56 protein-coding genes and 1 tRNA gene (2 of these 57 cut by a window edge) are annotated in these 56213 nt (G+C 61.4%); 22 read left to right on the forward strand and 35 right to left on the reverse strand.

The features are described 5' to 3' along the window. A protein-coding gene (locus NOX35_RS19350; protein WP_182283730.1) for a hypothetical protein crosses the window boundary here: on the forward strand, nt 1-399 show its 3' portion. It extends 153 nt beyond the left edge of the window; only the last 399 of its 552 coding nucleotides appear in the window; its start codon lies beyond the left edge, outside the window; it ends in the stop codon at nt 397-399. Between the two features lie 86 nt (nt 400-485). Here NOX35_RS19350 and NOX35_RS19355 read toward each other — a convergent pair whose 3' ends face one another. From NOX35_RS19355 to xseB, 5 genes are all read right to left on the reverse strand, one after another. After that, complete coding sequence (locus NOX35_RS19355; RefSeq protein WP_182283731.1) at nt 486-1568, reverse strand: TRAP transporter substrate-binding protein; 1083 nt, start codon at nt 1566-1568, stop codon at nt 486-488. A gap of 187 nt (nt 1569-1755) precedes the next feature. Beyond that, nucleotides 1756-2838, reverse strand: coding sequence for a TRAP transporter substrate-binding protein DctP (gene dctP / locus NOX35_RS19360; RefSeq protein ID WP_256494415.1), 1083 nt, complete (start codon nt 2836-2838; stop codon nt 1756-1758). Nucleotides 2839-3052: 214 nt separating this feature from the next. After that, nucleotides 3053-4921 carry a 1-deoxy-D-xylulose-5-phosphate synthase gene (gene dxs, locus NOX35_RS19365; RefSeq protein WP_182283733.1) on the reverse strand — a complete coding sequence of 623 codons (1869 nt, stop codon included), beginning with the start codon at nt 4919-4921 and terminating at the stop codon, nt 3053-3055. 65 nt (nt 4922-4986) lie between these two features. Beyond that, entirely contained in the window at nt 4987-5928 is a 942-nt protein-coding gene (locus tag NOX35_RS19370) for a polyprenyl synthetase family protein (protein ID WP_182283734.1), read from the reverse strand. Between the two features lie 38 nt (nt 5929-5966). Continuing rightward, the gene (gene xseB, locus NOX35_RS19375; RefSeq protein ID WP_182287270.1) at nt 5967-6206 is read right to left on the reverse strand and encodes an exodeoxyribonuclease VII small subunit; all 240 of its coding nucleotides are present in this window, start codon (nt 6204-6206) and stop codon (nt 5967-5969) included. A gap of 434 nt (nt 6207-6640) precedes the next feature. On the opposite strand from xseB, the gene NOX35_RS19380 reads away from it, so the two are divergent. From NOX35_RS19380 to flhC, 5 genes are all read left to right on the forward strand, one after another. Continuing rightward, on the forward strand, nt 6641-7780 hold the full coding sequence (locus NOX35_RS19380) for an aromatic ring-hydroxylating dioxygenase subunit alpha (RefSeq protein ID WP_256494417.1): 1140 nt from the start codon (nt 6641-6643) through the stop codon (nt 7778-7780). An 83-nt stretch (nt 7781-7863) separates the two neighbouring features. Continuing rightward, a complete protein-coding gene (locus NOX35_RS19385; protein ID WP_182283736.1) occupies nt 7864-8778 on the forward strand; it encodes a DMT family transporter in 915 nt (304 codons plus the stop codon). 207 nt (nt 8779-8985) lie between these two features. Further along, on the forward strand, nt 8986-9897 hold the full coding sequence (locus NOX35_RS19390; protein ID WP_256494418.1) for a sulfurtransferase: 912 nt from the start codon (nt 8986-8988) through the stop codon (nt 9895-9897). 644 nt (nt 9898-10541) lie between these two features. Next, nucleotides 10542-10868 (forward strand): flagellar transcriptional regulator FlhD, encoded by a 327-nt coding sequence (gene flhD, locus NOX35_RS19395; RefSeq protein ID WP_003069145.1) that lies wholly within the window; start codon nt 10542-10544, stop codon nt 10866-10868. Nucleotides 10869-10906: 38 nt separating this feature from the next. Next, nucleotides 10907-11458: a flagellar transcriptional regulator FlhC gene (gene flhC, locus NOX35_RS19400; protein ID WP_003052834.1), complete on the forward strand. Its 552-nt coding sequence runs from the start codon at nt 10907-10909 to the stop codon at nt 11456-11458. A 408-nt stretch (nt 11459-11866) separates the two neighbouring features. Here the strand turns inward: flhC and ppc are convergent, their stop codons facing one another. Continuing rightward, complete coding sequence (gene ppc / locus NOX35_RS19405) at nt 11867-14716, reverse strand: phosphoenolpyruvate carboxylase (RefSeq protein WP_182283738.1); 2850 nt, start codon at nt 14714-14716, stop codon at nt 11867-11869. Between the two features lie 78 nt (nt 14717-14794). On the opposite strand from ppc, the gene hemC reads away from it, so the two are divergent. From hemC to NOX35_RS19425, 4 genes are read left to right on the forward strand one after another with little or no spacing between them, the layout of a single operon-like run. Further along, a complete protein-coding gene (gene hemC, locus NOX35_RS19410) occupies nt 14795-15739 on the forward strand; it encodes a hydroxymethylbilane synthase (protein ID WP_182283739.1) in 945 nt (314 codons plus the stop codon). A 13-nt stretch (nt 15740-15752) separates the two neighbouring features. Next, complete coding sequence (locus NOX35_RS19415; protein WP_182283740.1) at nt 15753-16598, forward strand: uroporphyrinogen-III synthase; 846 nt, start codon at nt 15753-15755, stop codon at nt 16596-16598. After that, nucleotides 16595-17710 (forward strand): uroporphyrinogen-III C-methyltransferase, encoded by a 1116-nt coding sequence (locus NOX35_RS19420; protein ID WP_182283741.1) that lies wholly within the window; start codon nt 16595-16597, stop codon nt 17708-17710. Before NOX35_RS19415 ends, NOX35_RS19420 begins: the two co-directional genes overlap by 4 nt. Before the next feature lie 17 nt (nt 17711-17727). Further along, nucleotides 17728-19038 (forward strand): heme biosynthesis protein HemY, encoded by a 1311-nt coding sequence (locus tag NOX35_RS19425; protein WP_256494420.1) that lies wholly within the window; start codon nt 17728-17730, stop codon nt 19036-19038. Between the two features lie 163 nt (nt 19039-19201). Here NOX35_RS19425 and NOX35_RS19430 read toward each other — a convergent pair whose 3' ends face one another. Genes NOX35_RS19430 through NOX35_RS19440 form a run of 3 tightly spaced genes read right to left on the reverse strand, consistent with a single transcriptional unit; the run spans nt 19202 to nt 23863 of the window. Then, a complete protein-coding gene (locus tag NOX35_RS19430; RefSeq protein WP_256494421.1) occupies nt 19202-20494 on the reverse strand; it encodes a cytochrome c in 1293 nt (430 codons plus the stop codon). Next, complete coding sequence (locus tag NOX35_RS19435) at nt 20487-21056, reverse strand: (2Fe-2S)-binding protein (RefSeq protein ID WP_003052822.1); 570 nt, start codon at nt 21054-21056, stop codon at nt 20487-20489. Before NOX35_RS19435 ends, NOX35_RS19430 begins: the two co-directional genes overlap by 8 nt. Then, nucleotides 21056-23863 (reverse strand): xanthine dehydrogenase family protein molybdopterin-binding subunit, encoded by a 2808-nt coding sequence (locus tag NOX35_RS19440; RefSeq protein WP_182283744.1) that lies wholly within the window; start codon nt 23861-23863, stop codon nt 21056-21058. Before NOX35_RS19440 ends, NOX35_RS19435 begins: the two co-directional genes overlap by 1 nt. 521 nt (nt 23864-24384) lie before the next feature. Between NOX35_RS19440 and NOX35_RS19445 the strand changes: the two genes are divergently transcribed. From NOX35_RS19445 to galU, 6 genes are all read left to right on the forward strand, one after another. Then, on the forward strand, nt 24385-24933 hold the full coding sequence (locus tag NOX35_RS19445; RefSeq protein WP_256494422.1) for a cytochrome b: 549 nt from the start codon (nt 24385-24387) through the stop codon (nt 24931-24933). Between the two features lie 133 nt (nt 24934-25066). Further along, complete coding sequence (locus tag NOX35_RS19450; protein WP_182283746.1) at nt 25067-25630, forward strand: YceI family protein; 564 nt, start codon at nt 25067-25069, stop codon at nt 25628-25630. Nucleotides 25631-25712: 82 nt separating this feature from the next. Continuing rightward, nucleotides 25713-26288, forward strand: a complete 576-nt coding sequence (locus NOX35_RS19455) for a YceI family protein (protein WP_182283747.1) — start codon at nt 25713-25715, stop codon at nt 26286-26288. Between the two features lie 194 nt (nt 26289-26482). Beyond that, nucleotides 26483-27133, forward strand: coding sequence for a VOC family protein (locus tag NOX35_RS19460; protein ID WP_256494423.1), 651 nt, complete (start codon nt 26483-26485; stop codon nt 27131-27133). Between the two features lie 344 nt (nt 27134-27477). Continuing rightward, a complete protein-coding gene (locus NOX35_RS19465) occupies nt 27478-30393 on the forward strand; it encodes a valine--tRNA ligase (protein WP_256494424.1) in 2916 nt (971 codons plus the stop codon). Between the two features lie 71 nt (nt 30394-30464). Next, nucleotides 30465-31352: a UTP--glucose-1-phosphate uridylyltransferase GalU gene (galU, locus tag NOX35_RS19470; protein WP_003069120.1), complete on the forward strand. Its 888-nt coding sequence runs from the start codon at nt 30465-30467 to the stop codon at nt 31350-31352. Nucleotides 31353-31422: 70 nt separating this feature from the next. Here the strand turns inward: galU and NOX35_RS19475 are convergent, their stop codons facing one another. The 3 genes from NOX35_RS19475 to cysM form a co-directional block, all read right to left on the reverse strand. Beyond that, the gene (locus NOX35_RS19475) at nt 31423-31650 is read right to left on the reverse strand and encodes a sulfurtransferase TusA family protein (protein ID WP_003052800.1); all 228 of its coding nucleotides are present in this window, start codon (nt 31648-31650) and stop codon (nt 31423-31425) included. A 68-nt stretch (nt 31651-31718) separates the two neighbouring features. Then, nucleotides 31719-32342, reverse strand: coding sequence for an NUDIX domain-containing protein (locus tag NOX35_RS19480; RefSeq protein ID WP_182283750.1), 624 nt, complete (start codon nt 32340-32342; stop codon nt 31719-31721). A gap of 197 nt (nt 32343-32539) precedes the next feature. Next, nucleotides 32540-33445: a cysteine synthase CysM gene (gene cysM / locus NOX35_RS19485; protein WP_003078715.1), complete on the reverse strand. Its 906-nt coding sequence runs from the start codon at nt 33443-33445 to the stop codon at nt 32540-32542. 40 nt (nt 33446-33485) lie between these two features. On the opposite strand from cysM, the gene NOX35_RS19490 reads away from it, so the two are divergent. The 4 genes from NOX35_RS19490 (at nt 33486) to NOX35_RS19505 (ending at nt 35324) form a co-directional block, all read left to right on the forward strand. Next, a tRNA-Leu gene (locus NOX35_RS19490) sits at nt 33486-33570 on the forward strand. 193 nt (nt 33571-33763) lie between these two features. Then, nucleotides 33764-34096 carry a hypothetical protein gene (locus NOX35_RS19495; RefSeq protein WP_256494426.1) on the forward strand — a complete coding sequence of 111 codons (333 nt, stop codon included), beginning with the start codon at nt 33764-33766 and terminating at the stop codon, nt 34094-34096. Nucleotides 34097-34616: 520 nt separating this feature from the next. Beyond that, nucleotides 34617-35153, forward strand: a complete 537-nt coding sequence (locus NOX35_RS19500; protein WP_059441086.1) for a hypothetical protein — start codon at nt 34617-34619, stop codon at nt 35151-35153. A gap of 12 nt (nt 35154-35165) precedes the next feature. After that, the gene (locus tag NOX35_RS19505) at nt 35166-35324 is read left to right on the forward strand and encodes a hypothetical protein (protein WP_193751141.1); all 159 of its coding nucleotides are present in this window, start codon (nt 35166-35168) and stop codon (nt 35322-35324) included. A gap of 161 nt (nt 35325-35485) precedes the next feature. Here the strand turns inward: NOX35_RS19505 and NOX35_RS19510 are convergent, their stop codons facing one another. The 9 genes from NOX35_RS19510 to NOX35_RS19550 all read right to left on the reverse strand — a co-directional run bounded on the left by NOX35_RS19510 (nt 35486) and on the right by NOX35_RS19550 (nt 44228). Continuing rightward, nucleotides 35486-35986: a hypothetical protein gene (locus NOX35_RS19510; protein WP_256494427.1), complete on the reverse strand. Its 501-nt coding sequence runs from the start codon at nt 35984-35986 to the stop codon at nt 35486-35488. After that, on the reverse strand, nt 35983-36453 hold the full coding sequence (locus NOX35_RS19515; protein WP_256494428.1) for a lysozyme: 471 nt from the start codon (nt 36451-36453) through the stop codon (nt 35983-35985). The genes NOX35_RS19510 and NOX35_RS19515 overlap by 4 nt, the downstream gene beginning before the upstream one ends. Continuing rightward, nucleotides 36450-36809 (reverse strand): hypothetical protein, encoded by a 360-nt coding sequence (locus tag NOX35_RS19520; protein WP_256494430.1) that lies wholly within the window; start codon nt 36807-36809, stop codon nt 36450-36452. The genes NOX35_RS19515 and NOX35_RS19520 overlap by 4 nt, the downstream gene beginning before the upstream one ends. Nucleotides 36810-36814: 5 nt before the next feature. After that, nucleotides 36815-39322: an SGNH/GDSL hydrolase family protein gene (locus NOX35_RS19525; protein WP_256494431.1), complete on the reverse strand. Its 2508-nt coding sequence runs from the start codon at nt 39320-39322 to the stop codon at nt 36815-36817. A gap of 138 nt (nt 39323-39460) precedes the next feature. Beyond that, the gene (locus tag NOX35_RS19530; RefSeq protein ID WP_256494432.1) at nt 39461-41773 is read right to left on the reverse strand and encodes a hypothetical protein; all 2313 of its coding nucleotides are present in this window, start codon (nt 41771-41773) and stop codon (nt 39461-39463) included. Then, complete coding sequence (locus NOX35_RS19535) at nt 41758-42162, reverse strand: hypothetical protein (protein WP_256494433.1); 405 nt, start codon at nt 42160-42162, stop codon at nt 41758-41760. Before NOX35_RS19535 ends, NOX35_RS19530 begins: the two co-directional genes overlap by 16 nt. Next, nucleotides 42159-42740, reverse strand: a complete 582-nt coding sequence (locus tag NOX35_RS19540; RefSeq protein ID WP_256494435.1) for a hypothetical protein — start codon at nt 42738-42740, stop codon at nt 42159-42161. Before NOX35_RS19540 ends, NOX35_RS19535 begins: the two co-directional genes overlap by 4 nt. Next, a complete protein-coding gene (locus NOX35_RS19545; RefSeq protein ID WP_256494437.1) occupies nt 42727-43674 on the reverse strand; it encodes a hypothetical protein in 948 nt (315 codons plus the stop codon). The genes NOX35_RS19540 and NOX35_RS19545 overlap by 14 nt, the downstream gene beginning before the upstream one ends. 176 nt (nt 43675-43850) lie before the next feature. Further along, nucleotides 43851-44228 carry a hypothetical protein gene (locus NOX35_RS19550; protein WP_256496971.1) on the reverse strand — a complete coding sequence of 126 codons (378 nt, stop codon included), beginning with the start codon at nt 44226-44228 and terminating at the stop codon, nt 43851-43853. Nucleotides 44229-44339: 111 nt separating this feature from the next. Here NOX35_RS19550 and NOX35_RS19555 point away from each other — a divergent pair, with 111 nt between their 5' ends. Continuing rightward, nucleotides 44340-45566 (forward strand): IS256 family transposase, encoded by a 1227-nt coding sequence (locus NOX35_RS19555; RefSeq protein WP_256493548.1) that lies wholly within the window; start codon nt 44340-44342, stop codon nt 45564-45566. Nucleotides 45567-46088: 522 nt separating this feature from the next. Here the strand turns inward: NOX35_RS19555 and NOX35_RS19560 are convergent. After that, the gene (locus tag NOX35_RS19560) at nt 46089-47054 is read right to left on the reverse strand and encodes a phage antirepressor N-terminal domain-containing protein (RefSeq protein ID WP_256494438.1); all 966 of its coding nucleotides are present in this window, start codon (nt 47052-47054) and stop codon (nt 46089-46091) included. Nucleotides 47055-47409: 355 nt separating this feature from the next. Between NOX35_RS19560 and NOX35_RS19565 the strand changes: the two genes are divergently transcribed. Further along, complete coding sequence (locus tag NOX35_RS19565) at nt 47410-47982, forward strand: Arc family DNA-binding protein (protein WP_256494439.1); 573 nt, start codon at nt 47410-47412, stop codon at nt 47980-47982. A gap of 48 nt (nt 47983-48030) precedes the next feature. On the opposite strand, the gene NOX35_RS19570 is transcribed toward NOX35_RS19565, so the two are convergent. The 13 genes from NOX35_RS19570 to NOX35_RS19630 form a co-directional block, all read right to left on the reverse strand. After that, the gene (locus NOX35_RS19570; protein ID WP_256494440.1) at nt 48031-48372 is read right to left on the reverse strand and encodes a DUF3168 domain-containing protein; all 342 of its coding nucleotides are present in this window, start codon (nt 48370-48372) and stop codon (nt 48031-48033) included. Beyond that, complete coding sequence (locus tag NOX35_RS19575; protein ID WP_256494441.1) at nt 48365-48955, reverse strand: HK97 gp10 family phage protein; 591 nt, start codon at nt 48953-48955, stop codon at nt 48365-48367. The genes NOX35_RS19570 and NOX35_RS19575 overlap by 8 nt, the downstream gene beginning before the upstream one ends. After that, nucleotides 48952-49281, reverse strand: a complete 330-nt coding sequence (locus tag NOX35_RS19580) for a phage head closure protein (RefSeq protein WP_256494442.1) — start codon at nt 49279-49281, stop codon at nt 48952-48954. Before NOX35_RS19580 ends, NOX35_RS19575 begins: the two co-directional genes overlap by 4 nt. Next, on the reverse strand, nt 49278-49619 hold the full coding sequence (locus NOX35_RS19585; RefSeq protein WP_256494443.1) for a head-tail connector protein: 342 nt from the start codon (nt 49617-49619) through the stop codon (nt 49278-49280). Before NOX35_RS19585 ends, NOX35_RS19580 begins: the two co-directional genes overlap by 4 nt. 2 nt (nt 49620-49621) lie before the next feature. Beyond that, nucleotides 49622-49774, reverse strand: coding sequence for a hypothetical protein (locus NOX35_RS19590; RefSeq protein ID WP_256494444.1), 153 nt, complete (start codon nt 49772-49774; stop codon nt 49622-49624). A 42-nt stretch (nt 49775-49816) separates the two neighbouring features. Beyond that, a complete protein-coding gene (locus tag NOX35_RS19595) occupies nt 49817-51055 on the reverse strand; it encodes a phage major capsid protein (protein WP_256494445.1) in 1239 nt (412 codons plus the stop codon). A gap of 64 nt (nt 51056-51119) precedes the next feature. Further along, nucleotides 51120-51962 (reverse strand): head maturation protease, ClpP-related, encoded by an 843-nt coding sequence (locus NOX35_RS19600; protein WP_256494446.1) that lies wholly within the window; start codon nt 51960-51962, stop codon nt 51120-51122. After that, nucleotides 51940-53178 (reverse strand): phage portal protein, encoded by a 1239-nt coding sequence (locus NOX35_RS19605; protein ID WP_256494447.1) that lies wholly within the window; start codon nt 53176-53178, stop codon nt 51940-51942. The genes NOX35_RS19600 and NOX35_RS19605 overlap by 23 nt, the downstream gene beginning before the upstream one ends. A gap of 11 nt (nt 53179-53189) precedes the next feature. Then, the gene (locus tag NOX35_RS19610; RefSeq protein WP_256494448.1) at nt 53190-54893 is read right to left on the reverse strand and encodes a terminase large subunit; all 1704 of its coding nucleotides are present in this window, start codon (nt 54891-54893) and stop codon (nt 53190-53192) included. A gap of 2 nt (nt 54894-54895) precedes the next feature. Further along, nucleotides 54896-55306 carry a terminase small subunit gene (locus NOX35_RS19615; RefSeq protein WP_256494450.1) on the reverse strand — a complete coding sequence of 137 codons (411 nt, stop codon included), beginning with the start codon at nt 55304-55306 and terminating at the stop codon, nt 54896-54898. 182 nt (nt 55307-55488) lie between these two features. Next, complete coding sequence (locus NOX35_RS19620) at nt 55489-55671, reverse strand: hypothetical protein (protein ID WP_256494451.1); 183 nt, start codon at nt 55669-55671, stop codon at nt 55489-55491. Next, nucleotides 55668-55916, reverse strand: coding sequence for a hypothetical protein (locus NOX35_RS19625; RefSeq protein WP_256494452.1), 249 nt, complete (start codon nt 55914-55916; stop codon nt 55668-55670). The genes NOX35_RS19620 and NOX35_RS19625 overlap by 4 nt, the downstream gene beginning before the upstream one ends. Before the next feature lie 3 nt (nt 55917-55919). Continuing rightward, nucleotides 55920-56213 carry the 3' portion of an HNH endonuclease signature motif containing protein gene (locus tag NOX35_RS19630; protein ID WP_256496949.1) on the reverse strand. 3 nt of this gene lie beyond the right edge of the window, so 294 of the gene's 297 nt are visible here — the last part of the coding sequence; the start codon falls outside the window, past its right edge; the stop codon is at nt 55920-55922.

A 56213-nucleotide genomic window follows, 5' to 3' on the forward strand; every position in this document is an offset into this window, starting at 1 on the left:
GTCGATGCCATCCCCGTATCGGAAGACAGCGCAAAACCTGTACAAGTGGATTCACAGACACGGCTCGAGTTCGAACCCATTCATTTCCGCATCGGTAATTCCGCAGTGGAGCTGCAGCCCTTTGTCTGGGACTGGCTGTCGCTGGAAGTGCAGGGTCTGGCGGAAGAGAAGGCCTCCAAGGCGCTCATCGACTGGTTCAACGACTGGTTTGATGGGGACGATGAGAACGAGCCGGATGAGGCGGGGCTGCAGCAAGTCGTTCACTTCATGTCAGACCCGCAAGCCCTTGCAGGAGGAGTGAAAGCAACCATAGACCTTGGCTCTGCACCTGTCGAAGCCCTGGAGGATTTACTGTTTGCGCTGTCCGACGCAGGAGCCGCTCAACTCAGGCTCGCATAATTTCGGACGCATGAAAAAAAACCGCAGCAAGCTGCGGTTTTTTTGCAGCCAGCGCATGGCGCTGGCAGTCTTGAGGCCGACCGAAATCAGATCTTGGCAGTCGCCATGTACTGATTGAAGGGATACTCGGAGAAGCGGTTCCACAGAATCTGGTCACGCTGGAAGGCACGCATGTCCTGGTGGATCTTCTTGAATTCGGGCGACTTGGCTTCGTGCTCGGCAAACACTTCCATGGAGGCCTTGAAGCCGGCGTCCATCAAGGGCTTGGGGAACATCTTGAGCTGGGTCTTGTTGGCCACCAGGCGCTTGATGGCCTGAGGATTCAGCACCTGGTACTTGCTGGTCATGTCGGCGGCAGCCACGCGGGTTGCAGCGTCCAGGATCGCCTTGTTCTCGGGCGACAGCGCGTTGTACTTCTTGATGTTGATGAAGAACTCCAACTCGGCAGAGCCTTCCCACCAGCCTGGGTAGTAGTAGTAAGGCGCAACCTTGTTGAAGCCCAGCTTCTCATCGTCGTAGGGACCGACGAATTCCACGGCGTCCAGCGTACCCTTTTCCAGAGCCTGGTAAACATCGCCAGCAGGCATGTTCTGCGCAACCACGCCCAGCTTGGCCATGGCCTCGCCGAACACGCCGCCGCCCAGACGCATCTTCAGACCCTTGAGGTCTTCCACGGTCTTGATTTCCTTGCGGTACCAGCCACCCATCTGGGTCGTGGTGTTGCCGGCCGATGCGGTCTTGAAGTTGTACTTGGCAAAGAAGGCATCAAGGAGCTTGCGGCCGTTGCCATGATCCTTCCAGCCGTTCATCTGCAATGCGGTCAGGCCGAAGGGCACGGCGCAGCTGAAGGCGAAGACGGGATCCTTGCCGGTGAAGTAGTAGGCAGCGGTCTGTGCCATGTCAATGGTATCGCCCTGCAGCGCATCCACCACACCGAAAGCAGGCATCAGCTCGCCAGCGGGGTGCACCGAAATCTCGAACTTGCCGCCCGACATGGCCTTGACCAGTTGCGACAGCTTTTCAGCACTGCCGAAGATGGTGTCCAGCGACTTGGGAAAGCTGGAGGCCAGACGCCAGCGCACAGCGGCCTGGGCGTGAACAGCAGGTGCTGCACCCGCGGCCAGCACGCCGGCGATACCGGCATTTTTCAGAATGGAACGACGATCCACTTTAGTCTCCTTGAGGAACGAATTGAGCTGATACAGACCACTGATCTATGCCAGCTTGTTTTATGCAACAGGCACAAAATGTACACGAGCCAACCGTTTCACAAGCGCTAAAAAGTGACCGTTCGCTTAAGAAGTTCTACCTAGTGATGCGCATCAAGCCTGGCACCCGATTGAAAACAATCACTCACTACAGCCGTACCGCACTCATGTAGCTGGCATAGCGGAACTCGGAGAAACGGTCCCAGAGCAACTGGTCATGCTGAAATCCGCGCATGCTTCTGTGAATTTTCTTGAACTGTGCCGACTTGCCTTCATGCTCGGCCATGGTGGCCATCACGGCCTTGAACCCTGCATCCATGAGCTCGCGCGGAAAGGCTCGCAGTTGCACGCGTTCGCTGAGCAGCTTCTTGAGCGCTGCAGGGTTGTAGGCCAGGTACTTGGCTGTCAGATCCTTGGCGGCCAGCGCCGCTGCAGCCTCCACCATGGCGCGCAACTCGGGCGTCAGGGCAGCAAAGGCCTTGGCATTGATGAAATAGGCCAGCTCGGCGCCCCCCTCCCACCAGCCCGGATAGTAGTAGTAAGGCGCGAACTTGCCGAAGCCCAGCTTCTGGTCGTCATAGGGGCCGACAAATTCCACAGCATCGAGACGACCTTTTTCCAGGGCCTGCTGTGCGTCGCCAATAGGCATGTTGACAGCCTGCACTCCCAGCTTTTGCAGCGCATCGCCCAGCAAGCCGCCGCCGGCGCGCATGCGCAGGCCGTGCAGATCCTGCACGGTCTTGATTTCCTTGCGGTACCACCCTCCCATCTGCGTGCCGGTATTGCCGGCACTCAGACTCTTGATGTTGTACTGGGCGTAGAAATCATCCATGAGCTTGCGCCCACCGCCATATTCCATCCAGGCATCCATCTGCCGCGCCGTCAGACCGAAGGGCACGGCACAACCCAGTGCAAAGCAGTAGTCCTTGTCGGTGAAGTAGTACGGTGCCGTCAGGGCCATGTCGACCATGCCATTTTGCACGCCCTCCATCACGCCAAACGCGGGCATCAGCTCGCCGGCAGAGTGCACGCTGACCTCGATCTGGCCGCCTGACATGAGGCGCAGCGACTGCGCAAATTTCTCGGCCCCGCCAGAGATGGCGTCCAGGACTTTGGGAAAACTCGTCACCAGGCGCCAGCGCAGCACTTCCTGGCTGCGCACCGCAGGAGCCACGCCCGCTGCCAGCACACCGGCCATGCCCACATGTTTGACGAGTGAGCGACGATCCATGAATATTTCTCCGCTAGTAGTTGTCTATTGCCAAGCCGGCTGCAACAGTCTGATCACAGGCCGACAGCCACAGGCATTCTAGGAACGCAGACGCCGGCCGTGTGGCGATTCACGGTTGCCGTCAGTTTTCTTGACGACAAGCAATGAAAAAGGCCCTTCATAGAAGGGCCCGGTGTCAATCCATTGGACTTGCGCAAGCCAAGTCCATCTTGCGTCAGCCCGCAGCCAGACGCTTGCGGATGGAGGCCTCGATGCCTGCGGCATCAAGCCCCTGCAGCGCAAGCAGCTTGGCGGGGTCGCCATGCTCGATGAACTCGTCGGGCAGACCCAGTTGCAGCACGCTCTTGCTCAGGCCATGGGCGGCAAGGCATTCCATGACGGCACTGCCCGCGCCGCCCATGACGCAACCTTCTTCCAGCGTGACGATGAGTTCATGCTCGGCGGCGATCCGGAGCAACAATTCTTCATCGAGAGGCTTGGCCCAGCGCATATTGGCCACGCTGGCATCCAAGGCCTCGGCGGCCTGCAAGGCCGGGTACAGCAAGCTGCCGAAGGCCAGAATCGCCACCTTTTTGGAAGCTGACTCACGGCGCATCTCGCCCTTGCCGAAGGGCAAACCTTCCAGATTGTCCAGCGGAGTCACGCCCACACCTGCGCCGCGCGGATAGCGCACGCAGACAGGGTGATGCTGCTCATAGGCCGTGGTCAGCAACTGGCGTGTTTCACGTTCGTCGGCCGGGCAGGCCATGCTCATATTGGGAATGCAGCGCACAAAAGCGATGTCATAAGCACCGGCGTGCGTGGCACCGTCAGCGCCCACCAGACCAGCGCGGTCCAGCGCAAACACCACGGGCAGGTTCTGCAGCGCAACGTCGTGGATCAACTGGTCATAGGCACGCTGCAAAAAGGTGGAATAGATGGCGACCACCGGCTTGACGCCTTCGCAGGCCATGCCGCCAGCGAAAGTGACTGCATGCTGCTCGGCAATGCCCACGTCGTAGTAGCGGCCGGGAAAGCGCTTGTGGAATTCCACCATGCCCGAGCCCTCGCGCATGGCAGGCGTGATGCCGACCAGACGCTGATCCTTGGCCGCCATATCGCATAGCCAGTGCCCGAAAACCTGGGTGAAGGTCTGCTTGGCAGGCGTGGCTGGCTTGACCAGACCGACGGCAGGGTCGAATTTCCCTGGGCCGTGATAGGCCACGGGGTCGGCCTCTGCCAGCTTGTAGCCTTGACCCTTTTTGGTGACCACATGCAGAAACTGCGGGCCCTTGAGACCCTTGATGTTCTCCAGCGTGGGAATCAGCGAATCGAGGTCATGGCCGTCGATGGGACCGATGTAGTTGAAGCCGAACTGCTCGAACATGGTGGCAGGCACGACCATGCCCTTGGCCTGTTGCTCCAGACGCTTGGCCAGCTCCAGCAAGGGCGGCACCTGCTTCAGGACGCTCTTGCCCACATCGCGGGCCTTGGCGTAGAACTGACCACTCATCAGCTGAGCCAGATAGCGATTGAGCGCCCCCACGGGCGGGCTGATGCTCATGTCGTTGTCATTGAGGATGACCAGCAGGTTGGCATCATGCACGCCGCCATTGTTCAGCGCCTCGAAAGCCATGCCGGCCGTCATTGCGCCATCACCGATCACGGCAATGGCCCGTCGGTCTTCGCCCTTTTGCTTGGCAGCCAGAGCCATGCCCAGCGCCGCAGAGATGCTGGTGGACGAGTGCGCTGTGCCAAAGGTGTCGTATTCACTCTCGGCCCGCTGGGGAAAACCGGACAGGCCGCCGAACTGGCGCAGCGTGCCCATGCGATCGCGGCGGCCGGTCAATATCTTGTGCGGATAGGTCTGGTGGCCCACGTCCCAGACGATGCGGTCATAGGGTGTGTTGAACACCGAGTGCAGCGCCACGGTCAACTCCACCGTCCCCAGATTGGAGCTGAGGTGCCCGCCGGTCCTGGAAACGCTGTCGATCACATAGGTGCGCAGCTCTGCGGCCAGGCTCTTGAGCTGGGAGCGCGAGAGACGGCGCATATCTGCGGGATCGTTGATGTTGTGCAGCAGGGAAGAGGTATTCGTGGACATGTTCTATATTTTTAATAGCTGCTAGTGTTTACCAATACTGGATTACAGGGCTTCTCTATTAAATCTCAGTGGGTGCGCTGCACGACCATATCAGCCAGTGCACCCAAGGCCTGCGTGTCGGCCAGACCGCTGCGCGTCAGTGCAGCATGAGCCTGCTGACGCAACTGCTCGGCATGGGCTCTCGCGGCCTCCAGCCCCAGCAGCGACACGAAAGTGGGCTTGTCATTGGCCGCGTCCTTGCCGGCCGTCTTGCCCAGCGTTGCCGAGTCAGCCACCACATCCAGAATGTCGTCCACCACCTGGAAAGCCACGCCCAGCGCCTGACCATAGTCAGTCAGCGCGACCAGTGCCCTGGCATCGGTCTGCGCATTGCAGGCAGCCCCCATGAGCACGCTGCCCAGCAGCAGCGCACCGGTCTTGAGGCGGTGCATTTCGCGCAGTTGCGCCTCGCTCAGTTGCCTGCCCACGCTGGCCAGGTCGATGGCCTGGCCGCCGGCCATGCCCTGGCTGCCCGCCGCCGCGCCCAGCAGGCGGCACAGCCTGGCCTGCATGGAGCAGGGAATGCCTTCGTCTTCAGGCAGCAGCAGCTCGAACGCCAAGGCCTGCAGAGCATCGCCGGCCAGCAGGGCCGAGGCTTCGCCAAACTGCACATGCACGGTGGGCTTGCCACGACGCATGGTGTCGTTGTCCATGCAGGGCATGTCGTCGTGGACCAGGGAATAAGCGTGAATCAGCTCAACGGCGCAACCGGCGCGCAGCGTGGCCGCAGCCAGACCACCTACCGCCTCCGCTGCCGCCCAGACCAGCAGCGGTCGCAAGCGCTTGCCGCCATCAAGCACGGCGTAGCGCATGGCTTCGCCCAGACCCGCTGGTGCATTGATGCCCACCCAGCGCGACAGCGCGTCTTCGGTGCGCGCCAGTCGCTCCTGCATCCAGACGGAAAAATCAAGGGCAGGCTTGCCCTCGTTCAAAGGCATCGATGGTTCGGCAATCATTGATTCATTCATGGGCTGCATCTTCAAGGCAAAAAGCGCGGACGCCGGGATCAGTCCTGGGTCCAGGCAGATAGCTTGCCTTCGTCCAATACCTTGACCTGCTCCTGCACGGCCTCGAGCTGGCTGCGGCAAAAACCAAGCAGCTCCGCAGCGCGCTGGTAGCCGCTGAGCATCTGCTCCAGCGGCAGCTGACCGGATTCGATCTGTGCAATCAGTTGCTCCAGCTCCTGCAAGGCAGCTTCATAGCTGGCAGGCTGTTCAGATTTTTTGGCGGCAGCGGCCTTGGGCATGGATGGTGTGGTCAATGTTGGACGGAAGCGACGATTTTAGGCGCCCCTGCACCATTGGCGCGCAATGCCCGCAAAGCCGGCTGGCGCGAGATGTCTTGGATGTGACCTCCGGCCAGGTCGACACTGTCCGCGCCGGCCTTCCTGACGACCTGCCGCGGTTTGCGAGTGGCTGGCAGCTTTCTGACAGGAGCCACCGACCCATGGACGAAACAACGTCAATACACGTACCAGAAAAACGGAAATAACCCCACAGCCTATAATCCCATTCCCGTCAAGCCGGCCCCGTGCCTGGTCATCCTGGTCGGGCAAACGAGTCGGCAGGCCATGCGCCACCGCCTATTGCCTGAGGCCCATGTCCAGACAAGGCCGGTTTCGTTTTTTACCGTGTGCGCACGTGCACCCTCCCTGTGGGGAGTCTTTAGGTCAGGTCATCCATGACTGATTTAAGTCTTCAACTGCAGCAGGCCGCAAGCCAACTACCAGTTTCAAGTTATTTCGACGAAGCGCTGTTCCAGCGCGAGTTGGAAACGATCTTCAAGCGCGGCCCGCGCTACGTGGGCCACCAGCTGGCCGTTCCCGAGATAGGCGACTACTACGCCCTGCCTCAGGAAAAAGAGGGGCGAGCGCTGGTACGCAATGCCAAAGGCGAGATCGAGCTGATCTCCAACGTCTGCCGTCACCGCCAGGCCGTGATGCTCAAGGGTCGCGGCAATCTGCTGTCCGAAGGCAAGGGCCATGCCGGCGGCAACATCGTCTGCCCGCTGCACCGCTGGACCTACAGCACCAGCGGCGAGCTGCTGGGCGCCCCGCATTTCAGCCACGACCCCTGCCTGAACCTCAACAACTACCCGCTGCGCGAGTGGAACGGACTGCTGTTCGAGGACAACGGCCGCGACATCGAGGCCGATCTGGCCGGCATGAAGCTGCGCGAGCAGCTCCGGTTCGACGGCTTTGTGCTCGACCATGTCGAGATGCACGAGTGCAACTACAACTGGAAGACCTTTATCGAGGTCTATCTGGAGGACTATCACGTCGGCCCCTTCCACCCCGGTCTGGGCAACTTCGTCACCTGCGACGATCTGAAGTGGGAATTCGCCAGCGAGTACTCGGTGCAGACCGTGGGCGTGGCTCCGAGCTTCGGCAACCCGGGCTCGGACATCTACAAGAAGTGGCACGAGGTGCTGCTGGCCTACCGCAACGGCGAGCTGCCCGATCGCGGCGCCATCTGGCTGACCTACTACCCGCACATCATGGTGGAGTGGTATCCGCATGTGCTGACCGTCTCGACACTGCACCCGCTGGCCGTGGACAGGACGCTGAACGTGGTGGAGTTCTTCTACCCCGAGGAAATCGCCGCCTTCGAGCCCGAGTTCGTGCAGGCCCAGAAGGCCGCCTACATGGAAACCTGCATCGAGGACGACGAGATCGCCGAACGCATGGACGGTGGCCGCAAGGCCCTGTATGAACGCGGCGACAACGAGGTCGGCCCCTATCAGAGCCCCATGGAAGACGGCATGCAACATTTCCATGAGTGGTATCGCCGCATCATGGGTGACAGCGTTCCCCAACGCTGAATGAGGTAAACCTCAAGACTGATAGCTGCTATCGCTTACCCCATAAGCACAGCAGCTATTTTTTATGCTGAATTGAGTGAGATATGCAAGCCCTGTGGATGGTGTTGGCCGCGTTGATTTTTGCGGTCATGAGTGTGTGTGTGAAGTTTGCCTCCCAGGACTTCAATGCGGCGGAGATCGTGTTCTACCGCGGTCTGGTCAGCATGGCGCTGCTGATCTGGCTGGCCAGGCGCAGCGGCGTGACGCTGACCACCCAGTACTCGCGCGAGCATGCCTGGCGCAGCTTTGTCGGCGTGATCTCCATGGGTGCCTGGTTCTACGCCATCGGCCATCTGCCGCTGGCCACGGCCACCACGCTGAACTCCATGAGCAGCATCTGGATGGCGGTGTTTCTCATCGCACAGGGCCTGTGGATGCGCCATACCCTTCGCAAATCCTATGCGGCCGAGCCCGAAACCCGCCGCGCCATTCCGCCCTTCCCCTGGGGCCTGGTGTCCACGGTGGTGGCGGGTTTTGTCGGCGTGCTGCTGGTGCTGCGCCCGACCAGTGCCCCGGCCAGCGAATGGGTGGCTGCGCTCGGCGGCCTGTTTGGCGGCATGTTTGCGGCCATGGCATATATGCAGGTGACCACGCTGTCGCGCCTGGGTGAGCCTGAAACCCGCGTGGTGTTCTATTTCTCGGTGGGCTCGGCCGTTGCCGGCGGCATCACCATGCTGTTCACCGGCATCTCGCCCTTCCCCGGCTGGAGCGCGCTGTGGCTGGTGCCCGTGGGCGTGCTGGCCGCCGTGGCCCAGGTCTGCATGACCAAGGCCTATGCCTCGGCCGGCAGCAAGACCAACACCCTGGTCGTCGCCAATCTGCAGTACTCGGGCATTGTGTTTGCCGCCCTGCTCAGCCTGGTGCTGTTCGGCGAGAGCATCCCCCTGATCGGCTGGGGAGGCATCGCGCTCATCGTCGCCAGCGGAGCCGCAGCAACCGCCTTGCGCTCCAGGGGCTAGCCCGTGCCAGCGGTGCCTGGCGCCTTCGCCATGCACGTGAGCAGCCCCAGCCTGCCGCGCAGTCCACGCCGGATCTGCGCGGCTTGCCATATCCAAACAATGAAGCGGCGGGGCACCGGCGCTACGGCCCGATCGCATAATGGTCTGCATGCCGCAAGACTGCACGCCATGCCGTCTGCAGCCGTTCAATCTTTGGAGCAGCAAGCCATGAACCACTCGACGTCCGAGCACTACAACACCCTGATTTCCGTCGAACAGCTGGCCCGGCTCAAGGCCAGCGGCAAGCCCTTGATGGTGTTTGACTGCAGCTTTGACCTCATGAATCCGCCCGCCGGCCGCGAGCAGTATCTGCAGGTCCATATCGATGGTGCCCTGTTCGCCGATCTGGACAAAGACCTCAGCGCACCGCACGGAGCGCCCGGCGAAGACGGCCAGGTTGCCACCAGCGTGCAGTCGGCCTCCGGTGGCCGCCACCCCCTGCCCACGCGCGAGCGCTTTTCCGCCTGGCTGTCGTCCATAGGCTTTGCCAACAATATGCAGGCCGTGGTCTACGACCGCAACGCTGCCAATTACTGCGGCCGCCTGTGGTGGATGCTGCGCTGGGCGGGCCACGATTCCGTGGCGGTGCTTGATGGAGGACTGCAGGCCTGGCAGGCGGCCGGCCAGGCGGTGGGCAGCGGGGAAGAGCCCGGCCATTTCCAGTCCAACTTTGAACTGGGCCAGCCGCTGGAGACGCTCAAGACCGTAGATCAGGTCGAGGCCGATCTGGGTCAGGCCACCCAGACCCTCATCGATGCCCGGGCCCCGGCCCGCTACCGCGGCGAGGTAGAGCCCCTGGACCCGGTGGCAGGCCATATTCCGGGTGCGCTGAATCGCCCGTTCAGCAGCAATATCGCCGCCGACGGACGCTTCAAGCCCGCAGCGCTGCTCAAGGCCGAGTTTGACCAGTTGCTGGCCGGACGCGATCCCTCCAGCGTGGTGCACCAGTGCGGCAGCGGCGTCAGCGCCACCCCCAATGTGCTGGCCATGCGCATTGCCGGCTTTGCGCCCACGGCCTTGTTTGCCGGCAGCTGGAGCGAGTGGTGCAGCCAGCCTTCGCGGCCGGCCGAGCGGGGCTGAACCTATCGCATGCCGGTGTCGCGTCAGGCACCGGCCTCGAACTGACATGTCCGCACCCCGCGCTTGCCGGCTTCGCTCCCTGGGCCACGGACAGAGCGCACGGTGATCACGACAGACAGGCGCAAACTCGGTGCGGTGCGGTGCGCTTGATCAGCGCCAAGCCAGGCCAGACCAAGCCAGACCAAGCCAGACCAAGCCCACTCCTTCTCGGTGCTCCGGGCCTTGGCGCAATGGCCAAGGCCCTTGTCCGCACTCGCATGTCGATGCAGCCTGGCTGCCCGAATTCGGGCCGCTATCACAGGCAATCCCAGCGGCCTTTTTTCATAGGCGATCAGATACCGAATAAAAAGCCGCCTATTTGCTCGTTTGTCATCTTCCGGACAGATTCACAATACATGCACCAGTGGAATCCGGCCTGACGCAATGTCAGCCCCCACCCGGCACTCCAAGTCATCCCGAAAGACGGCAAGGCAGTAAGGGAAATCCTACATGCCTGCCTGTGAAACCAGACCGGCGATACCGACGCTCCCCGACTTCAGTTCGATCAGGGCTTGAAACACAATTCATTTCAACAGATCGAAACACTTTTAACGTCTTGTTTGTGTGCGCCGTGACGGTCTGTCGAGATTGAAAGGACTGGACCCATGAACAACGAACAACTGCTTGCCGAGATCCGCGAAGCCAACCTCACCTATCTGATGCTGGCCCAGACCCTGATCCGCCAGGACAAGGCCGAGGCTGTGTTCCGTCTGGGTCTGAACGAAGAGTCCTGCGACCTGCTGGGCTCGCTGTCTTCGGCCCAGGTGCTCAAGCTGGCATCGCGCAACACCTTGCTCGCCAGCTTCCGCGCCGACGACGAAATGGTCTGGAGCCTGCTGACCAACCATAGCAGCAACAAGATCGGCAACGCCGCCACCAATACGCTGCACGCCAACATCCTGATGGCCAGCCGTGTCTCCGAAGTGCTCTGAGCACCCGCTAGCGACTACCTGGTTTTAAGGAGAGATTGATGCCCGCCGCCAAGACTGCCACCAAAAGCGTTCTGAACGAATCCAAGCAAATCGAGCGCGCCGCCATGCTCATCGAGATGGGTGCCCGCATGCAGGTGCTGGAGTCCGAGACCACGCTGTCTTATGAACGCCTGATCCGGCTGTACAAGGAAATCTCGGGCAAGTCTCCCTCCAAGGGCCAGCTGCCGTTTTCCACGGACTGGTTTCTGACCTGGCAGGAAAACATCCACAGCTCGCTGTTTCTCAATATCTACGAATACCTGTCCAAGGGCGTGGAGCTGGACTCGGCCGAGCAGCTGACCAAGGCCTATCGCCTCTATACCGAACAGATTCAGGCTGCCGAACTCGAGGTGCTGCTGTCCTTTACCCGCGCCTGGCGCCTGGTGAAGTTTGTCGATGCACAGATGCTGACGCGCACCCAGTGCTCGGTCTGCAAGGGCCAGTTCGTGACCGAGCCTTACGAGAATGCGCGCCACTACCAGTGCGGCCTGTGCAATCCTCCCGCTCGCGCCGGCAAGAGCAAGGCCGCTGGGTCCTTGATGCTTCACTGAGGGGCTGACTTCCCCTGAGCCGCTTTGCGGCTTCCCCCTGGGGGGGCGGCCTCGCTGCGCGGCGGCGCTTGCTCGCTGCCTCCGCCTTGGAGCACGTCAGTTTTAAATAGCAACTTTCGTAGCTGCTAGCGCCATACACAAAAGGGTTTGAAGCATTTATCTGCTTCAAACCCTTTATGCATTGGCGCAGGCAGCTCCTATAGTTGCTGCCTATCTCCCATGATCTGCTGCGATGCCTCTAGCGTGCCCGGCCTTGATGGCTCGCTGTGCAAGCGTGCTGGCTTGACGCCACATCAACTTTCATAGCTGGTAGCGCCATGCAAAAAAGGGTTTTGAGTACTTATATACCTCAAACCCTTTATTCATTATCGATACCAGCTCCTGATTCAGGAGCTTGCATTATCTGCCTCAACCCGTGTTGCGCACTCCGGCAGCAATGCCGTTGATGGACAGATGGATGCCGTTCTTGACCCTGTCGTCGGTCTGTCCCGCACGCCAGCGGCGCACCAGCTCCACCTGCAGATGGTTGAGCGGATCGATATAGGGGAAGCGGTGGCGGATGGAGCGCGCCAGCGCCGAGTTGTGTTCCAGGCGCTGCTTGTCGCCCGTGATCTGGTTGAGCGCCTCCACCGTGCTCTGCCACTCGGCCTCGATGGCGCCGAAGATGCGGCGACGCAAGCGCGTGTCGGTCACCAGCTCGCTGTAGCGCGAGGCCAGGTTCAGGTCGCTCTTGGCCAGCACCATGTCCATATTCGAGAGCAAGGTGCGGAAGAACGGCCACTGGCGGTACATCTTCTGCAGCAGCGCCAGCTGCGCCTTGGCATCCTTGCCAGGACGGTGGATGAAGGCCTGGATCGCCGAACCGAAACCGTACCAGCCCGGCAGCGTCAGGCGGCACTGGCCCCAGCTGAAGCCCCAGGGAATGGCACGCAAGTCCTCGATGGCCTGGGTCGCCTTGCGCGATGCAGGGCGCGAGCCGATATTGAGTTCGGCGATCTCGCGAATCGGCGTGCTGCTGAAGAAGTAATTGGTAAAGCCCGGAGTCTCGTAGACCAGCGCGCGGTATGCCGCCATGCTGGCTTCGGACAGAAACGCCGCGGCCTCCAGAAAGGCCTTGGTCGCCGGCTTGGTCGGCTGCAGCAGCGTGGCCTCCAGCGTGGCGGCCACCAGGGTCTCCAGATTGCGGCGCCCGATCTCGGGGTTGGCATATTTGGAGGCGATGACCTCGCCCTGCTCGGTCAGACGGATCTGACCGCGCACCGTGCCCGGCGGCTGCGCCAGAATGGCCTGATAGCTGGGGCCGCCGCCACGTCCCACGGTGCCGCCGCGGCCATGGAACATGCGCAGCCGGATGCCGTAGTGGTCGGCCAGATCGTCAAACAATTCGACCAGCGCAATCTCGGCCCGGTACAGCTCCCAGTTGCTGGTGAAGATGCCGCCGTCCTTGTTGCTGTCACTGTAGCCCAGCATGATGTCCTGCTCGCCACCGCTTTTTCTGACCAGCTCGGCAATGCCGGGCAGTTGGTAGTAGCGGCGCATGATGGGCGCGGCATTGCGCAGATCCTCGATGGTCTCGAACAGCGGCACCACGATCAGGTCGCATTGCGCACCGTCCTGCAGGGTGCCGCGCAGCAGGCCCACTTCCTTTTGCAGCAGCAGCACCTCGAGCAGATCGCTGACGGTCTCGGTGTGGCTGATGATGCAATGGCGAATCGCCTCGCTACCCAGGCGCTCGCGCAGGCGCTTGGCGGTCTCGAAGATGGCCAGCTCGCTGCGCGTGTGGTCGCCGTAGTCGCCGCCCATCACGCGCAGAGGGCGTGCGTCTTCGAGCAGACGCACCAGCAGCGCGCATTTGGCATCCTCCTCGAGAAGGCTGTAATCGAGCTCGACCTTGGCGACCGAGAGCAGCTCGCGCACCACTTCTTCGTGCTTGTCCGAGCTTTGGCGCAGGTCCACCGTGGACAGGTAGAAGCCGAAGACCCGCACCGCACGCATCAGCGGGCGCAGGCGCTGCGGCGCCAGGGCATCGCCGTGATAGCGCGACAGCGAGTCGTCGATGATCTGCAGATCGGCCAGAAAGGCGTCGGCCGATGCATAGGCATTCTGCGGCGCCACGGCGTGGCGTGCCGCCTCGCCGCCCGTCAGCTGCCTGAGCGTAGCGGCCAGCCGCGCATAGATGCCCGTCAGCGCCCGGCGATAGGGCTCATCGCTGCGGTGCACATTGTGGTCGGGCGAAGCATCGGCCAGTGCCTGCATCTCGGGCGTGATGTCCACCAGATTGGCCGACAGTGACAGCTCGCCGCCCAGATAGTGCACCTCGCGCAGATAGTGACGCAGTGCCACGTCGGCCTGGCGCGACAGGGCCAGCTCCAGACTATCGGCCGTCACAAAGGGGTTGCCGTCACGGTCGCCGCCAATCCATTGGCCCATGCGCAAAAAGCTCTGCTCGGGCAGCTTCTCGCCCAGTTCCTGCTCCAGCTGCTCGTAGATCTTGGGGATCTCCTGCAGGAACGTGGCCTCGTAATAGGACAGGGCGTTCTCGATCTCGTCGGCCACCGTCAGCTTGGAATGGCGCAGCAGCCGCGTCTGCCACAGCTGGGCCACGCAGGCTCGCAGCTGCGCCTCCACCCGCGTCAGCTCGCGCGGGGTCAGCGCGTCCTTGGCGCTGTTGTAGAGCTGGGCGCGCATCAGGATGTCGTCGCGCTCGGCCAGCAACTGTGCAATGCGACGCTCGGCCGTCAGAATGCTCTGGCGCTGCACCTCGGTGGGGTGGGCTGTCAGCACGGGCGAGATGAAACTCTTGGCCAGCGTGTCGACCACGGTGGCAGTCGAGATGCCCGCCCAGCGCAGGCGTGCCAGTGCCACCTCGATGCTGCCTTCCTGCGTGTTGCCGGCACGCTCGTGCACGGCGCGGCGGCGGATGTGGTGGCGGTCTTCGGCCAGATTGGCCAGGTGCGAGAAATAGGTGAAGGCGCGAATCACGCTCACCGTCTGATCGCTGGAAAGGCCCTTGAGCAGCTTCTTGAGCGCCTTGTCGGCCGCTTCGTCGGCATCGCGCCGGAAGGCCACCGATAGCTGGCGCACCTGCTCGACCAGCTCATAGGCCGGCCCGCCTTCCTGCTCGCGAATCACGTCGCCCAGAATGCGCCCCAGCAGCCGTATGTCCTCGATCAGCGGCAAATCCTTGTCGGTCTTGCGCACCGGCTTGTCGCCATGTTTGTCTGTATGTGCGGCGCTCTTGGGGCGGGCGGAAGGCATGAACTATTCTCCTTGGGCACGGTATAGGGCAACTTGCCATGCTAGCATTCCCCGTTACCCGCTTGAGACCGCGTCGTCATGAAATTTTCTGCATCCTCACCCACATCTATCGTCATTGCCACACGTGAGAGCCAGCTGGCCATGTGGCAGGCCGAGCATGTGCAGGCGATCTTGCGCGGGCGCGGCCACAGCGTCGATCTGCTGGGGATGACGACCAAGGGCGACCAGATTCTGGACCGAGCCCTGTCCAAGGTGGGTGGCAAGGGTCTGTTCGTCAAGGAGCTTGAAGTGGCTCTCGAGGAAGGCCGCGCCGATCTGGCCGTGCATTCCTTGAAGGATGTGCCCATGGAGCTGCCCGAGGGCTTTGTGCTGGCCTGCGTGATGACGCGCGAAGACCCGCGCGACGCCTTTGTCTCCAACCGATATGCATCGCTGGACGAGCTGCCCCAGGGTGCCGTGGTCGGCACCTCCAGCCTGCGCCGCCAGGCCCTGCTGCAGGCGCTGCGCCCCGACCTCAGGATCGAGGCCCTGCGCGGCAATGTCAACACCCGCCTGCGCAAGCTCGACGAAGGCCAGTACGACGCCATCGTGCTGGCAGCCGCCGGCCTGATGCGCCTGGAGATGAGCGAGCGCATCCGCGCCAGGTTCGAGCCGGCCCAGATGCTGCCCGCCGCCGGTCAGGGCGCATTGGGCATCGAGGTGCGCGCCGACCGTCAGGACATCATTGACGCCCTGGCTCCGCTGGCCCATATGCCCACCTGGCTGACCGTGACTGCCGAGCGCGCCGTCAGCCGCTGCATGGGCGGCAGCTGCTCCATGCCGCTGGCCGCCTACGGCCGCTTTGAAGGCGACACCCTGCACATGGATGCGGCCTGGGGCGATATGGAGGGCAGCAAGGGCCTGGTGCGCGTGCAGGCCAGCGCCAGCGTCACGGACTTTGCCAGCGCCAACGCTCTGGGCGAGCAACTGGCCGCGCAGCTGCAGGCTGCAGGGGCCGTGCCTGCGGCGCCCAGGCAGGACTGAGCCGCGCCTGCCCATGCGCCGCGTTCTGGTCACCCGCCCCTTGCATGATGCGAAACCCTGGGTCGATGCGTTTCGCGCCCGCGGCCTGCAGGCCGAGGCCTTGCCGCTGATAGGCATAGGGCCCTGCACAGACCCGGCTGCACACCAGGCTCTGCTGAGGGCGCGCCAATGGGCGCTGAAACCCGGTCACTACCGGGCCGTGATGTTTGTCAGCGGCAATGCGGCGCAGTATTTTTTTGCACAGAATTCACCTCAAACACATACTGGTCAAGCGCTACTAGCTCCTGATACAAGAGCTTGGACTCCGGGTCCGGGTACGGAGCGTGCCTTGCTGGAGCTCGGGTTGAGCTCCCGCCAGATCGACGGTCCCTCCCCCGATGCCGCCCAGTTCGAGTCCGAAGCGCTGTGGCAGAACGTGCAGGGCCAGGTTCGAGCCGGAGACCGCGTGCTGATCGTGCGCGGCACCAGCCCTGCGACCGCTCCCGTCATCGGCAATGCCGGCATGCCAATCCCGTCCACACAAGGCGCAGGCCGTGACTGGCTGGCAGCCCGGCTGCGCGAAGCCGGGGCCGAGGTGGAACTGCTGGCCGTGTATGAGCGCCAGCTTCCGCCATGGACGGCGCAACAGCTGGATCTGGCCCGGCAAGCCGCCAGCGACGGCAGCCTGTGGCTGTTCAGCAGCTCGGAAGCTGTTGCCAACCTGCAACAGCTGCTGCCCCAGCAGCAATGGCACTCGGGGTTAGCGCTCACCACCCATGAACGCATTGCCAGCAAAGCACTTTCAGCAGGTTTCGGTCGGGTTTTGCACAGTCGTCCAAGTCTGGACGATGTAGTTGCGTCTATAGAATCGGCTCTATGAGCTCCGATGCCATCCCCACCTCCGACAAGCAACCCATAGCCCCACCGCCCAGCCAGGACCATCCCGCCTCCGCTCAGACCGGGCGGGGCGCGCCCACGGCTCTGGTGCTGACGCTGGGAGCGGTGGCTGCCGCAGCCCTGGTCGCCTGCGGCATGCTGTGGCAGCGCGTGGGCAATATGCAGGAGCAGCTGGCGCGCCAGTCGGCGCAGTCCGGCGCGCAGTCGGTGGAGGCTCGTACCCTGGCCAAGGACGCTCAGGATCTGGCTCGCGACAGCGCAGCGCGTGTCTCCGTGATGGAGGCGCGTGTGGCCGAACTCAGCCTGCAGCGCAACCAGCTCGAGGAACTGATGCAGAGCATGTCGCGCTCGCGCGATGAAAACCTGGTGGCTGATATCGAATCCTCGGTACGCATGGCCCAGCAACAGGCTGAACTCTCGGGCAGCCTCCAGCCATTGGTGGCGAGCCTCAAATCAGCCAGAAAGCGCGTGGAAAGCACGGCCCAGCCACGCCTGGCCCCGGTGGTGCGCGCCATCGATCTGGATCTGGACAAGCTCTCGCGCATGAGTGTGACGGACACCACGGGGGTGCTCAGCCGTATCGAAGACCTGATTCGCCAGGTGGATGACCTGGCTCTGATCAACGATGTGGGTCGCCCGCGCGCGCGCGATGCCCAACCCCGCAAGACGGCGGCCGCCCATGACACGCCCGAGGAAGCCGGCATCTCCCCTACGCAGTGGATCTGGTGGCAAGGCCAGGGTCAGCGGGTCTGGGACTCCTTCAAGGATGGCGCGGCCGATCTGGTGCGCGTGCGCCGTATCGATCACCCCGAGGTGGCCCTGCTGGCCCCCGAGCAGGGCTATTTCCTGCGCGAGAACCTCAAGCTGCAACTGCTCAACGCTCGTCTGGCCCTGCTGTCGCGCCAGTGGGAATCGGCGCGCGCCGACCTGAGCGCTGCTGGCACCCTGCTCAACAAATACTTTGATGCACGCTCGCGGCGCACCCAGATCGCCCAGGCGCAGTTGCAGCAGATTCAGGCCAATCTGCATGCGGGCGGACGCGTGGAGCTTGAAGACACGCTGAACGCTCTGACCACAGCGGCCGCCGGCCGCTAATCGAGGAGGACACAGAGATGCGCGCCGCCTTGTGGTTGATGGGTCTGTTTGCCGTGGCCGTGGCCATGGCACTGTTTGCCGGCAATAACCAGAGCTCGGTGACCTGGTTCTGGTCGCCCTACCGGGTGGACATGTCGCTGAACCTTGCCCTGGTTCTTCTCGTTCTGGCTTTCGTGCTGCTTTATGCCGCGCTGCGCGCCCTGGCAGTGCTGCTGCAGATGCCGCACCAGGCACGCCGCTGGCGCATGCAGCAAAAAGAGCGTGGCATGAACCAGAGCCTGCTTGAAGCGCTCTCGCATCTGCAAGCCGGCCGCTTTTTGCGCGCCCGCAAATCGGCTCTGGCCGCCTTGTCCACCGAGCAATCGCTGCGCGAGGCAAAGGCCGGCCTGCCTTATGGCGAACGCCTGAACGCCACGGCCCACCTGATCGCCGCCGATGCCTCCCACGCCCTGCAGGATGCCGCCTTGCGCGACAAGCACTGGCAACAGGCTCTGGACGTACTCCCCATCCCCGGCAACACCCAGGACATGGAAATTCGCGAAGGCGCTCAGATGCGCGCCGCCCGCTGGGCACTGGATGACCGCGATGCCGCCGAATCGATTCGCCGCCTGGGCGAGCTGCCGCTGGGCGCGGGCCGCCGCACGATTGCCCTGCGCATCAAGCTCAAGGCCGCACGCCTTTCCGGCGACACGCAGGCGGCGCTCGACACCGCCCGTCTGCTGGCCAAGCACCGCGCCTTCTCTCCCGCGGCCTCGGCCAGCGTGGTTCGCGGCCTGCTGCTGGCCAGCATCCGCGACGCACGCGACACCTCGTCACTGCAGCAGTTCTGGCTGTCGCTGGACGAAGACGAGCGTGCCATGCCCGAAGTGGCCATCCCTGCCACGGAACGTCTGATCGAGCTGGGTGGCGAAGCCCAGCAGGCGCGCGCCTGGCTGCTGCCGGTGTGGGAGCATTTGCTGACCCAGCCCGGACCGCGCACGGAAACCCATCTGCCCAAGCTGGTGGAAGTGCTGCAATCGAGTCTGGGCAAGCTGGATGGAGCCTGGTTGGCTCGCATGGAAGCCGCCGCCAATGCCAACCCGCGCGAGCCGCGCCTGCAATATCTGGCCGGCATGGCCTGCGTGCAGCGCGAGCTCTGGGGCAAGGCCCAGCAGTTGCTGACCCGCGCCGCACCGCAGCTGCAGGACCCCCAGCTGCGCACCCGTGCCTGGCAGCGCCTGGCGCTGATGGCCGAGCACCGTGGCGATATGGAGGCCTCGGCCATGGCCTGGAAACTCGCAGCCCAGGCCATGGTGGTGCTGCCGGACAATCCGGCGCAGGACGAATAGGCGCGCTCAGCTCCGGCTCATGAACACCTGAAAACCAGATGCTCCAGCATGGAGCGGCCCCGGTTCGGGCCACAGTCCCCTCGTGACTTCATGCGCACAAAGCAAAAGGCCACGGCCGCCGCGGCAAGCCGCGAGCGACCGTGGCCTCAGGCCAGGCCTGGACTTACTTGCTGTGCTCTATGGTCTTCACATGCTCCGCCACCTGCGCGGCGGTCACGTCGCCAGGGCGGCCGCCCCAGGTCTGACGCATGTAGTTGACCAGATCGGCCATCTCCTCGTTGCTGAGCTTGTCGGCATAGCCGGGCATGGTCTGCATGCGTTCGCCATGGGCCAGGTCACGCTCGTGCACGCCTTCGCGGATCACGCGGATCAGGTTGATAGGCGTGGGGAACATGGCCGTGGTGTTGGTGCTCATGGGCACCGACGAATGCGGCTGGCCCTGGCCCTGCGCACCGTGGCAGCCCGCGCACAGGCCCAGGTACAGGTTCTCGCCCTTGACGCTGGTCTGCCCCTCGGCAGCCTTGAGCTTGGGCCCGGGCATCTCGCGGTTCTGGGTCAGATAGGCGGCCATGGCGCGCACATCGGCCTCCGCCATGCGCGAGGTGGAATGCTCGAGCACTGATGACATGCGGAAAGTCATCACTCCTTGCGGCGACAGTCCGGTACGGAAGAACTTGACCAGATCGTCCTTGGTCCAGCCGCGCTCGCTCAGGGCATCGGGGGTCAGCGCCGGAGCGTAGGAACCTTCGATGGTGTTGCCCTCGAGATAGCGCGAGCCATCCATGGCGAAGGTGGCCTTGGTGCGCGGGCTGTGGCATTCGGCACAGTGGCCCAGCACATCCACCAGATACTTGCCGCGCACCAGTTCGTCCACCGACATGTCGAACTCCTTGGCTGCGGGGCGATTGAGCGCATTCCACATGGCAACGGCAGGACGGATGCTGAACGGGAAGCCCATCTCGCTGGGCTTGTTGGCGACCTCCACGGCCGGCTGCTTCATCAGCCACACCCAGAGCGCATCGACATCGGCACGCGTGATCTGGTGGTAGCTGGCATACGGCATGGCCGGATACAGGTTTTTGCGCCCTGGCGCCATGCCGGCAGCCACTGCCCGGTACAGATCATCGGCCGTCCAGCCGCCGATGCCGTGCTTCTTGGAAGGCGAGATATTGCTGCCGTAAAGCGTTCCCATGGGAGTGACCATGGGCACACCGCCCGCCAGCTCCGCACCCGTGACCGGAGAGCTGTGACAGGCCGCGCAGTCACCGGCGCGGAACACCTGCTCGCCACGCTTGTACAGCGCATCGAACTCCTGCGGACCCAGTTTGGCAAAGTCCACCGTGGCCGGCGGGACGTCGCCGCTTGCGCTGCCGTACAGATACATGCACATGCCCCCGGCCACGAGCACGCCCAGCACGGCGGCTGCGCCCAGGCCCTTGATCCAGGTCTTAGCCATTGTTCACGACCTCCTTGCTGCGCTTGCCCGTGGTCAGGCCCGGCGTCTTCAGGATCACGTCGCGCACGGCGTTGTAGTAGCGCACATAGCCGGTGCAACGGCAGATATGGGGCTCCAGTTGCTCCTCGATCGCCTTTTCCACCTCATCGGCGGGCACGGGGTGCTTCTGGAGCTTTTCCACCAGCACGGTGGCCGAGTTCACGAAACCGGGCGTGCAGTAGCCACACTGGAAGGAGTAGTGCTCGAGAAAGGCCTTCTGCACCGGCGAGGGATGGACCACGCCCTTGTCGTCCACCGAGGCAATGCCTTCCACGGTACGAATGGTCTTGCCGTTGAGCCAGGTCACGCCGGTCACGCAGGCGGGCACGGTGATCGAGCCTTTTTCAGGGTCGTCGACGATGATGGTGCAGGCGCGGCACACGCCCTGGCCGCAGCCCAGGCGCGTGCCGTTCATGCCCGCGTACTCCTGCAGGAACTCGATCATCATCAAGTCCTTGGGAACGTCGACGGGGCCTACCTGTTTGCGATTGATGGTGGCGGAGAATTGAATACGGTCCTGCATCACAGTGCCTCTTTGATTTTGTCGGGGGTCACGGGGGTCGCATGAAAGCGCTTGCCCGTGGCATGGGCGATGGCGTTGACGCAGGCGGCGACCACCGGGATCATCACCACCTCGGCCATGCCCTTGGGCGGATCGGTGCGCGACAGCGGCGGCAGCACCACGCCCTCGGCCTTCCACACAGCCACTTCGCTGGCGCGCGGCACGTGGTAGCGATTCAGGTTCCACTGGCCGTTGCCGGGGCCGGTCTCGTGGCGCGGCAGGTCTTCGTACAGTGCATGGCCAATACCCATGGCCACACCGCCCTGGATCTGGCCGGAGACCAGCTCGGGCACGATCTGCGTGCCACATTCCAGCCAGGTCTTGTGCGAGAGGAGGTTCACCTTGCCCGTGCCCGGGGACACTGACAGCTCCACCATGGTGGCGCAGGGCGCGTAGTACACCGTGCCCGCATTGGTGCGCTGCACCGGCGGGTAATAGACCCTGTCGCGTGCGATGAAGGCATAGCCGCCGGATTTCATCGCGGCCTTCCTAGCCTCGCTCGCACCCTTGCCGTACTGCACGGACAGGGCGTCGATCATGGCCTGGAACTTCCTGCCCTCGACCGTGAAGTCGGCCTTGGCCCAGGCCCAGCGATTGAAGGCGTGCACGCAGACGCCGGTCACGATGCCCAACTCGTGTGCGCGGGCAGCCAGGCGCTCCAGGCTCAGCGGCTCCAGGCCCTCGGCCACGAGCATGCGTTCACGCCACTCCAGCATGTCTTCGGTGACGGTGCTGGGCAGCATCTGCCCCCCCCCCTCCTTGCCGGACCAGATTGACTGGGCCGCAGGCCACAGGCAGAGCTTGAGCAGCAGTTGCGCCGCCTGTTGCGTGGCGTGGCGGAAGTAGTAGGCCGAGTTCGATGCCGATACCGGCGACACCAGGCGCGGTGTCCAGGTCGGATCCCGCGCCAGCTCGTCCTCCTTGGCCTGGGGCGTGGTGTAAGGCTCGTCCTTGGTATGCAGCGGCAGGTTGTCCCAGTGGTTCACCGCGAAGTCCACGTCGTCCGCCGGGCGCCCCAGGAAGGGCTCGACCGCCACCAGCTGCGCCGTGGTGCTGCCGGTACCGATCTCGGTGGCGATGTGACGCATCTTGATGCGGCCCTCGGGCGTGATCTCCAGCTGCGCGATCGAGGCCTCCGCCCCCGTGCCGAAGTCCTTTTGCACGGCACCGAAGCCTATGCCGTAGCGCAGGCCGGGGTTGGCCGCCTCGAAGTCGGCCTTGCGCTTGGCGCGCTCGATCCACATCGGGTCCTTGGCGGCCATGTCCAGGATCTCGCCTATGCGCAGATGACCCGAGGGCGAGGCACCCTGGGTGTTCTTCATGCTGCTCTTGAGCACATTGCGCCGGCGCAGCTCGATGGCGTCCAGGCCGATCTCCTGGGCGATCTCATCGACCAGCATCTCGGTATAGGCCATGGATTGCACCGTGCCGTAGCCGCGCATGGAGCCGGCCGTAACGCCGATGGAGGGGTAGACCTCGGTCGACAGGTCGCTCTCGGGGAAGTAGTAAATGGATTGCGCCGCCGTCACCGCCACCGTGCCCACCGAGGGGCTGAAGTTGGTCACGCCGCCGCCGTCGCCCACCATGTGGCAGGTCAGCGCGTGGAACTTGCCGTCCTTGTCCACCGAGATCGCTGTCTCCACGTCGAAGGGATGGCGCTTGAGGGCGAACTGGAAATGCTTCCAGCGGTCCAGCGCCAGCCGCACCGGGCGGCCCTGGGCGTACAGCGACGCCAGTGCCACGTAGAACGGGAAGGGATGGTGCTCCTTCTGGCCGTAGCCCACGGTGTAGGAGCTGATGTAGTCGAGCTGGTTCAGCGGCAGCTTGCTGTCCTTGAGCATGTGCATCACATGCTCGGCCGTGCCGTAGGGCGCCTGGCTCGCGGCGACCATGTGCAGTGCACCGCTGCCCTGCTCATACCAGGCCAGGCCGTTTTCCATTTCCATGGCCACATGCTCGATGGACTGGCTGTAGTACTTGCGTGCAAACGCGCGCAAGCCGTCCTTGGGCTGTTTCATCTCGGCCTGGATACGGGCCGACTCGCCCATCAGCGCACCGAAGGCGGGGTGGCTGCTGTCGGGCCAGTGCACGCCTTTTTCATCGAGCTGAGGCCAGATGACGGTGTTCTTCATGGGCGAGAACCTGTCCTCGCCATAGCCGTCCTCGCCTTGCACGCGTACATAGCGCGCGGCCACATAGGGTGCGCGCGGCGGCTGGGCAGCCTCGGCTCCGAAGCGGAAGATCGCGTCATTGAAGCGCAGGCGCTGGTTGGCCACGCGGAACTTCTCGTAGTCGTGCCAGATGGCCACGGCCACCGGGTGGCCCAGCATGGGCGAAACCTGGCCCTTCCTGACGAAGAACTCGCCGTAGAAGCCCGGCTCGGGCATTCCTACCCCGTCGGCGGCGAGGGACTCGGCGTCGATCAGCACATCGGGCTGGTAGTCGCTGCCCAGCACCGACAGATCCAGGCCTTCGTAGATGCGGTCGGCGCGCGGGATATGAATGGTCAGCGCGTGCGACTGCTGCGCGGGCCAGCCCTGCATGTCTCTGGCGCGCAGGTCGATGGCAAAGACCTTCTGCCCGGTGACCTTGGCCATGCCGTCGCGGCGGTAGTTGAGCGTGTTGCCATTGATCCAGTGGGTCTCCTGACCGCTGGCGGGCGTTATCAATTCCGCAAGCGCGTCTTTGACCGGGCGCACACTCGCAATCACGCCCATGGCGGCGGCAGCCTTCAGAAAACTGCGCCGATTCAAGTCCAGTTTGGACACGGTTCCAACTCCTTGCTGCAATGCGCACAGCAACAACAAGGACTGGCGTGGGCACATCGCTAGATGACTATGTATTCCCGAACGTTGTATGCGTCCGAGAGTCAAAAAGCAGGTGATAACGGCTGCAGTTGTTGTCGGCATTTCTGCCCACATATCGCCAGCCTTGGCCGTCCGCCACGCTTTGGTCTTTTAAAAGACTAAGAGGCGCGGAGTATAGAAACAGCGGCTTGCATGATTTTTCGCCGCCTAAATTCACAAGTTAAATACTCGGAAAATTGATGTTCATCAATGCCAACTTCCTTCATTGATGCTTGTCGTGCAAAACGGCATGCGCCCACTTCGCTCTGTACAGGATGCTCGAGAACCTTGTAGAAGCCAGAGCTTTTTGGCTCGGGCATTCAGCTTTTTTGAATCGAGCCCTCAATCCTGCTGAACCTTTTTGCATTCCCCGCTTCATACACTGCATATCAATTTCAGCAGGCCCCAGCGCCCGCAACCCGCACTTTCTGATTGCAGTTTCCATGAATTCAAGCCCCCGCTATACCGGTACCGCCATCGCCCTGCACTGGGTTCTGGCCCTGGCACTGATAGGCATCTTCGCCTTTGGCCTCTATATGACGGGGCTGCCTTTCTCGCCCACACGCCTCAAGTACTTCAACTGGCACAAATGGGCCGGCATGACGATTCTGATCCTGTCCGTGCTGCGCCTGGTCTGGCGCATCACCCACCGGCCGCCGGAGCTGCCCGAAGCCGTCACCCGCACCATGCCCGCCTGGCAACGCGTGGCCCACCATGGCGTGCATCACCTGATGTATGCGCTGTTTTTTGCCATCCCGCTGGTGGGCTGGATGTACAGCTCGGCAGCAGGCTTTCCCATCGTGCTGTTCGGTCAATTGCCTCTGCCCGACCTGGTGAGCAAGAGCCCCGAACTGGCCGAAGCGCTCAAGCCCTGGCATGGCTATCTGGCCTATGCGCTGGCGGCTCTGGTGGTGATGCATATCGCAGCCGTCATCAAGCATCAGATCATTGACCGCGACGGACTGCTGTCACGCATGATTCCGGGGAAATAGTCCCCCCTGAGCGGCCCCGCCGCTTCCCCAGGGGACGACAGCTTTGCTGCGCGGCGGCGCTTGCTCGCTGTCTCGCACCTTCAAGGCGCACCGGTTTTTGAGTTTTTTGTATGTTCATCACAAGGAGTTTTTGATGAAAGTCCTTTTTTCCTCCGCACTGATCGCCACCGCCTTCATGGGCACTGCTGCCCAGGCGGCTCAAGCCCTGGTGCCTGCGCAGAGCGCCGTCAACTTTGAAGCCAAGCAGATGGGCGTGCCGCTCAAGGGGCACTTCAAGAAGTTCGACGCCCAGATTGCCTTCGACGCCGCCAAGCCTGAGAGCAGCAAGATCCATTTCACCGTCGATACGGGCAGCGCCACCATGGGTGCCAAGGAAACCGATGCCGAACTGCCCAAGGCAGACTGGTTCAACGTTGCCAGATTCCCTCAGGCCACCTTTGACTCCAGCGCCGTCAAGGCTCTGGGCGGTGGCAAGTTCCAGGTGGACGGCACGCTGACCATCAAGGGCAACGCACAGAAGGTGAGCCTGCCCGTGACGCTGACCCAGTCCGGCGCCACCACCACGGCCGCTGGCACGCTGGCGCTCAAGCGCCTGAACTTCAAGATCGGCGACGGTGACTGGAAGGACACCTCCATGGTGGCCGACGAGGTCAATGTGCAATTCAAGCTGGCTCTGACCGGCGTCGGTAAGCTCTAAGCGTTTTTCGGCTCCAGCCCTTGATAGTCAATCGCTGGTAGCTCATGTTTTGATAGTTCCAATCCCTGAAGGAGTATTCACCATGCGTTCCACCCTGTTCGCCCTGGCCGCTGCGTCCCTGTTTGCCACTGCTGCCCAGGCAGCACCTGCCACTTACGCCATCGACCCCACACACACTTTCGCGACTTTCGAGATCGATCACTTTGGCGCCTCGACCAACCGTGCCCGCTTTGACAAGAAGAGCGGCAACGTGCAGTTCGACAAGGCAGGCAAGACCGGCAAGGTCGATGTCGAGCTGGACATGACATCGGTGAACTCCGGCACCGCCGCTTTCAACAAGCATCTGCAAAGCGCCGACATCTTTGACGCCGAGAAATTCCCCAGCGCCAAGTTTGTCTCCGACAAATTTGTCTTCGACGGCGACAAGCTCAAGGAAGTGACCGGCCATCTGACGCTCAAGGGCAAGACCGGCCCCGTCACTCTCAAGGCCAACAAGTTCACCTGCTACGAAAGCCCCATGCTGCAAAAGCGTGAAGTCTGCGGCGGCGACTTTGAGGCATCCATCGACCGTACCCAGTGGGGCGTGGACTACGGCATCCCCTATGGCTTCTCCAAGCAAGTGCGCCTGGTCATGCAGATCGAAGCCGTGAAGCAGTAATCCAGGTCCGTAAAGACTCTCGAGTGAAGCCCTTTGCGGGCTCTCTCTTTGGCCTGGTCCGTGCAAGCGGTCCGGGCTTTTTTGCGTCTGCGGCCTGCTTCAGACACAAATCCCTTTCATTAAAAAATTTACTTTAGGTTAATCAATTACGAATAGTAGAATAAATCCACTCACACAATTGAAGGAGACATCGCATGAGCCAAGCCGCCCCTACTCCGGTTTACTCCCAGCCCCGGCGCGCGGACATGAGCCAGCTGCCCGCACCTGCCGCCGTGCAGCAGCTGCACCACTACGCCTACAAGGCCAAGGATGCAGAAGAGACTCGTCACTTCTACGAGGACATTCTGGGCCTGCCGCTCTACCACATCATTCAGAGCGACTACGTCCCCTCCACGGGCGAGTACTGCCCTTACACCCATTTCTTCTTCCGCCTCAAGGACGGCTCCTTCATCGCCTTCTTCGACATTGGCGACGACGAAGCGGCCCTGCCCTCACCCAACACTCCGATCTGGATCAATCACATCTCCTTCCGTGTGGACTCCGTGCAGGAGTTGGAAAACACCAAGGCCCGCCTGCAGGCCTGCGGCGTGGAAGTGCTGGGCGTGACAGATCACCACATCTTCAAGAGCATCTACTTCTTCGACCCCAACGGCATTCGCCTGGAGCTGACGGCCCAGTTGGCCGACGAGCTGCAGATGCTCAAGGAAAGCAAGACCGCCCATGTACGCCTGGACGAGTGGACGGCCCGCAAGCAGCAGTGGCGCAAGGAACGTGCCGAAGGCAAGTCCAGCGCTCCGCTCAAACCGCAGAACAACGACCGACCGGAGTTTGTTCCCACCAAGTAAGCTCCCCACTGAGGCGCTATGCCTAAGCGGCCTCGCGTCTTACCCTCTGTGCTTGGCGGAGGGGGACGACAGCCTCGCTGCGGGGCGGTTGGAGCCGCCCCCCCAGGCCTTGCTTGCTGCCCCTTGGCTGGGGCATGCATATTCAAAGTGCAGCTAGCTCAATCGGTATCGGTTTTATAGCTGCAAGCGCCTGATAAATAAGCGCAGAAGGGCGAAATAAGGCCTACCGCGCTCATCACTGGATCGGATCGCTAAAATCATTGGCAATCCGTCCTTATCTTTCATGCAGACGGCATCCCTTTTCAGGATGCCGTTTTCATTTCCAGAGTTCTTGTAACGCAGCCATGAGCGACACCATTCAACAGCCCGGCCTCGACAGCCTCTCCAAGTCTTTTGAACCTGCCTCCATCGAAGCCCATTGGGGGCCAGAGTGGGAAAAGCGCGGCTACGGCAATGCCGGCTATCGCGGCACGGGCAAACCCGGTACCGAAGCTACCGCTGCAGGCAACAACTTCTCCATCCAGCTGCCCCCACCCAACGTGACAGGTACGCTGCACATGGGCCACGCGTTCAACCAGACCATCATGGACTCGCTGACACGCTACCACCGCATGAAGGGCTACAACACGGCCTGGATTCCCGGAACCGACCACGCTGGCATCGCCACCCAGATCGTGGTGGAGCGCCAGTTGCAGACTCAAGGCGTGAGCCGCTATGACCTGGGCCGTGACGAGTTCACCAAAAAGGTCTGGGAATGGAAGGAAAAGTCCGGCAACACCATCACCACCCAGATGCGCCGCATGGGCGATACCGTGGACTGGAGCCGCGAGTACTTCACCATGGACGACAAGCTGTCCAGGGTGGTGACCGAGACTTTTGTGAAGCTGTACCAGCAAGGCCTGATCTACCGCGGCAAGCGCCTGGTGAACTGGGATCCGGTGCTGCAATCGGCCGTGTCCGACCTGGAAGTCGAGAATCAGGAAAAAGACGGTTCGCTCTGGCATATCGCCTACCCGCTGACCAGCGGTGAAGGCAATCTGGTGGTCGCCACCACCCGTCCCGAAACCATGCTGGGCGACGTGGCCGTGATGGTCCACCCCGAGGACGAGCGCTACAAGCATCTGATCGGCCAAACTGTAACCCTGCCACTGGTGGGCCGCCAGATCCCCATCATCGCCGATGAGTACGTCGACCGCGAGTTCGGCACCGGCGTGGTGAAGGTCACCCCTGCGCACGACCAGAACGACTACCAGGTGGGCCAGCGCCACGGCCTGCCCATGATCACGGTGCTGACGCTGACCGCCAAGATCAACGACGAAGCGCCCGAAAAATACCGTGGCATGGACCGCTTTGTGGCCCGCAAGGCCATCGTGGCCGACCTGGAGGCGCAAGGCCTGCTGGTGGAGACCAAGAAGCACAAGCTCATGGTGCCGATCTGCGACCGTACCGGCCAGGTGATTGAGCCCATGCTGACCGACCAGTGGTTCATCGCCATGAGCAAGGTCAGCGACCAGGACCCCACGGGCAAGAGCATTGCACAAAAGGCCATCGACGCCGTGGCCTCGGGCCAGGTGGAGTTCGTGCCCGAAAACTGGGTCAACACCTACAACCAGTGGATGAACAACATCCAGGACTGGTGCATCTCGCGCCAGCTGTGGTGGGGCCACCAGATTCCGGCCTGGTACGACGAAGAGGGCAATATCTACGTTGCCAAGACCGAAGCCGAAGCCCAGGCCCAGGCCGACAAGGTTGCGCCAGGCAAGAAGCTCTCCCGCGACCCCGATGTGCTCGACACCTGGTACTCGTCGGCCATGGTGCCGTTCTCGACCATGGGCTGGCCTGCCCAGACCGACGCTGCCGACGACGACTACAACCTCTACCTGCCCTCTTCGGTGCTGGTGACCGGCTACGACATCATCTTCTTCTGGGTTGCCCGGATGATCATGATGACCACGCACTTCACCGGCCGCGTGCCGTTCAAGCATGTGTACATCCACGGCCTGGTGCGCGACGCGCAGGGCAAGAAGATGAGCAAGTCCGAAGGCAATGTGCTGGATCCCGTGGATCTGATCGACGGCATCTCGCTGGAGCCTCTGCTGGACAAGCGCACCACAGGCCTGCGCAAGCCCGAGACCGCGCCACAGGTGCGCAAGAACACGCAAAAGGAATTCCCCGAAGGCATCCCCGCCTATGGCGCCGATGCTCTGCGCTTCACCTTTGCAGCCCTGGCCTCGCTGGGCCGCAGCATCAACTTCGACAGCAAGCGCTGCGAGGGCTACCGCAACTTCTGCAACAAGCTCTGGAACGCCTCGCGCTTCGTGCTGATGAACTGCGAAGGCCATGACTGCGGCCTGGCATCTCACACCAAGGAGCAATGCCAGCCCGGCGGCGAGTTTGCGGGTTATATGCACTTCAGCCAACCCGACCGCTGGATCGCCTCTCAGCTGCAAAAAGTCGAGGCCGAAGTGGCCAAGGGCTTTGCCGAGTTCCGCCTCGACAACGTGGCCAATGCCATTTACGACTTCGTCTGGAACGAGTTCTGTGACTGGTATCTGGAAATCGCCAAGGTGCAGATCCAGACCGGCAACGAGGCCCAGCAGCGCGCCACGCGCCGCACGCTGATCCGTACGCTGGAGGCGATTCTGCGTCTGGCCCACCCCATCATTCCGTTCGTGACGGAAGAGCTGTGGCAGCAGGTCGCCCCCGTGGCCGGACTCAAGGGCGAGTCCATTGCCGTGGCACGCTACCCCGAAGCACAGCCGGAGAAGATCGACGAAGCCTCTATCGCCTACGTGGGCCGCATCAAGCAGATGGTGGATGCCTGCCGCGCGCTGCGTGGCGAGATGGGCGTGTCGCCCGCTCAACGCCTGCCGCTGCTCACCGTGGCCGGCAATGCCGAGGATTCGGCATTTCTGCGCGCCAATGCCGACGTGCTCAAGAACCTGGCCAAGCTCAGCGAAGTCAAGGTGTTCGATGACGAAGCCGCATGGGCTACCGCCGCACAGACCGCTCCGGTCAACGTCCTGGGCGACATCCGCCTGGCTTTGTTTGTCGAGATCGACGTGGCAGCCGAGAAGGCCCGCCTGTCCAAGGAAGCCAAGCGCCTGGAAGGCGAGATCGTCAAGGCCAACGGCAAGCTGAGCAACGAGGCCTTCTGTGCCAAGGCTCCTGCCGCAGTGCTGGAACAAGAGCGCAAGCGCCTTGCCGACTTCGGCTCGACCTTGGTCCGCATCAACGAGCAACTGGCTAGACTGGGCTGATCCCTAGTAAACTTTCGCAACGACAAGGCGCAGGCAACTGCGCCTTTTTTCCATCCAGAACAGACAAGCACATGAGCAATCAAACCCGCGTCCGCAAAGCCGTGTTCCCAGTTGCAGGCCTGGGCACCCGTTTTCTGCCCGCCACCAAGGCTTCACCCAAGGAAATGCTGCCCGTCGTGGACAAGCCGCTGATCCAGTACGCCGTGGAAGAGGCCTATGAGGCCGGAATCCGCGACATGGTCTTTGTTACCGGCCGCAGCAAGCGGGCCATCGAAGACCATTTCGACACTTCGTACGAGCTCGAGAACGAGCTGGAGAATGCCGGCAAGCAAGCCATGCTGGACCTGGTACGCAGCGTCAGCCCTGCCGATATGAATTGCCTGTTCGTGCGCCAGCCCCGCTCCCTGGGCCTGGGCCATGCCGTTCTGTGCGCACAACCCCTGGTCGGCAATGAGCCCTTTGCCGTCATTCTGGCCGACGACCTGATGACAGGAGAGAATGGCGGCCCCGGCGTGATGGCGCAGATGACGGCCGCCTTCCAGAAACAGGGCCGCTCACTACTTGCTGTTCAGGAAGTTCCGCTTGAGCACACCAAGCGCTATGGCATCGTCAAGGGCGAGCCTGCAGGCGGACCTCTGATGCGCATCGACGAGATCGTGGAGAAGCCCGCTCCCGAGAAAGCGCCATCGCGCATGGGTGTGGCCGGCCGCTACGTGCTGACTCCCGCCATCTTTGACGAGATCCGCAACCAGCCAAAGGGTGTGGGTGGCGAGATCCAGCTGACCGATGCCATCGAACGGCTGATGGCTCATGAAGCCGTCTATGCCTTCCAGTATGCGGGCAAGCGCTATGACTGCGGCAGCAAGGAAGGCTTTTTGGAGGCCACGGTGGAACTGGCTCTGCAGCACCCCGATGTGGGTGACAGCTTTCGCGAATACCTCAAGAGCCTGAGCCTATAAGCGAAATCTACCAAAGCCGCTCTGATGACAAAAGGCCTGCAAACGCAGGCCTTTTGTGCGTCTAATGCTCTCAGCGCCGGCGCAGGATATGGATGAATTCATCACCAACCGTCTGCTGCTCGACCAGCTCGTTGCCGGTCTGCTTGGCAAAGGCCTGGAAGTCCCGGATGGAGCCGGTATCCGTGGCCACGACCTTGAGCAATTGGCCGCTTTGCATGGCAGCCAGCGCTTTCTTGGCCTTGAGAATGGGCAGCGGACAGTTCAGGCCGCGGGTATCAACTTCTTGGTCTACGTGCATGGGGTGGATTCCTCGTCAGCACCGATTGTAGAAAAACCGGGCGCTGGCAGCGCCAGCGCGGTCTTTGCTCAAACCAGAGCCGGGGCCACTGTAAAGCGCGGATCCTCGCCCCAGCGTCGCACAGGCCATTTGGCAGGGTCAGGCTCGGGGTTCTGGCCGGGACGAAAAGCACCAAAACGTGGCTCGAAGCCTTTTTGCTTGATCCACTCGGCCAGAGCGTAGCCCGTGCCTGCAGGCCAGCACAGCGACTCCTGGGCCGTCTGCCAACGGTATTCCAGCAACTCGGGAGAAAGCTTCACATCCTCAGGCCGGCCTTGCACGCGCACATGGTAGGCAATCAGCACCTGATTCATGCGCAGAAACTCCGAGCAGCACAGCAGACGCAGTGCCTTCACGCGCAGCCCCGTCTCTTCCAGAACCTCGCGGCAGATACCTGCTTCAGGCGATTCACCGGCCTCCATGAAGCCGGTGATCAGACCGAAAACGCCCTCCTGCCACAGCGCATTGCGCGCCAGCAGCACCCGGCCGTCATCACCCTCCACCACGGCCGCCAGCACCGGCGTGGGATTGCCCCAATGCGTAAACCCGCAGCTCGGGCAGCGCAGACGCTGTACCTCACCGCTGTCCTCGCTGGCCACAATCCATTGCAGCTCCGTCGCGCAGTTGGAACAAAAGCGCACTTCATAAGCCATGAGGCTCTCCGTATTCTTCACGACTTACGCAAAACGGGTTCAGGCGAGGCGTCTGTCTCAGAAGGCAGGCCGCTGTTGCATTCTTGTTTGCGTAAGTCCTATTCTTGATATTGATAGCAGTCAGCGCTTGATGGATAAGCGCTGACGGTCATTTGGAGCTTTGATTCTCTTTTGCGCTATCACGCAAAAGACATTGCTCATGCCGGAAACACGCCTGTGGAGAGGTAGCGATCGCCGCGGTCGCACACCACAAACACGATGGTGGCGTTCTGCTCGCGTTTGGCAATTTCCTGAGCCACCCACAGTGCACCGGCAGCAGAAATGCCCGCGAAAATGCCCTCTTCGCGCGCCATGCGGCGGGCCATGTCTTCGGCATCGTCCTGGGTTACATAGACCAGCTCGTCGACCAGAGAAGCGTCATAGATCTTGGGCAGATATTCCTCGGGCCACTTGCGGATGCCAGGAATGCGCGAGCCCTCGGAAGGCTGAGCGCCGATGATCTTGATATTCGGGTTCTTTTCCTTGAGGAACTTGGCCACGCCGGTAATGGTTCCGGTAGTACCCATGGCACTCACAAAGTGGGTGATCTCACCACCCGTCTGCTCCCACAGCTCCGGCCCTGTGGTTTCATAGTGGGCCCGAGGATTGTCGGGGTTGGCAAACTGGTCCAGCAGCACCCCCTTGCCCTGCGCCACCATCTGGTCGGCCAGATCGCGTGCATATTCCATGCCGCCGCTCTTGGGCGTCAGAATCAGTTCGGCACCGTAGGCCTTCATGGTCTGGGCGCGCTCGATGGACAGGTCCTCGGGCATGATCAGAATCATGCGATAGCCCTTGATGGCTGCTGCCATGGCCAAGGCAATGCCGGTGTTGCCCGACGTTGCCTCGATCAGTGCATCGCCAGGCTTGATCTCGCCGCGCTCTTCAGCACGCTGGATCATGGACAGCGCAGGCCGGTCCTTGACGGAGCCGGCAGGGTTGTTGCCTTCGAGCTTGCCCAGTACCACGTTTGCACGTTCACGGTTGGCATCCGCGCCGATGCGTTGCAATGCCACCAGCGGCGTGTGACCGATAGCATGTTCGATGGTCGAATAAGTTTTCATGTCCAATACTGTGCCATAATTCGCGTCTGCGCTAAGCGAAGCCCGGGTGGTGAAATTGGTAGACGCAGGGGACTCAAAATCCCCCGCCGCAAGGCGTGCCGGTTCGATTCCGGCCCCGGGCACCACAGATGTAATGCTATAACTTTTGAAGACGTTCCGGGAACTGTTCCGGCATGTGTTCCGGTTTTAGCGAAAAGAAGAGAGCCTGCACGATGACAAATCGCGCAGGCTTTTTTTTTGCCCTCTAGCTGCCAATCTTAAAAATGTGAGCGCTCACCGATAAGACAGGGAAATAGAAATGCTGTATAAATTTGCAGTATGTGGTACACCATCTACCAACTGTACAAAGACGGCCAGCGGCTGCCGCCTGAGGTCGCGCAGGCCAATGGGGTCTATGGCTGGCTGTACATGCACTCAAAGACGCCAGTGGTCGGCATGCCCCTATGCAAGGCCTATCTGCTGCCAGGACCAGATGCACCCACTGTGCCGGAGCTGATCAAGCCGCTTGAGCACTGCCACCTCAAATTGATCAATGGCGGCGGCCTGCGACTGAGTGGACAAGAGTGGAATGTCGACCATCGACACATAGGACAAAGCTGGTGGTGCGTGCCCGGGCCAGCACTGGGGCGCACGTACGATGCACAGCCCTAGTCACCCAACCCTGCTGCGCACGCCCGGACGATATGGCTTTCCCAATGAGCGCATCCTGCCCGGCAACGCCAGCGACTACGTCACAGAAGAAGTTCACCCCGGATGGATGCTTGTGGTCACCCTTGATGACGGGCTTGTGTACTTCGGGCCAGGCCCGACAAGTGTTGCACGCTCCCCTGCGCCTTTTTGAAATGTTGCGCAGCCCATTACGCGAGTCATACCCTATACGGACCATCCCAGGCGAAGAAGATCGGCTCATGATATTTGCAACTTTGCATCATCGGATTTCTTCGTGGGTGAACTCACAAATCAGATGCCAAATAAGATCAAAAACTCCCCATAAGTTATTGATTTTTATAAATACATAAACCACAGAAAGTGAAGCATAAATACAAACAATACATATCAAGATGTGAAAGATTGACATGTCATCCGTGAATAAAACGCGGCACTGTATATATATCTAGTTACACAAGGTACTAACTGCCCATACACTCGGCGAAACAACTTGAAACTAGAGATGGAATTTAGACAATTTGATGAGGCCTCCTACCAAGCAACTCTGAAAAAGTGGCGGGAAGAGGCGGAGACACATGACTGCTTCCCTGAGGAAGTAGAGCGTAAGTTGAACTGGATTCATTGCTCGCTGACTTCCAACAAACAGGAGCAGCATGAGGTTATCCCCTACGGCGTGTTCGTTGGTGATAGCAACATCGCTGCCGCAACGTGCGAGCTGGTTCTGTCTCATCGCGGGCAAATGAACGGCAAGTGGTTGAAATTGCTTAAGGTGACCCTATCTCCAGAGATAGAGTCGCTGATTCAAGAAGACAACTATGAGGCCATTGCTACTGCGGTATCCGCTTACAAGGCGGCAACCGTTGGCGCGTACAATGCTCGACTGAGTCATGCTGCGGACACTTTGAAATTGTTTGGTCGCGACAATGATCAATTGAAATTCTTGATGACGCTGATGTCGTTCATCAAGGAAGATCCCGATAACTCCTCTCTAGTAGCCAGCAAAGAAGGTCGCTGGCTGGTCCTGAGATCCGCAACCTGAAAGAGGCACACTATGCAAAACACTACACATCAATCCGAAGCATTCGTGAGAATCGCCAACCAACATGCAGCGGAACTACGTGTCTTGTCTGGTGCCTTCGACAAGGCCGTCGCGCAACACGGCGCACAAGCGCTGACACAAAACCTTGTTGAAGCCGTGAAGACGAACTGATCGGTTTACAACCCGCAAGAGAGCCCGCAAGCATGCGGGCTTTTTTGTTTCCGGCGTGATGATTGCGGTCGATGGGACGGAAATGCCTTTGGTCGAAGGCTACTGATCGAGTACCAAACGCAAAAAAGCGCCCAGACACCAATCAAGGTATCGGGGCGCTTTCAGTTCAGCTGCTCGAGCAGTGTTCTGTCGGCCGCGATCTGGCCGCGCAACAGGATCACCTGGGCGTCTCGCTTTTGGACCAAGCCGCTAAGGCCTCCAACCAGGCCTGCGCCCTCTGCAGCAAGGGCTGCGAGTCGCTGGTGCTGATCTGCGAGACCTCGGCAGGCAGCGGCGTCACTGGCAAGCTGGGCGTTGCGGGTTGCAGCGCTCCTGATGTCGTGCTGCAGGCCTGCAATGCGGGCAGCATCAGCAGTGCGCCCAGCCTCCAGGCGGGCCATTTCGTGCGTGTAGTCATGGGTGTTTTCCTGTTGGGCGGCGCCGTGCTCCACCACAGCCTCCGCTTTCTTTTCTGTAGCTGCTTGCGCTTTCTGGGCCTGCGCCGCAGCCGCTTTTGCATGTGAAGTCTCGACCTTGGCCAGCCGCTGGGTCTGCACAGCCAGCAGTAGGGCAAGAGCCAGGGCCAGGGCCAGCCAGGGCCAGATGCGGGATGCGCCTGTCATCCCAGGCCTGCCTCGCACAGTTGGCGCTCTGCGGCGCGGCGCTTGACCAGGCCGGGCAGCTCCTTGCCACCGGCATAGATCCAGCGGCTCAGCTCGGCGCAAGCGCCGCCGAAATCGCCCGCATTGGCCTTGCGCACCAGGGTGCTGCGGCAAAAGGCGTCATCCCCCACATTGAACGCGAAGCTCAGGAAGGCCGCACGCTGGCCGTCCGTCAGCGGCGCACGCACGCAGCTCAAGGCGTCGGCATGCTTGGCCAAGTCCTTGTAGAGCATTTCCTCGCACTGCTGGCGGGTGTAGGTCTGACCCATCTTGAGCTCGGGCCCGGTGTGTCCCGTGCAAGCCGTGATGATGCCTACCGGGTCACGGTAGGTGCTGAAGACGGTGCCCTCGTAGTGCTTAACCAGGGGAACCGCCAGAGCGGCTGCGCCGGCGCCGACGATGGTTATGAATTTCGCTTTCCAGCTCATCGGCCACCTCCCGCACGGACAGCAGTCCAGAACCCAAGCAGCGCCGTTCCCAACATGACCACATACGCCACCGGCTTGGCCAGCTTCCCCAGCCAGTTCAACACCTTGAAGGCTCCGCGCATGGCGGTGAAGAACTCCAGCAGATCGGATAGCTGCTGCTTAAGCTCATGCAGTTCCTGCCGGGTCTTCCCCAGCTCTCGCTCTATGGCTGCCATACGTTCGCTTCCTTTATCAAACCGGTCGTTAATCTGCTGCCGGGTCAGTGCTGGCAGTTCGTTTCCGTAATCGTCCATAGCCCTCCCAGGCACAAAATCCGCCAGAAGGCGGACAAAAGAAAACCCGCCGAAGCGGGTCATTTGATTTACTGCAGGTCAATAAGGACGCGGCGCACATTCTCAAAAATGAACTGGTGGCCATAGTCGTTCGGATGCAGACCATCCGGTGCCCATGCCTCCCCGTACATCTTCGCAAGCACGGTGGCCTGGTAGTTGTCGATGAAGTCGAGCCCCATCGCCTTCGACATACTCCGAAGGGCATCCGCTACCCGCCGCTGAGTAAACACCTTGCCAGGCCCGTAATCGATGGCATCGGACACTGCGTTCGACACCATCACCACAACCTTGCGACCCGCCGCGACCAATGCCTGGGCAATGCGCGTTGAGAACAGGTAGGTGCTGTAGTTGCCGGAAGGGTTCACTCGGTCATTGGTGCCCAGTTGCAGAAGGACGAACTCAGCACGCTTTGCGAGCGCCGCCGTCAGGTTCGTATCGCCGGGGAGCCAAGAGCCAGTACTGGTGCCGCTGATCGCGTCGTTGATGACCTTGATAAACCGGTTTGCTCGGAACCCTTCGAGGCGGAAGATGTTGCTCGAGGATTTGACGATCATCTCCATCTTGTAGCGGCCAAACGGGAAATTGAGCGTCTTCTCCGTTTGCCACGCCTCGGCGCCGTAGTAGCTGAACTCCCCCAGCTTGACCCCGTTGCCCCACAGTTCCACGACGGAGCCAGCCTCGTCCGATGCGTTGGTTGGGCAGCAGACGAACGTGAGGTTGTCACCCGTCAGGTCGAACTGGAGCGCCCCCTTGTTCTTGGCAGTGCCCGCAGCAGACGAAAACTCCCACATATTGCTGTATGCCAGCGCGTTGACGTTGTAGGTGTGCACAGGGGCGGCACCCGTCGCTTTCACAGTGAAGCCAAGATTCGCAGACGCAAGGTTCACATTCGACAGCCCGGTCCATGTGCGCTCTGTATAGGTTGCTACGCCGCTAGTGGTCACAAGAGGGCCATCAACAAAGGACTCTCCAAGCCACTTGTGGAACAAGTTCGCCCAGGATTTGTTTGTCATGCCGTTGTGGCCCTGCCCGTCATCTGCCGCGCCGGCTGAGCCGACGCCCCATGTGATGGAGTCGCCGATCAGCTGGACTTCAACAGAGCGCAATGGATTCGTCACCGCACGCATGAGATCCGCCATGGCACGCAATGGAGTGACTGCCGCCTCCAGCGCGGTAATGCGGCTCTGAGCATCCGCAGCCGCAACTGCGGTTGCTGAGACGCTATCTGCCATGCCCATGGCAAACCACTCCAAATCCCAGGAGGTCGCCCCAACCCGGTCAGAGAGGGAAACCCAGACCTGGGTCAGCGTCACACCAGCAGGCCATGCAGTACCGTCCGCACGCTTGGAGATGTCGATGTCATAGACCACATACTCCAGACCATCGCGGCGGCCCACATTCGACGCGTCCACCCTGTAGTAGTGCCCGACGCCTTGAGAGTCCCGCAGAAACACCAGATAGTCACGCGCATCGCTGCCGCCGACCGCACGAATCTTGTATCGCACACGAGTACACGACGCCGGATCGATGGGCGTTGTGAAAGTACGCGATGCCCAGCCAATCCCAGAACCGACACCGCCAGGCACGTAGCGAGTAGCGCCACCGACAACCGACGAGGTAAAGCCAGTGGGAGCAAGAAAGTTGGGATTGATGGTCGCTGTGCTTTCGACCTGCACGCTGCGCAAACCATATTTCTGCGCAGTGCTGACCGGCGCAACTGCTGCCGGAATGTCCGTGTTACGAAGTGCCGATGTTTCACGGCTCAGATCCGCATTGGTGGCCAAATCTGCCCGCTCGACGCCGATGGCAATCCATTCGATATCGAGGATGGCATTGTTCTGAGACGGAGCGTACAGAGCGATATAGACGCCGTTGATGATTTCGCTGCCCCAGTCAGACCCGTCCGGCTTCTTGGACACATCTACGATGTGCGTTGCCCAGCCAGTCAGACGTCCTGTCCCGTAGGGGAACGTGGCATAAGGCCGGTACACATAGGTGACGCCGGCCGTGTCTCGCAGCTGGATCTCATACAAGCGTGCAGCGACAGCCCCTGTGAAGTGACGCATGCGATAGCCAACGCGGTTCTGCACCTTAGGAGAAAACTGCTGCGAAGCGTTCAGCCCGCCATTGGCGAAATATCCCACCGAGGTCGTTACACCGTCTGGAGTGAGGCGAATCACACCATCGACCACCGAGCGCGTGTACCCGGCGCCGGGAGAGAAAATTGTCGAATTGGAAGCGTCTACACGTAGATGGGGAAAGATGCCGCCAGAGCTTTGCGCAACCCCAATAAGCCCGCTGGGAAACGTGGCAAGCAACACACTAACGGAGGCACTGGTGCGGCGGTACAGGTAAGCCGCCACGTCTCCCGCCCCTTGCACTTTGAAGGTATCTCCATCGGCCGATGCCAGCCGCCCGTCGGCCTCCGTGGCGTAGTAGTCGTTCTGAATCAGTTGGCCATCTTTCGCAGCTTGGGCCAGCTCTGCCAATATCTGATTGGCGATATCGACCGTTTCTTGGTTCGTTGCGTCGCTCATTGGCGGGCCCCTTCATTGATTTGCTTGGCCAGTTGCGCCTGGGTCCTCAGCACGGCAAAAAACGTCGCGTTGTCCATGCGACCTCCTTTGGGACATAAAAAAACCGCCTCAAGGGCGGCTGGGTTGGGTTGATACGGTCTATGGCGCTGGCGGTGGAGGAGCTACGTAATCCACGGGCAATCCAGTGATCTGGCTGATCCAGTCCGTGCCATCGCTCACGCAGACAGCTGGCCTGTCCTCCAGGTCCAGCGGGACCAGGATGGCCTTGCGCTTGTTGTCACCACCGGCGGGCGGCAGGTTGTCAATGGCGTACGCCGGCAGGCCAACCACACCGGTAAAAACCGGGTTCTCCTTGTTGGCGTAGCCAGAGACCGCGTTGCTCACATCATCCCCGGTCGCAAATGACGTTTCCGTCACCGTGACGGCACCGGCCAGCCACTGCCCGGACTGCTGTCCGGTGCTGGCCCGCCAGTCCACCTGCACGACATAGACGCCCTTTTGCAGCACCGTGATGACTTGGTCCGTGGCATTGCCTGGAGCGCTTGGCATGCTCACCCAGGCGCTGCTATCCGCCGTGCGCACCTGGATGAGCAATGCACCGCCGTTGGTCACACGCAGATCCACGCTGGGATCGACGTGCACGCCAATTCGGCCGGGCGCAGGGTTGGTGAGCACCAGTCCTGTGGGCGGGTTGACCTTGTAGGTGGGGTCGGGCTGCACCCCAGGCGCCGGCGGCTGCGTGTTGCTGACGCCCGGATAAAAGCGCGGCTCATCCTGCTCGAGCGAGAGCTCCACGGCAGCGGAGCCATGGTCATAGGAGCGTTTGATCACTCTGAAAGTCGCATTGCTCAAAGCCAGCAGCGCGTTGTTGACAATCACCCGGTCACCAACCCGAGCGCGCAAGCAGGCCAGCGTGCCGCGCCAAACAATCTTCTTGGCCCGGCTTTTTTCCATGCTGATGCTGCCCAGCGTGCGGGCGCGCCAGCCCTGGTCTGTGAACGGCAACCGGATCTGCCCCCAGACCTCGCCGCCGTCATCCTCGACGTACTGGGCGTTCTGCAGCGGCTCAAAGTCCACCGCTTGATTGAACTGGGCCGGGTCGATGAACTGGCCTTTGACTCCGTTCCAGGCCTCCGACCGGCTGGGTGCGGGGACCATGCTGATGGAGCCCGCAGCCTGGTCATCGCCCAACACCAGCACTGGCGACACATAGACGCCAGCATGGACACCCCATGTGCCGCCTGGGATTGCATAGCCCGCCATGGCGCCGCAGAGATCCTCGAGCACGTTGTCGGGATCCGTGCCGGACTGCCAGGCTCCATTGCAGGTGTAGCGCCTGGCCGTGCCCGTGCCACCAGGCACCGCAACCAGCTCATCGCAAGCGTTGGCCGCAGCTACCACGCCCTCCACCTGCTCAGGGAACACGCCCTTGCCATAGTCGCCGGCGCGCAGAAAGTCATAGATGCACAGCGCCGGGTTATCGCTCCAGGCGGTCGTGCTGCTGCGCGGGTCCAGGACCTTCTTTCCACGGATGCGCGCCGTGAGCTGCGGCAGGCCGCTCTGCAGCTCCTGGTTATTCAGGTCCAGCGTGATCACGCTGTAGCAGATGCCGCGCAACCGGTCCGTTGCTGTCCAGGCGCCAGGCAGCCCGGCAGAGTCGGCAATGAGCTGGCCATCTGCGGCCTGATCTGCGGCACCCAGGTGATGACGCACGCGCACATAGCTGGTTGTGGTTTCGCGGCTGTACTGGATGCTCACGGACTGGCCAGCCCACATATCCATGGCGTCGGGATTGAGCTGCACCACAAGGCCAGTCAACGTGTATTGCGACTCCCAAAGCTGCATCGCCTCATCGCCACCACCCTTGGTGATCGACACCAGGCGCTGGGTATCCGCAGGTAGGTTCAGCACCCCAGAGAGGCTGAATGCGCCAGTGGCGCCCACTGTGCTGGTGCTGGTGCTCGCCCACTTCGATGCGGTGGCATTGCCACCCCCATCCAACTGCAGCGACTCGCCAGCGATCAACACATCCTCGACGGCATCGCATTCATGCCCAGCCCAGGCAATCACCAAGTCCTTGATCTGGTCCTTGTCGCCGCGGGTGAACATGGCCGCGACCGATCCACCCACCGTGGCGCGGCCGTAAATGTGCCGCACTTCAGGCGATGCCTCGGCCACGGTCGTGTTGCGATCGGTCAGGCTGGCGTTGTAGGCGTCACGCTGCCGGCGCGCCTCGCGCTTGGCCTTCTGGCGCTGGTACATGCCCAAGGCCATGAAGCCGGCCACCTGCAGGCCAATGGCTACGGCAGTGGCGTTCATGATCAGGAACGCCCCGCCCACACCCCCCATCCAGACCCCGACAGCGGCCACGGCCGCCGGCATGGCATTGGCCTGGGTACACAGGCCGGCCAGAGTCAGCGCTGCAGCGATCTTCTTCAGCCCACGCGCCATGCCTGTACCCCGTTTTCCAGCCCAAAAAACAAAAGGCCCGAATCGCTCGGGCCCGCTAGTTGATTGCCAAGGCACAGCGCCAGGGCATCCGTTCCATCTCTTCGGTGCAGCACCAGGTCGCCGCGCTGCGCAAACAGCGGCGCAACCGCCTCCAATCCCAAGGCTGCGACAGCATCAGGCAAGCCGCCCAGTCGGGCGATGACCCGCACCGCCTCGCCACGGCTGGCCCACTGGCCGCGCAAATTGGCTGCCGGGTCTATCCCTGTCATGGTGGCAATGCCATCAGCAGCGAACAGCACGCAGTCGTTGGCGCCCCAGGCGAACGGCTCTGCCAGCCGCTGGCCCACCAGATCGGACAAGCGCTGCTCCCAATCGGGCAGTCGCTTCATACCTGCTGAAACTTCTTGGTCAGCCATGTTTGCGGCCCTCCTGCCAACTCCGCCATTCGGCTGAGCCCGGTGTCACCGGGGTATCTCTTGCTTTGCTGCTGATTCGTCATCCGCTGGCTCATCGCATTGCGGCTGTCCTTGCCGGGCTGCTCACAACGCATGGTCAGCGTGCCCTTGTCTTCGGCGCCGTCTCCGGTACTCATCTGCACCTGGTCCATCACCCCCACATAGAGTGGCTGCGGGTCGTCCACCAGTCGGAACTCGTCGTCCATGATGGCCATGTACAACGTGAACAAGCGGCCTCGATAGGTCTTCTCGCTGCCTACGGCCAGGGCCAGGATGGACGGATCAGGCAGGGCCAGCGTCAAATCTATGGCGGGATACTCGATGTTCTCGGCCTGCTGCACCCCGCTGATGCCCATCACCCCCGGAAGGTAGGCCCACTCATGCCCAAGGGCCTGCAGGCTTCCTTCCCAGGTGCTCAGGCGCATGGTGCCCGTGGTGAACTGCATCTCTGCCAGCAGCGCCACAGCCGTTGCAGGCCGCTGCGCCTGCAGCAGCTGGTTAGGAGTAAGCATTCAGATCTTCCTCAAAGGTAAGCGTCTGCCCCTTGACGGCCATCCCCTCCTGCCGAACCTTGGGACTGACCTTGAGCTTGAACAGGCCTGTGACATTGCGCACCACCACCGGCGCGCCATCGGCGGGACTGCGGCGGATGGGCGGCTCAATCCAGAGCTGCGCCTTGCCGTCCGCGTCCGGCGTGGCGGCCTCCAGCAGCATGTGCATGCCGTCGCCGTAGCTGATCCAGTGCCCGGCCCGCAGAGTCAGTCCCGGCGGCCAGTTGCGTGTAGCCAGGGTTGCCCCGGTCTGGCCGGCTCCATCGACCTGCACGCCGTACTCGTCCCAGACGCTGACGGAATCCGCAGGCACATAGGCTGGCGGCAGCGCCCCCGCCAGCATGGCCAGGATGGGCCGGCGCATCTTGAGGTGGATCAGGCCATGGGCCGGCAGCAGCGCATAAGCCTGGGCCAACACATCGCCGGCTTGGCCGCCAAAGGTCAGCCAGCACCTCCAGCGCCCACCTGCTGCAGTGGCCCCACAGGCATTGACCGGGCCGTACTGGCTGACAACCGCGCCGGTCATGGCATTGAAGACAACCCCCAAGGGAGCCGCTACGCCCGCACCCGCGACCGACAAAGCCACATGTGCCGACACCGTGGCCGATGCCTCCACCACCGCCACATACGGAACCCCGGCCCTCAACGCAGCCGTGGCGTTCTGAAAATAGTCTGTGGTCTGCCTCACCTCCACCTCTTCGCCAGCAATGGCTACTGGCGCAGGTCCGATGCGGCCCCAGCGCGTCCACTGGCTGGACCAGGGGAGCATCTGCACCTCTTTGGCGCCACCGCCCGGCACCACACTCACGCGGCCGGTGCGGCGCATGTCGCCAATACGCAGCAGATTGAGGCCGCCCCGCAGCTGGCGCAATGCAGCCTCAATCTGGGGCAGCATTGACGCCGGCGCATCCGTCAGATCCATTGAAAAGGCCCACCGAGGTGGGCCAATCAATTTGTCGTAAGACGCGCCGCTAAATGCACTCACCGATCCCGTCATGGGTTGCAAAAGCTCCCATTCCTGGGCGCCAGGTCGCATGCGCAGCTGCTTTGGCCAGTCAATGATGCGTTGGGTCATACCATGTTCCGTGACATTTTGTAGAGCAGCTCCTGCTGCGCCTGATCGCTGGCCGTCTTCATTCCCTTGAACACCAATGCCTCCACCTCGGCTCTGTCCGTGCGGCTGTCGATGTGAATCCTGGGCTGCAGGATCATCTGCACGCCACCCAAGCCAGAAGGCCCGCTGAGCGCCGCCACAGGTGCGCCACCCACCAGTCCACCCTCGGCATAGCCATTCAGCCGGCTAAGCAACCCCAGGCCAATGCGCCTTGTGCTCTCTGCGTTGATGACGTACTCACCGCGGTGCACTACGCCGGCAGGCTCATACTTGCCGCCGTCGCCGGTGTAGCCGCCAGAAGAAAGACTGAGGCCGGGCAATGCAGAACCAACCACGCTACCCCACCCGGAAACCCCAGAGGTCACAGCTCCAGAGGCGAGGGTGTGCAGAATTTTGTGTAAACGGACAATCCACCGCAGGCGCAAGTCTGCATGTCCGTAAGCACAATGACAACCAAGAAACACGAAGTCCCTGAAGAACTGCTGGCGAAACTGCTGGCTGATTACAAGAAACCTGAAGACCTGATCGGCGAGAACGGCCTGCTCAAGCAGCTGACCAAGCTGCTGGTAGAAAAGGCGCTGGACGCCGAACTGACCGAGCACCTCGGCCACGACCGACACGAACCGGTGGTCAACACCGGCGGCAACACTCGCAACGGCAAGAGCAGGAAGACGCTCAAGTGCGAGTTCGGCGAACTGCCCATCGAGGTGCCGCGCGACCGCAAGGGCACCTTCGAACCCCAACTGATCCCCAAGCACCAGACCCGCTGGGCCGGCTTCGACGACAAGATCATCTCCCTGTACGCCCGCGGCATGACGGTGCGCGAGATCCAGAGCCACCTAGAGGAGATGTACGGCACCGAGGTCTCGCCCAGCCTGATTTCCTCGGTGACCGACGCCGTGGCCGATGAGGTCAAGACCTGGCAAGCCCGCCCGCTCGATGCAATCTACCCTATCGTCTATCTGGACTGCATCCATGTGAAGGTGCGCGAGGGCGCTGTGCGGGTCAAGGCGGTGTACCTGGCCATCGGCATCACCATGACGGGCGAGAAGGAGGTGCTGGGCCTGTGGCTGGCGCAGACCGAGGGTGCCAAGTTCTGGCTGCAGGTGGTGACCGAATTGCGCAACCGGGGCGTGCATGACATCTTCATTGCCTGCGTCGATGGGCTCAAAGGTTTTCCGGAAGCCATCGAGGCCGTCTTCCCCAAGGCGGTGGTGCAGCTGTGCATCGTTCACATGGTGCGCCACAGCCTGAACTACGTCTCATGGAAGCGCCGCAAAGAAGTAGCTGCCGACCTGCGCCGTATCTACACGGCCGCCACCGCCGAGGAGGCCGAGCTGATGCTCGGTGAATTCGAGCAGCGCTGGGATACCGAGTACCTGCCCATCGGCCAGTCCTGGCGCAGGAACTGGAGCCGCTTGACCCCGTTCTTTGACTACCCGCCGGAAATCCGCAAGGTCATCTACACAACCAATGCCATCGAGTCGGTGAACATGGGCCTGAGGAAGCTGACCAAGAACCGGGGCTCGTTCCCCAGCGACGAGGCGCTGACCAAGCTGTTCTACCTGGCCCTGCGCAACATCAGCCAGAAGTGGACCATGCCCATCCGGGATTGGAAGGCTGCGCTGACCCGCTTTACCATTGAGTTCGGAGACCGCATCTCCGTCAATTGAAGTCCGAACCGTTTACACAAAAATTCGGACACGCCCCGTGCAAGCCACTTCGGGCAAAAGAAAACCGCCCGAGGGCGGTCGTACGTTGAGTCTCAGGGGTTTACGCCCCACCTTTCCCTAAAATCACGCTCCATCTTTTCACAAGCTCCAGCGATAAACCGCGCACTACCACTGGTATTTGACTTTCGCGACTGCTCACTCCAGCACAAGTCGATCGCGGCACGCGCATCTCCACGCTCACGGCCCTCAGGGGTGCTGCTGATATACGCGCCAAAAGCAAGCAGAGCCAAGAACCCGACAACAGGAACTCCAATAACCCACTTCCAAACACCACGCTTTTTTGGCTGCGTTGCAGCCGATTCCCTGGATGATTGGGTGCTCACCCTAAGTGGGGCACCGCAATGCGGGCAACTGAACGCCTTATCGCTAATTTCTTTTCTGCACTCTGAACAAGCAATCAAAGCCATACCCTCTCCTATTCAAATAGGAGGGGATGCTATCAAAGTGAAGCTATTGGCGCGGTCAGTGCGTAATCCGCGAGACCAGTTGCCTGAAGCTCGGATCTTGAGTACCAAGCTTCGGGTGCAGGCCTTGCAACACCCTCACGATCCCAGTCACATCCATGAATTGAGTGGTGCTCGGATGAAACAGACGACTCAACCTGTCAAGACGAGCCATGATTTCTCTTTCTTGCACACTCGGCAGAAAGAATGTGAAACCTTGCTTTTTAAGCACCGCGTTCACAAGCGGCATGAAAAGCAGGGTAGGCGTTCCATTTGGCGTCTCTATCTGGCGAACAAAATCGTCCACCATCACATTAATGGTTCGCTCCTCTGTGCCGCTCGCCACACCATCGACCACTTCCCAATCCGCAAATTCAGCAGTGTGCCGAGCAATGATCGAGACAGCTTCACTGAACTCGTGCCGAGGAATTTCGCGATAGCCCACCTTGAAGTGAGCCTTGAGTTTGCTCCAGCCTTGCATCATCAATGCGCCCTGCTTTGCCTTTGGCTGACGCTCAACTGCGGACTTGAGCATCAAACGCAGGGTTTCAGCTTCTTCAGCGGTCAGCGAGTCACCGGGGTTGACCGCAAATGCTTGGCGTGGGTTGATCGCAATGCCTTCATTCCAGTACTGCCAGAGCACGTCGTCGCATTCATTTTGGTACTGGATCACCTTGGCGCGGGCTTCAGGGCTCTTCACCTTTCCCGACTCGATTCCAGACAGCCATCCAGGCAGCTTGCGCAAAGGCATGCAAAGCATATCTTGCATACCGCCAGCAGAAGGTGTTCTCAACTCAAGAACACCCCAACGATTCGCGTTGGCCTTGATCTTTGCATGTTGCCCGTGCCATGTGAGCCCCATTCCGGTAATGATCGGCTTCATGGGCGCATAAGGCTGGCTATTGTGATCAACAACATACAGCTCAGCTCCCAAGAACGGAACAGTGATTGCGCGATTGACGTTGAGTTCTGTAGAATTCGACATGTTGAATCCTTCTGTCAGAGGTTGGGTTACTTCACTTGAAGCCCTGTCGGTTGCCGCCGCCAGGGCTTCACTCTTTTCAGGCCTACCTATCATTCCGGGCCTCACTTCTCTCTTTTGCCTCTTGAACAACTTTGTTCAATATCCAATTGGCGGAGCGCTCTTGGTCTACTGCTACTTGATGCAGCCACGCGTGAAGCTCGGGCTTGAGTCTTACCTGCACAGGCTTTGGAGCGTATTCAACATGCTTCGTATTCATAGTCACCCTTCCATAATTTCTATGCACCTTCTGTGCACGCTGCAATTCTAAGCACGGTGAATAGAACTTTGCAAGCACTTTTCATGGCACAGTGCATAGATGGCGAGAACAGATCCAACCATTTACATGCGCATACCGCAGGAGTTGAAAGATGCTCTGGATGCGGCAGCCGCCGAAAATAAGCGCTCCCTGACCGCTGAGGTTGTTGCGCGCCTAACAGCTAGTCTCGACCCGCAGAACGACCCCTCCGCTCTTCAGCAGAAGATGCTGGAGATGGAGGGCGATGCAGCAATAGCGGTTCTGCAAGCAAGTAAGACAAAGTCAGATCTCTTGGCAGCTCAGTTGCTCGTCATTCAGATGGCGAAAATGTGCCCTAGCGACCTGATGAACAAAGACTCCAGCATCGGCCAAATCATTCAAGGGATCCTTGATAGGGAAGGCGAAATCATGCAAGAGACGATCACGAACATGATTGATGGCCTGTTGGGCGTTAAAGATGCCATGAACAAGCGCATCGAAAGCGGCCAGTTGAAAGTAGTGCCTGATAGCGAAGAACCAACCGGGTTTTCCGCAGTCATTGATCGCATCAAGGATCTACGGAGCAGCACCCAGGAGCTAAACGAGCTCGTAGCAAAGTCCAAACCACGCTCAAAAAAGCCATCGCAACATTAGTTCATGGTCATGTACTAGACGGCGCAGTCTTTTGCAGCAAAAGAAACCTCAGAACGACACATCAAGATCCTGGTCGCCACTGAACAGCCCCATGTCGTGGTCATAGTCATCGCGCATGCCCCCGCTGGGACGGATCACCAACTCAGGATGCGACCGCAGTGCACTCACGAGTTGCGGCATCAGACGCTTTGGGTCCTGAATGTCAGTGCTGAAGATGCGGACCTGCACCAAAGCAGTTTCGACCTGGGCGTCTTCGTTGTCCAAGTATTCGCTGCTGTTGCCGCCAAAGCGCTGCCAGATCACATAAGGCGTCGGCGCATTGGCCGGGGCCACAGTGCCAAAGCAATTCGGGATCACGGCCGCAATGGCCTCGTGCAAGACTTCATCCATTACTCACCTCTGCGATTGCTGCAAGCAGCACCTCTCGCGCCGCATGGGTGGCCTGCGGCGCAACCACACTTGCCCTGCGCAGGAAGGCCTTGCCGGGAATGTAGACGGGACCTCCTGGGCGCGGCACATAGTAGGCATCCTTCTCCGCTTGACTGGCACGGCGGCCCGGCTTCTTGGTGCCCTGCTTCTCCGGCCGAACCAGCGTTCGCCAGCCATCCTCGGTGATTCGTACTGCGTACCGCTGCCAGTGGCCGTTTTCAAGCAAGTGCCCATGTGGAGCCTTCTTGTGGTTCCAGCTGATGTGATACGTGGCAATGCCATCACTACTGTGCGTCGCAGAAAATGCCTGGTAGATCGACTGCCGCAAGTTACCTGTCACGTAACCAATAGCAGCCACATTGGTCTCTACCCGGTCATACAAAACCTGTGCTGCAGCTTGGGCCGCCGGTCGAGTAGCCCCCTCCACAGCGTCACCCCATTCCTGAAGCAGATCATCAAGGCCGCTGAGATCAACGCCAATATCAACGGTGTTGCGCCCGGTGAGCACCAATCCACCGCCTCGCCTTGACGGAGCGACGCTCATCCTGTCACCTCACAGACCAGATCCACATATTCACGGTGCTGGCGGTCAGGGAGGACGGCCTTGATGGCGTACTCCACGCCGTCGCACATCGCCCGCATCTCGGCAGTGATGCCCGCGCGCTTGCGTATGCGGATACTGGCCTGGGCCTTGCTGGCAATCTGCCCGGCCCGGATAGTCTCACTTCCGGAAGCAAAGCGGATGTTGGCCCAGATGGGCCCGGGCAGCGCATCCTCCCAGGTGTTGGACGGCTGCCCATAGCTCCCACCGGGCAAACGGCGCTGGATGCGGATGCGGTCTCGAAGAGTGCCGGCGCGAAACGTGGTCATAGGCCTTGCACCTTTCGATGGGGACGCAGCAAGTCGCGCGATCCGTTGGGCATTGCAAAGGACTGCGCCCCGACCACCACATCCTCGCGGTTCGCGAACAGATGGCCGCAGATCAGCAGCACCGCTGCCTTGACTGAGTAGGTAGCCACCATCGGCAACTCGCCGGAAGTGCCCGCAGTCACCGCAGCATCCAACTCGGCCTGATCAGCGAACACCCTTCGGCCGAGGTATTCCTGCGCAGCGTCAATCGCCGCGCCCAGATATAGCGAGACCATCGCGGCGTCTGCCGGGTTGGCCCGGCAATGCTCCATAGCCTGCTCGGTGGTCAAAATGGGCATGGTCAGGCCTTCTTGGCCGGCTCTTTCTTTGCATCAGCCGCGCCCAGCTCAACAGCCGCGGCTTCCAGCTCGGGCGGGATTTCATCACCGGCTTTGAACTCGGTGGGGTAGATGTCGCCGTCCTTGACGCCCTTGAATGGCTTGGTTGCTTTCATCGTCTTCTCCTGAATGGGGAAGGGGCCGGAGCCCCTTCTTGGTTAAGCCGCCACTTTCAGGGCACGCAGGCACTCGGGGTTCTGCACGCCGCCGCCCACGCGCTTGGTCGTGTAGAACAGCACGTAGGGCTTCTTGGTGTAGGGATCGCGCAGCACGCGCACGCCCATACGATCGATGATCAGGTAGCCGCGCTTGTAGTCACCGAACAGCACCGGGATGGCATTTGCGGCCACATCGGGCATGTTCTCGTCTTCGGCGAGGCCGTAGCCGTGCAACGTGGCGGGCTGGCCAGCCTGGGCAGAGGGCTGCCAGAGGTAATTGCCCTGGCCGTCCTTGAGCTTGCGCAACTTGGCGATGGTCAGGTTGTTGGTCAGGAAGCGCGCGTTCTGGCGGTACTTCTTGGGCAGACCATAGATCAGATCGAGCACAGCGTCGGAGCTGATGTCCGTTGCGGCACCACTGTTGATGGCCTGAATGGCCCCAAAGGGGTGCTTGGCCGCGTTGGCGCCGCCGGTGACGTAGGTCAGGATGCCTGCAGGCTTCTTGACACCGTCGCCGCTGATGAAGGCCGCACCTTCTTGCTCGGCGAACTCGGCCTGCACTTCGGCGGCCAGCCAGGCCTCGATGTTGATTTCCGAATCGTCCAGCAGTTGCTGGGTGGCTGCGGGGTTGGCGTAGATCTCGCCATGCCCAAAGCCCAGAGATGCCAGAACGGGGGTAGCCGTTTCGGGACGCGCGTCGGTTTCGCCGACCCAGCCGCTGCCGGTGCCGCCCATGTTGAACAGCTTGGACCAGCCGGCCTTGCTGGTAGGTTGCACCTGAGCCAGTTCGCGCATGGGAGATTCGTCGCGCAGCCGGTCGGTGATGGTGCGATCCCACTCCACAGGAGTGAGGAAGCCGCCTTCTTCGGCCACACCCTTGTTCAGCGCGGCCTGGACGTCGCCCTTGCGCATGTGAGCGTTGAACGAGTCGGTGTATTCCTTGTCGCGCAGCGCTGCGCCAGGGCCGCCCATCTGTCCAGCGGCGATCTTGGTGTGCGCGTCTTCGACTTCCTTTTGCAGGCCGCTCAGCGCAGAGTTGATCTTTTCCAGCTTTGCTTCCTGGTCAGCGCCGGAGCGGCCGGCCTTGACCTCTTCGAGCTGTTTGGTGTGCTCGGCCTTGAACTGCGCGAACGCTGCTTGCACGCCTTCCACCAAGGCCTTGACTTCGGCATTAGTGGGGGCTGCGCCTTCAGCGCGGACGGCCATGACGCCGCGTGGAACGGGATAGTGCTTAGCCATGATGGCCCTTTCAGAAACGAAAAAACCGCCTCTGGGGCGGTCTGTAGGTTGGGTGAGTTGCTGCTTACGCGCGGAGCGTGTTCAGCAGCGATTGCAGCGAAGCTGCGACTTCAGGGCCAGCGCTCGGCGTGGCGGTTTCGGCAGCGCCCGGCATGCCAGAAAACAGGGCTTTGAAGGTGTCTCGACGGGAATGACGGGAGATGCCCGCCTTTGCCATGGACGCCTCGATCAGCGCCAGCGGTTTGCTTTTCGTGCTGGCCTGGGTGGATTTGGTGATCTCAGACGATGGGAGCAGGCCGGTGGCGAAACCATCATCGACGGCCTGCTGGGCACCTATCCAGGTTTCCTTGTCCATCATGGCGGCCGCCTCGGCAGCGCTCATGCCCGTCTGGTGCGCGTACAGCGCGGCCATGGCGGCATCGAAAGGCTCCAGCAGCTTGGCCGAATCCATCATGTCGTGACGGTTGCCAACGGCCACGGCCCAAGCGTTGTGGATCATGAAGAACGCACCGTCACCGATCAGGATCTCGTCGCCGGCCATGGCAATGACCGATGCCACAGAGGCCGCCACACCCAGGACCCGCACCGTTACCTTGCCCTGGTGCTCGCGCAGGAGGTTGTAGATGGCCATGCCCTCGAAGAAGTCGCCGCCCGGGCTGTTGATGTTGACCACCACATCCTTGGCGCCGATGGAGCGCAGGGCGGCGCTGATGCGCTTGGAGGTGATGCCCGTTCCCTCCCAGTTCTCCCCGATGGAGTCATAGATGGAGATGCTGGCTTCGGCGTCATCGCCAGCCTTCGCGCACACGGCGGGTTCCCAGCGGTCCACAGCATCAGGCCGCAGGTCAAAACCAGCCTTGGCCAGGCGGTGGTCGGCCCGGATCTCAGGTAGCTTTTTGAGGCTCATTGCTTGCTTTCTTCCCCGAGGGATCGCCCAGGGTGTTGAACTTCGGGTCTGAATCTGCCGGATATTCGGCAAGATCGCGGATTTCATTGGCGGTGTGCCACGGCTGGTGGCCGCCGGAGCCAAGTGCTTTGGCGAAGTAGTCCGCCTGGTCCTTGAGCGTGCCGCGCAGCAGCGCGCGCTCGTTGGTCTTGAAATAGAGCGTCTCGCGCTCGCGGTCGGTGAGCAGAGAGCGGGCCAGCGCCTGCTCCCAGCACACGAAACGCGGCGCCATGGTGAACTGCACAAAGAAGATGGCCAGTTGCTCGATGCCCGAGCCCCAGCTGGTGTCATCCATCATCAGCAAGGGACGCGGCACACCGTAAAGGCGGGCAACCTCTTCAATCTGATGATTGCGGTTCTCGATCTGCTGACCGTCCTTTGCGGTGGAGCTGAACTGGTTGGCCTTCGCGCCCTCTTCCAGGATCATCCACTTGGCCATGTTCTCAGCGCCGCTGTATTCGTCGTTCAGCGACTGCTTCATCCGGTCAAATGCCCGGTCGGACAGCGCGTTCTGCACCTCGATCGAGCCGCCGGCCATGACGCCGGTCTTGAACACATTGACTGCTGCGCGCTGAGCGGATGCTGCGAGCTCGAACACCTCTTCTGACAGTTGGCGCTTGGACAGGCCAAGCACACCATCAAACGAGATCTCGCGAATGTGCAGGATTTCCTCCTGGTCCAGGGTGAGCTGATTGCCGTTTTCCGTGGTGCAGGTGTACTGCATGCGGTAGTTGCTGCCCAACTTGGCCTGCACCCGGCCTTTCTCAAAGGGGATCAGGTGAATAGGTCGAGTGCCTGACCGGATGATGCGTGCATAGGCATTGCCCTCGGTCTCGAGCAGCAACTGCATCTGGCTCTTGAACTCCATGGGCGTCTGCCAGGGGTTCGGCTTGACCCGAATCAACTTGTGCGCCTGATGCTCGCGCATCACCTTCTTGTTCGACCCTGCCTCATAGAGGCTGATGGGAAGCATGCCCAGGCCATTGCTGATGAGCGAAAGGCTGCGCAGCGCGGCCATGTTGCGCACCATTCGGTTTGCGGAGGTCGTCTGCCCATTGCGAATGAACTCCAGCAGCGCCGGATCATCCAGACCCTGAAAGGCAATCCCCTCAGCACTGGCACGCGGGCGCGACTTGGCCTCGGGACTGCGCCCGAACAGCTTGTCGAGTAATTTCATGTAGTCGTGCCCTATAGGAAGCGCATGCCGCGCGTCTCGTAAACAGATGGCCCTTTGGCTTCTGGATTCGTGGCCATCAAAGTGACCGCATTCAAGGAGGCCATCAGCGGGTCAATCTTGGCTGTGCCGCTGGCCTGCTTGGTGATGAGGGAGGCATTGCCAGAGGGCACGACCTTGGCATTGCCAACGCTCCAGGCCATGAGCGGCTGCGCGGCATGCACCAGGCTTCCGTCCAGCAAGCCGCGCTCAGCCACCGCCATCGCGCCGGTGAGCTTCCAGCCCTGCGAGATACCAATGATCAGATCCTCGGGGATGCCGGCATCAATCAATGCCTGGAAAACAACCTTGTGCGTGCGCTCGGGGTCCAGGCCGATCCTGGCCAGCAGGCCCCAATCAAAGATCTGCTTGCACAGCGCGGCGAGTTCCTCCAAGTCCTGGCCCGGTCGCTCCACGACAACCAAGTCCCCATCCTTCTCAAAATCCCGGTACTTCGCCTCTTCGGACTTGCGCCGCTCAATCGCAATGGGATGGATCCATGCCTTGTTCCACAGAGCGCAGTTCTGCGTATCCCGCAAACGCCCATCGATGGCAAAGCCCAGCAAGTCATCCAGCCCGCCGCCGTCGATGCCTACGGTCACCACCTCGCACTCAGCCCGGATGAAGTCCAGACTGATGCGCTTGTCGCCACGCTTCTCCCAGAAGTCGGCACCGGTCCAGCGGTTGGCCCGCAGGTTCAGGCCGATCTGGATATTCAGGTGCTTGGCCAGGAAGCGCTGGAAACCACCGTCCTGCTCCGGAGAGCGCTTTTGCATCTCGTCGGTCAGCCACTCCTTGCTGACTGAGCGGCCCAGGTTCGGATTGGTGATGTAGAAGTTTTCCGGGTCCAGATAGGCCTTGGACTTGATCATCGCCTCGGGGAACTCGTACAGGATGCCCAGCGTCTTGAGGCTGACGACCTTGCCATCGCGCACATCGCGCCAGTAATCCAGCTTGGCCTTGAACACCCCCTCCGGGGCTTCATCGGACTGGGTGGTCAGGAAAATGACCCAGCCCTCTTCGCGCGACACCTGGCCGCCCAGCGCCTCCTGAAACATGGCGTCAGCATTGGCACGCTTGCCAAACAGCCAGAGCTCGTCCACCAGGATCTTGCCCGACTTCTTGCCGGAGACCGTGTCCGTGTCGGCGGCCACCACCTTCAGACTGTTGCGGTTCACCCGATGGGTGATGGTCCGAATATGGTCCTGAATGTGGAACAGCGCAGAAAGCTCCTCATCGGCGCGAACCATGCTGGCCGCCGGCTTGAAGGAGTTATCGGCCACTTCCTTGGTCGGTGCAAGGATCAGGTGCTCCTCATCCTCGCGCCAGCACAGGATCAGCGCCGTGAGCATGATGCCCGCGGCGATGGTGGATTTCGTGTTCTTCTTGCTGATCAGCAGTCCGTATTCACGGATCAGCTGTTTGCCTGTCTCGGCGTCGTAAGCGCCAAAGATGACGCGCACAAAGTCGAAGACCCACTCTTCGGAGCACTCCCCAAATGTCGGGGGGCGGTACTCATCGAGCTCAGCATCCCAGACCTTGGGCAGGTCAACGACCTTGAGTTCCTTGAAGATGGCCAGGGCCTGCTCGGCCCGGTCCTGGAAGATCGGCGGAGGAATGATGGACTTCCGCTTCACCAACCGTTCTTCCCAGTCAATGCAAGCGGTGCTCCATTCCATGTCTATACCTTCTGTCCGTTAGCGGCCACCAACTTTGGAGGCGCGGCCGGCGCAAACCGGCTGGCGATCTTTTTCGCCGCAGCGTTCTTCTCTTCCTTCTTGCCTGCCTCGCCCTTTTTGGGGTGGCAGTAAGGTGCCGCCAACGTGGCGGCCTGCATCCGACGGCCGCGCTCCTCAGTGTGATCCCGCATCACCTCAAGCAGGTAATCCAGCGGCATGAGGTCGCTCAGATCCGGCGGCGGCTCTGGCTCAGCAGGCGGCTGCTTGCCGAATGGCCACTTCGGATCGTCCTTGTAGCCATTTGCATCTACCTGGGGAGGCGCAGCTTGTAGCGCCGCCTTCTTGCTTGGCTTTACCTCTTCGGGCTGTTTTTTTGGGCGGCCAGCCCCGGGCCGCGCGCCACCTCTTGGCATAAGCGGCTCCTTTGAATTCTTTGATTTCTTTGAATTCCACCCCCGGATTTATTCATACAGGGGAAAATTTTCTGCGCGTGCGGAACAGGGCGGTCTAGAGGCCGAGCGCCCCCAGGCTTTGACCTCCCCCCTCCCCCTTCGATGCCATCAGGCCGCGTCAGGAGGCGACTGGCGCCGCGATCTCAGCCCCAAGGGTTCTCGCCCGTCATCTCAACGAACGCATCCTTGAGAGCGCTTACCTTCGCAGGCAGCGAAGACCTAAGTGCTTGTACGTGCGTCGCGTCTGGCATGGGCATGTCGAGCGCAGCACTGAGAGAGTCGAGCTCGTCAATCAGGACGCCGAGCTTTTCCTGGGCTCCGTTCATGACTTGCCTTCCACCATCAACGCAACGGGCGGCATGGTGCTGCCGGCCACCCACAACATGACAGGCTGACCCGCCCTGATCGCCTCAATCTCTGCAGGCGTAGGCTTCCAGAACGAAACCACTGCCGGCACGCCATCCCAGTCGGTGCTGGTGATGGGCAGAGCATTGCAAGGCAATGTCTTCTGATCCCAGCCTGCCGGCGCGCCAAGCACGGCATTGTTTGATGGGTGCTGCATACGTTCCATGGGTCACATCCTTTGCTCGGCGCGCTGCTTGTCACGGGAATGATGAGTACTGCACAGCGACTGCCAGTTGCTCCGGCGCCAGAACAGCGACTGATCGCCTCGATGCGGGGTAATGTGGTCGACCACCGTCGCGGCCTCCACACGACCATCCGCCTCGCACATCACGCAGAGTGGATGCTCACGCAGGAACTGTGCCCGGGCCTTCTGCCACTTGTAGCCATAGCCGCGCTGGGCGGCGGTCTGTTCGCTGGTGCGCCAGCTGCCCGCCTGCATGGTCTGCACTCGCCTGGTGTCCAA

This window comes from Comamonas sp. C11 (assembly GCF_024496285.1).
GTDB classification, from domain to species: Bacteria; Pseudomonadota; Gammaproteobacteria; order Burkholderiales; family Burkholderiaceae_C; genus Comamonas; species Comamonas testosteroni_F.

Excerpts from the sequence above, each read along its gene's own strand:
- dctP (WP_256494415.1), bottom strand. The coding sequence starts at position 2,838 with ATGGATCGTCGCTCACTCGTCAAACATGTGGGCATGGCCGGTGTGCTG.
- dxs (WP_182283733.1), bottom strand. The coding sequence starts at position 4,921 with ATGTCCACGAATACCTCTTCCCTGCTGCACAACATCAACGATCCCGCA.
- NOX35_RS19370 (WP_182283734.1), bottom strand. The coding sequence starts at position 5,928 with ATGAATGAATCAATGATTGCCGAACCATCGATGCCTTTGAACGAGGGC.
- xseB (WP_182287270.1), bottom strand. The coding sequence starts at position 6,206 with ATGCCCAAGGCCGCTGCCGCCAAAAAATCTGAACAGCCTGCCAGCTAT.
- NOX35_RS19380 (WP_256494417.1), top strand. The coding sequence starts at position 6,641 with ATGACTGATTTAAGTCTTCAACTGCAGCAGGCCGCAAGCCAACTACCA.
- NOX35_RS19385 (WP_182283736.1), top strand. The coding sequence starts at position 7,864 with ATGCAAGCCCTGTGGATGGTGTTGGCCGCGTTGATTTTTGCGGTCATG.
- NOX35_RS19390 (WP_256494418.1), top strand. The coding sequence starts at position 8,986 with ATGAACCACTCGACGTCCGAGCACTACAACACCCTGATTTCCGTCGAA.
- flhD (WP_003069145.1), top strand. The coding sequence starts at position 10,542 with ATGAACAACGAACAACTGCTTGCCGAGATCCGCGAAGCCAACCTCACC.
- flhC (WP_003052834.1), top strand. The coding sequence starts at position 10,907 with ATGCCCGCCGCCAAGACTGCCACCAAAAGCGTTCTGAACGAATCCAAG.
- ppc (WP_182283738.1), bottom strand. The coding sequence starts at position 14,716 with ATGCCTTCCGCCCGCCCCAAGAGCGCCGCACATACAGACAAACATGGC.
- hemC (WP_182283739.1), top strand. The coding sequence starts at position 14,795 with ATGAAATTTTCTGCATCCTCACCCACATCTATCGTCATTGCCACACGT.
- NOX35_RS19415 (WP_182283740.1), top strand. The coding sequence starts at position 15,753 with ATGCGCCGCGTTCTGGTCACCCGCCCCTTGCATGATGCGAAACCCTGG.
- NOX35_RS19420 (WP_182283741.1), top strand. The coding sequence starts at position 16,595 with ATGAGCTCCGATGCCATCCCCACCTCCGACAAGCAACCCATAGCCCCA.
- NOX35_RS19425 (WP_256494420.1), top strand. The coding sequence starts at position 17,728 with ATGCGCGCCGCCTTGTGGTTGATGGGTCTGTTTGCCGTGGCCGTGGCC.
- NOX35_RS19430 (WP_256494421.1), bottom strand. The coding sequence starts at position 20,494 with ATGGCTAAGACCTGGATCAAGGGCCTGGGCGCAGCCGCCGTGCTGGGC.
- NOX35_RS19435 (WP_003052822.1), bottom strand. The coding sequence starts at position 21,056 with ATGCAGGACCGTATTCAATTCTCCGCCACCATCAATCGCAAACAGGTA.
- NOX35_RS19445 (WP_256494422.1), top strand. The coding sequence starts at position 24,385 with ATGAATTCAAGCCCCCGCTATACCGGTACCGCCATCGCCCTGCACTGG.
- NOX35_RS19450 (WP_182283746.1), top strand. The coding sequence starts at position 25,067 with ATGAAAGTCCTTTTTTCCTCCGCACTGATCGCCACCGCCTTCATGGGC.
- NOX35_RS19455 (WP_182283747.1), top strand. The coding sequence starts at position 25,713 with ATGCGTTCCACCCTGTTCGCCCTGGCCGCTGCGTCCCTGTTTGCCACT.
- NOX35_RS19460 (WP_256494423.1), top strand. The coding sequence starts at position 26,483 with ATGAGCCAAGCCGCCCCTACTCCGGTTTACTCCCAGCCCCGGCGCGCG.
- NOX35_RS19465 (WP_256494424.1), top strand. The coding sequence starts at position 27,478 with ATGAGCGACACCATTCAACAGCCCGGCCTCGACAGCCTCTCCAAGTCT.
- galU (WP_003069120.1), top strand. The coding sequence starts at position 30,465 with ATGAGCAATCAAACCCGCGTCCGCAAAGCCGTGTTCCCAGTTGCAGGC.
- NOX35_RS19475 (WP_003052800.1), bottom strand. The coding sequence starts at position 31,650 with ATGCACGTAGACCAAGAAGTTGATACCCGCGGCCTGAACTGTCCGCTG.
- NOX35_RS19480 (WP_182283750.1), bottom strand. The coding sequence starts at position 32,342 with ATGGCTTATGAAGTGCGCTTTTGTTCCAACTGCGCGACGGAGCTGCAA.
- cysM (WP_003078715.1), bottom strand. The coding sequence starts at position 33,445 with ATGAAAACTTATTCGACCATCGAACATGCTATCGGTCACACGCCGCTG.
- NOX35_RS19495 (WP_256494426.1), top strand. The coding sequence starts at position 33,764 with ATGTGGTACACCATCTACCAACTGTACAAAGACGGCCAGCGGCTGCCG.
- NOX35_RS19500 (WP_059441086.1), top strand. The coding sequence starts at position 34,617 with ATGGAATTTAGACAATTTGATGAGGCCTCCTACCAAGCAACTCTGAAA.
- NOX35_RS19505 (WP_193751141.1), top strand. The coding sequence starts at position 35,166 with ATGCAAAACACTACACATCAATCCGAAGCATTCGTGAGAATCGCCAAC.
- NOX35_RS19510 (WP_256494427.1), bottom strand. The coding sequence starts at position 35,986 with ATGACAGGCGCATCCCGCATCTGGCCCTGGCTGGCCCTGGCCCTGGCT.
- NOX35_RS19515 (WP_256494428.1), bottom strand. The coding sequence starts at position 36,453 with ATGAGCTGGAAAGCGAAATTCATAACCATCGTCGGCGCCGGCGCAGCC.
- NOX35_RS19520 (WP_256494430.1), bottom strand. The coding sequence starts at position 36,809 with ATGACCCGCTTCGGCGGGTTTTCTTTTGTCCGCCTTCTGGCGGATTTT.
- NOX35_RS19525 (WP_256494431.1), bottom strand. The coding sequence starts at position 39,322 with ATGAGCGACGCAACGAACCAAGAAACGGTCGATATCGCCAATCAGATA.
- NOX35_RS19530 (WP_256494432.1), bottom strand. The coding sequence starts at position 41,773 with ATGGCGCGTGGGCTGAAGAAGATCGCTGCAGCGCTGACTCTGGCCGGC.
- NOX35_RS19535 (WP_256494433.1), bottom strand. The coding sequence starts at position 42,162 with ATGAAGCGACTGCCCGATTGGGAGCAGCGCTTGTCCGATCTGGTGGGC.
- NOX35_RS19540 (WP_256494435.1), bottom strand. The coding sequence starts at position 42,740 with ATGCTTACTCCTAACCAGCTGCTGCAGGCGCAGCGGCCTGCAACGGCT.
- NOX35_RS19545 (WP_256494437.1), bottom strand. The coding sequence starts at position 43,674 with ATGCTGCCCCAGATTGAGGCTGCATTGCGCCAGCTGCGGGGCGGCCTC.
- NOX35_RS19555 (WP_256493548.1), top strand. The coding sequence starts at position 44,340 with ATGACAACCAAGAAACACGAAGTCCCTGAAGAACTGCTGGCGAAACTG.
- NOX35_RS19560 (WP_256494438.1), bottom strand. The coding sequence starts at position 47,054 with ATGTCGAATTCTACAGAACTCAACGTCAATCGCGCAATCACTGTTCCG.
- NOX35_RS19565 (WP_256494439.1), top strand. The coding sequence starts at position 47,410 with ATGGCGAGAACAGATCCAACCATTTACATGCGCATACCGCAGGAGTTG.
- NOX35_RS19570 (WP_256494440.1), bottom strand. The coding sequence starts at position 48,372 with ATGGATGAAGTCTTGCACGAGGCCATTGCGGCCGTGATCCCGAATTGC.
- NOX35_RS19575 (WP_256494441.1), bottom strand. The coding sequence starts at position 48,955 with ATGAGCGTCGCTCCGTCAAGGCGAGGCGGTGGATTGGTGCTCACCGGG.
- NOX35_RS19580 (WP_256494442.1), bottom strand. The coding sequence starts at position 49,281 with ATGACCACGTTTCGCGCCGGCACTCTTCGAGACCGCATCCGCATCCAG.
- NOX35_RS19585 (WP_256494443.1), bottom strand. The coding sequence starts at position 49,619 with ATGCCCATTTTGACCACCGAGCAGGCTATGGAGCATTGCCGGGCCAAC.
- NOX35_RS19590 (WP_256494444.1), bottom strand. The coding sequence starts at position 49,774 with ATGAAAGCAACCAAGCCATTCAAGGGCGTCAAGGACGGCGACATCTAC.
- NOX35_RS19595 (WP_256494445.1), bottom strand. The coding sequence starts at position 51,055 with ATGGCTAAGCACTATCCCGTTCCACGCGGCGTCATGGCCGTCCGCGCT.
- NOX35_RS19600 (WP_256494446.1), bottom strand. The coding sequence starts at position 51,962 with ATGAGCCTCAAAAAGCTACCTGAGATCCGGGCCGACCACCGCCTGGCC.
- NOX35_RS19605 (WP_256494447.1), bottom strand. The coding sequence starts at position 53,178 with ATGAAATTACTCGACAAGCTGTTCGGGCGCAGTCCCGAGGCCAAGTCG.
- NOX35_RS19610 (WP_256494448.1), bottom strand. The coding sequence starts at position 54,893 with ATGGAATGGAGCACCGCTTGCATTGACTGGGAAGAACGGTTGGTGAAG.
- NOX35_RS19615 (WP_256494450.1), bottom strand. The coding sequence starts at position 55,306 with ATGCCAAGAGGTGGCGCGCGGCCCGGGGCTGGCCGCCCAAAAAAACAG.
- NOX35_RS19620 (WP_256494451.1), bottom strand. The coding sequence starts at position 55,671 with ATGAACGGAGCCCAGGAAAAGCTCGGCGTCCTGATTGACGAGCTCGAC.
- NOX35_RS19625 (WP_256494452.1), bottom strand. The coding sequence starts at position 55,916 with ATGGAACGTATGCAGCACCCATCAAACAATGCCGTGCTTGGCGCGCCG.